This is a genomic window from Acidovorax sp. 100 (assembly GCF_003688355.1).
In the GTDB taxonomy this organism is placed as follows: Bacteria; Pseudomonadota; Gammaproteobacteria; order Burkholderiales; family Burkholderiaceae_C; genus Acidovorax; species Acidovorax delafieldii.
Genome location: NZ_REFD01000001.1, coordinates 122,501 through 177,551, shown reverse-complemented (window position 1 = coordinate 177,551; position 55,051 = coordinate 122,501). Strand labels below are relative to the sequence as shown.

Here is a 55,051-nt window from a genome sequence, read left to right as displayed (position 1 = left end):
GGCTCTGGAAAGTGCTGCCGCCAACTGGAGCACGGCGCACTGGTTTGCGGCGCGTGCCGCCGGCCGCGCGGGCCCAGGGGTGTCGCCCGTCAACGCCACGGCGCTGATCCGGGGCATGTTCCACAAGATCAGCGACAAGCCCCAACCCGGCATGGGGGTCTTTCCGCCCGACTGGCTGGAGTCCACCTTCATGCCCGCCGCCGTGCGCAAGGTCACCAACTCGCGCGCCCTTCAGGAGTTTTCGCTGCAGTATGGCGAGCCGCTGGGCGATGCAGGCCTGCGGCGCGTGCTGGCCAAAAAGCTGTCCACGCTCAACGTGCACACGGTGCCTGAGAACATCATCACCACCGTGGGGGCCACGCATGCGCTGGACATCGTGAGCCGCACCCTGCTGCGCCCGGGCGACCCGGTCATGGTGGAGGAGCCCGGCTGGGCGGTGGAGTTTGCGCGGCTGGCCGCCTTGGGCATGCACATCCTGCCCGTGCCGCGCCGCGCCGATGGCCCGGATCTGGAAGTCATGGCGCGCTACTGCGAGGTGCACAAGCCCAAGCTCTACGTGAGCGTGAGCGTGTTTCACAACCCCACGGGCTACTGCCTTACGCCGGGCAGTGCCCACCGCGTGTTGCAGTTGGCCAACCAGCACAACTTCCATGTGGTGGAAGACGACACCTACAGCCACATAGCGCCGGAGCACGCCACGCGCCTCACGGCGCTGGATGGCCTGCAGCGCACCATCTATGTGAGCGGCTTTGCCAAGATCCTGGCGCCCAACTGGCGCATTGGCTTCATGGCCGCGCCGCCTGCGCTGGTGGAGCAATTGCTGGACACCAAGCTGCTGGCCACGCTGACCACACCGGCGCTGCTGGAGAAGGCCCTGGCACTGTGCATCGAGCAGGGCCAGCTGCGCCGCCACGCCGAACGCATCCGCACCCGGCTGGACGCCGCACGCGCGCGCAGCGTCAAGCTTGCCCTGGGGGCGGGCTGCACCTTTGCGGCCGAGCCGGTGGGCCTGTTTGGCTGGGTGGAGACCGGGGTGGACACCGATGCGCTGTCGCAGCGCATGCTGGACGAGGGCTATCTGCTGGCGCCCGGTGCGTTGTTCCATGCAGAGCGCAAACCCAGCACGCTCATGCGCATCAACTTCGCGACGACGCAGGACGCGGCGTTCTGGCGCATCTTTGAGCGTGTGCGGGCTGAGCAGGGGCGGTGAGCCGCAGACATTGCCCTGGAGTCGCGCAATCGCATGGGGGTGTCGCCCACCGAAACCGGCGCAGGAGCCTACTTTCTTTCCACTTCCAGGTCAGACAACACCCGCAGCAGCGCGCGGTTGACCTCTTCCAGGTCCATCTCGAAGGTCTCGCACAGCTGGCGGATGGCGCTGGCGTCATCTGTCTCCAGTGCGCAGGCCATCTGCAGACCGCCGGTGTAGGGGCCAGTGCGCAACACGGTGGCGTCGTAGATGCGTTCGGACAGGGGCAGGCGCTTGAGGATGGTGCCCAGGGGCTCGCCCAGCAGCTCATCGAGCTGGGAGAGCAGGCCACACAGGTAGATCTCGCGGCGCAAGTCGTTCTCGATGCCTGCGTCCAGCAGCCGCGCAGTGAGCTGGGCGCGGATCACCATGGCTTCGCGCACCGGCTGCATGTTGGCCTCGGTGCTCGCATGGGGCAGCTGGTCGGACAGCCAGCGCTTGATGGAGCTGTAGCCCATCATCACCAGGCCCCGGCGCAGCGAATCAATTCCGGTGCGCAGGCCCAGGGCGGCCGAGTTGGTATAGACCATGAAGCGGTACGCGAGCAGCGGGTCCTCGCCCATGATGTCTTCAAAGGTTTCCAGCGACTGCTCGTCGTCGATGGCCTTCATGAGTTTGAAGATCACCGCGTGCGAGGGCTGCTGCGGGTGGTGGCGCAGGCTGTAGAGCACATCCTCCGTCGGCCACCCGGCCAGCGCCATCGCGTTGCCCTGGTCCAGACAGTGCTCCATCAGTGCCCGGCTGGCGATGTTTTCGTACATCTGGCCAGCCAGCACCGGGCTGGGGGTGCGTTTGGCAACAGGTGCTGCTGCGGCGGCGGCACTGCCTGGGCGTGGGGGCGTGGCCTGCAGCGCAGCCACGGCGTCTTCCGGGCGCAGGGTCAGCAGGCTGTTGTCGAAGCAGCGGGCAATCTCGGGCTCGGGCAGCTTGTCCATGTCGCCCCGCCACACCATGCGCAGCCCGCGCTGGTGCGCGGCCTTCACGCGGTCATAGATGGCAGAGTCCGATAACCACTCGCCGCGCACCTCGATCCATGGTGCAGCACGTGGCGCGTTTTCGAGCAGGTCGCACAGCAGCTGGCGGGTCTGTGCCGAGATCAGCAGCGGCGGCGAGCTGGCCGACCACAGCTCCTGCAGCGTGCGTAACAGGTGCCCGCCGTCGACTGTTGCCGAGGCCTCGTTGTGGGCATACAGCTGGATGCCTGCAAGTTTGCGGGCGCGGTTCCACAAAGGGCGGTAGCCCAGGATCAGGCTACCTAGGACGGATTGGACCATGGGCTCTCAGGCAAAAAAACAGGGCCAGCCAGCGCTCGCGGGATGGGTGTCGCCACGGTGCACCAGCCGGTGCTGAAGCCTGCTGGCACAGGGTGCGATGGGCTCTGCGCCCGAACACCCTCTGCCGCACCGGCTCCTAGCCAATAAAGTTGAACAGCGACAACTTCTGAACCTGCGCATAGGACTTGAGTGCAGCCTCATAACCCACCTGCTGGTTCTGGAAGTCGGAAATGCCCTTGATCATATCGAGATCCTCTGCCCGCGAACGGTCGCCTTCCAGCTGGATGGAGCGCTTGTCCTGGTCGCCGGTGATGCGGTCTGCGCGATTGAGCAGCTCGCCGGCGTAACTGCGCATGTTGTGTACGCGCTCCAGTCCAATATCGATGTTGGCCAGTGCCTGCCCCACGGCCTGGATGGCGCCGTTGTTGTTGGGTGCGTTGCGGATGCCATTGATGGCACTGTCCATGGTGCTGAACATGCTCGCGCTGGGCTGCAGGGTGACGGTATCCCCGTTGGCCGGGTTGCCCTTGATATCGAAGGAAAGCCCCGGAATGCCTGGAACGGAGATGGTGACAGGCTTGTCGGTCGGGTAGTCCGGCACCACTACCGGGGCGGAGACGGCACCCGTGGTGGTATTGGTGATGGTGTACGTGGCTGTGCTGGTGCCCGTGGTGGCGCCTGGACCCACTGCGCTGAAGGTGACGGTGTAGTTGTCACCCGTCACCAAAGCTTTGTTGGTGGGCGTGATGGCCGTGGTGGTGAGCTGTCGGCCTACCGGGATGTTGCTGACCCCGGCGGTGTAGACACTGTCGCGGGTGGGGTCGAACATGAAGGCCGAGTCGCCGTCGAGGGCCCCCGGTACCGTCACGCCGTTGCTCGCCGTCTGACCCGGCAAGCCCTGGAAGCTGTAGTCGGGGGAGCTGCTCAAGGGGCCCAGGAACGGCGCCAGCGCGCTGCCCAATGCACTCAGCAAGGGGATACCGTTGGTGTCTTTCCGGTTGGCGACTTCCAGCAGTTGCTCGCGCAGGCCTTGCAGCTGGTTGGCGACCGTGGCGCGGTCGTTCGGGGTCATGCTGGCATCGCCCGCACTGACCACCAGCTCCCGAAAGTTCTGGATCAGATTCACCGCGTCGCCCAGTGAGGATTCCCCCTGTGCAATCGCATTGCGCTGGGTCTCCAGCGCACGTTGTTCGGTCTGGATGCGCGACAGGCGGTTGAGGGCTCGTTCGGCCTGCGCGGCCGACACCGGGTCGTCACTGGCGCGCACCACGCGTTTGCCAGAGGTCAGGTTTTCCTGCAGCGTGGTCAGGCTGGTCTGGCGCGCGCCCAGGTTGCGCAGCGCGTTGTCATACATGTTGGCCGTGCCGACGCGGTAGATGTTTGTGCTCATGTCGAACTCCTCACGCTAGGGGCGGCATTCATCGGCCCAGGCCCTGGATCAGCGAATCAAAAATGTTCTGCGCAATCTGGATCATCTTGGCGGAGGCCTGGTACGCCTGCTGGTATTGGATCAGCTTGGCGGCCTCTTCGTCCAGGTTCACCCCCGACACTGCCGTGCGGTCGCGCTCCAGGTTGGCTGCGATGGTGGACGACAGCTGCTCCGCAAACTTGGCGCTCTGGGTGCGTGTGCCTACCTGGGCAATGGCGCCAGCGTAGCCGTCGGAGAGGGTGGACTCGTCAAACATTTTCACGTCGCGCAGTCCCATCAGGGCATTCGCGTTGCCTGCGTTGCGGGTGTAGGCGTCTCCGTACTGCGGGTCCAGCGCATTGCCGATCACCACGGTGTCGCCCGTCTTGGGGGTGCCTTGCAGCGTGATCTGCCAGCCGTTGATCGAGATGGGCTGGCCCGAGGTGTAGGGCTGCGCAGTCGCCAGCGAGGTGGGTGGCGCGGTCCCGCGGTCGAACACGTCGTAGGTCGTGGGCGGCCCGGCGGTGAACTGCAACTGGATACCCCCCAGGATGGGCGGAATGGCTGCTGGGTTGGCATTTGCCGGCAGCACCAGCCCCGGCGGGTTGGGCAGGCCCGTGGCCTTGAGGCTGCCCAGCTGCATGGTGCCGCCGTTGGCCGTGCCCATGGCGGCGTTGATGGGGTTGGCGGCTGCCAGGTCGCGCGGCGAATACACCAGCGCCTGGATGTTGTTGGCAGCCGTGCTGAACGGCTTGAACAGCATGCGCTCGCCAGGGTTGCCGGGCGTGGTCAGGTTGAAGTTGAGCCCATCGATCTGCAGTGTGGCCAGGTTGGCAGCGCTGGTGAACGGGGTTGATTGGCCGTCGGACAGGCGCACCACCTGCCCGGCCGTGCCCGTGGTGAAGCGAATCTCATAGTCGGACGCAGCAAACTGTGTGGGGCCGGTGAACGACACCGTGCCCACGCCTGCGCCGTTGGTATAGCCCGGCATGCTGGTGGGCAGGGCGAACAGATCCTTGCCTGGCACGCCATCGAGCGTCAGGCCCAGGTTCTGCTGGTCGTTCATCGTCATGCCGATGGCCAGCGCCATGCGGCCCAGCAGATTGCGCCCTTCGCTCAGGTCCGTGTTCTGAAAGCGCAGCAGGCCCGAGACGCTGCCACCGCCCAGCACGTTCTCGTCCAGCTCCACGGGGGTGGCGCCGGGGCGGTTGAAAAACAGCTTGGACTGTCCGCTGCCCGGGAAAGTCGTTGCATCGTCGATCGACAGGCTGGCGGCTGTGCTGCCCAGCACCAGGGGCTGGCTGCCTGCCACGAACAGGCCCACGGTGCCGTCATCCGCCGGGATCTGGGTGGTCTGCACATACTGGTTGATGTCGCGGATGATCTGGTCGCGCTGGTCCAGCAAGTCGTTGGGGCTCTGGCCGTTGCCGGTGGCACGGGCGATCTGCTCGTTGATGGCCGCCATCTGCGTGGCCAGGCTGTTGATGGCGGTCACGCTGCTCTGCAGCTGTTCCTTGACGGTGTACTCGATCTCGTTGATCCGGTCGCTGGCGGTGCGCATGCGTGCGGCCGTTTCGTCCAGCCGCGTAAGGACCACCGTGCGTGCCGTGATGTCGGTGGGGCTGCTGACCACGTCCGAGAACGCGTTCATCATGTCGTTGATGGCGGCGCCCAGGCCCTGGGTGCCGCCGCTGAACACTTCCTGCAACTGGCTCAGGCGCTGGGCGCGGATGGCGTCGGCCGCCTGGGTCGATCCAGCCGCGGCCGACTGGCGCGTGAGCAGCTCGCTCTGGTTGCGCAAGATGGTCTGCACATCCACGCCTTGGCCGATGTAGCCACCGCCCGTGAACTGGCCCTGCACGGTCTGCAGCACCACCGTCTGGCGCGAATAGCCGGGTGTGTTGACATTGGCAATGTTGTGGCCTGCCGTCTGCAGGGCCACCTGGTTGGCCAGCAGGGCGCGGGCGCCGACGTTGAGCAGACTCATGGCTTACCTCGGTTCTTCTCGTCCATCACGCCTGGGCGCGCTGTACACGCAGCGCGCTGTTGATAGCGCCGCTGAGCTTCTTGGCGTACTCCGGGTCGGTGGCGTAACCGGCCTTTTGCAGCTCGGCCGCGTAGGCCACGGCAGAGCCCGTCTTGGCGGTGGCCTGGGCTTTTTCGTAGCGCGGGTTGTCGGTGATCAGCTTGGCGTAGTCGCGGAAGGAATCCTCGTACGAGTCGTACGCACGGAACTTGGCCACCACCTTGCGCGGTGTGCCGTTGATGTATTCGGTGGTCGTGATCTCGGCCACCTTTCCGGTCCAGCCCTTGCCCGCCTTGATGCCGAACAGGTTGAACGAGTTGCCGCCGTTGGCGGTCTTGATCTCGCTCTTGCCCCAGCCGGTTTCGTGCCCGGCCTGGCCGAGCATGAAGCTGGCGGGAATGCCGCTTTCCTGCGCCACGCGCTCGGCGGTGCCGCTCAGGTGCTGCACAAAGCCTTCGCGGCCTTTGGGGACGGGCAGGGTGGTATCGACGGAAGACGTGGTGGCGGAGGTCGCAGACCGGTTCTGTGCCTGCGGCAGGCTCAGCGTGGACGGCACCGAGAAGTTGGTGTCCGCACCGCCCATCTGGCGCGAAAGCTGGCGGGCGATGGCTTCCGACAGGCCGCCCTGCAGGCCTGACATATTCACGGACAGCTGCTGGTCCAGCATGTCCTGGCCCAGGTTGGCCTGCTCGCCCTCCATCAGGCCGGACTTCATGGTTGCGTCGCGCATGCTCTTGATGAGTTCGCGCATGAACAGTGATTCAAACTGCTTGGCTGCCTCGCGCGTGACCTGTGCGCTGTTGCTCGTGCCCGCGTCGTATTTGAGGGAGTTGAGCGAGCGGATATCGACCGCCAGCGCGTTCGAGGGGCTGGTGGTGCTGGACGAGGGCAGGGTCAGGGCCATGGTCGCTCCCGGTGGATGGTGCGCGCAGCGGCGGCAGCAGGGCGAGCCATGTCAGATCACCTCCAGCTCGGCGTTCAGCGCGCCGGCGGCCTTGATGGCCTGCAGGATGGCCAGCAGGTCGCCGGGTGTGGCGCCCAGCGTGTTGAGGGCCTTGACCACGTCGGCCAGCTGCGGCGACGCGGGCATCTGGATCACGTTGCCCGGTTCCTGGTTGATGGTGATGTCGCTCTTTTGCGTGACCACCGTCTGCCCCTGCGAGAACGCATTGGGCTGGCTGACCACGGGCGTGGAGCTGATGGTGATCGACAGGTTGCCGTGGGCGATGGCACAGGGCCCCAGCGTGACCGACTGGTTGAGCACCACCGAGCCCGTGCGGGCGTTGATGACCACCTTGGCAGAGGGCGTGGAGGATTCGAGCGGCAGCTCTTCCAGGTCGGCAATGAAGCCGACGCGGGCGCCGGGGTCGACGGGAGCGCGCACCTGCACCGTGCGACCGTCCAGCGCAGTGGCCAGGCCGTTGCCCAGCTTGGCGTTGATCACCTGCGCCACGCGGCGGGCGGTCTGGAAGTCGGAGGCGTTCAGGCCCAGGTTGATGGTGTCGCCTTCGTTGAGCGGGGTGGGCACGGCCCGTTCCACCTGCGCACCGAGCGGAATGCGGCCTGCGCTCAGGTGGTTGATCTGCACCTTGCTGCCACCGGCTGACGCGCCAGCGCCGCCCACCACCATGTTGCCCTGGGCCAGTGCATAGATCTCGCCGTCAGCGCCGCGCAGCGGTGTGACGATGAGCGTGCCGCCCTTGAGCGACTTGGCATTGCCCATGGACGAGACGTTCACGTCGATCTGCTGGCCCGGCTGGGCAAAGGCGGGCAGTTGCGCCGTGACGATCACCGCTGCCACGTTCTTGAGCTGCAGCTGCGACGCCGTGCCGGGTGGCAGGCTGATGCCCATCTGCTGCAGGTAGTTGGACATGGCCTGCGTGGTGTAGGGCATCTGCGTCGTCTGGTCGCCCGTGCCGTCCAGCCCTACCACCAGGCCGTAGCCGGTCAACTGGTTGCTGCGCACGCCCTGCACCGCCGCCACTTCCTTGATGCGCAAGGCCTGTGCAGGCGTTGCCAGCCCTGCGGCCACCAGGGCCAGCAGCAGCCACAGCACGCGCGCGGTGCGGGGCAAGAGGGAATGGGACGAGGCTTTCATGGCATCCATTGTGGTAGGCCATGGCCAGAACTAAAACCCAAAAAGAAGCGGGATCACCGGCTTATTGGCTGGGTCTGAAGCCGCGTTGGCAAGGTGCGCGCAGAAACGGCCCGTGGGCGCTCTGGGCGGCGGTTTTTGAGTGAAAACGGCCAGAGGCGCTAGTGCTATATGCGCCAATGGCTATCAAATTTGTAGTGGTGAAAGGACGCACCCAGCCCTCCGTCGGATGCCGGAAGGACTGGGGACATGGGCGCTTTCGGTGCGCCCAGTGCGGTCAGAACGGCGTGACGGTGTTGAAGAACCGGCCCAGCCAGCCCATGGCCTGGGCTTCGTTTTGTGCGCCGCGTCCGCGCGATTCGACGCGCACATTGGCGACCTGGGTCGAGTTCACGATGCTGCCGGGTTGCAGTGCGCGTGGGTCCACCGTGCCCGAAAAGCGCAGTACATCCACGTTCTGGTTCACGCCGATCTGCTTTTCGCCAGTGATGACCAGGTGGCCATTGGGCAGCACATCCACCACCGTGGCGGTGATGGAGCCGGTGAAGGTGTTGGCGCTTTCGGTGCCGCCTTTGCCCGAGAACGCGTTGCCTGACGAAGCGCCCACGCCCAGCTTGTCGGTGAAGCTGGTGCTGGTGAAGGGCAGGGCGGTCACGCCCGCAGAGACCTTGGAGTCACGGTCCACCGTGGACGAAGACTTCTGGCTGGCCGTCACGTTCTCCACGATCTGGATGGTCACGTTGTCGCCCACCAGGCGCGCGCGGCGGTCTTCAAACGCAGGCCGGTAGCTGGCGTTGTGGAACAGTCCGCCCGTCACCGGGGGCGGGGTGCGCGGTGCAGCGGCGAGCGGGGGCGGGGTGGTGGGCAGGATGTCCACCGGCGGCGGTGGCGACAGGGTGGCGCAGCCGGCGCACAGCAGTGCTGCGCCCAGTGCGGGGATGCCCGCGCGCAGCGAGCCAAGTGCCTGCAGCAGGCGAAGAGGGCGTGTGAAAGTGCGCATGGCGAAGGTCCTGGGCAAAAGCGCGGGGGGCGTTCCGGTCACAACTGGGCGAGCTTGGCCAGCATCTGGTCCGAGGTCTGGATGGCCTTGGAATTCATCTCGTAGGCGCGCTGGGTCTGGATCATGGTGACCAGCTCTTCCACCACGTTGACGTTGGAGGCTTCCAGAAACCCCTGCTTGATGATGCCCAGCCCGTTCGTGCCGGGGGTGCCCTGCTGGGGCTGGCCGGAGGCGGCGGATTCCTTGAACAGGTTCTGCCCGATGGGCTCCAGGCCGGCCGGGTTGATGAAGCTGGCCATGGCCAGGTTGCCCACGGTCTGCGGCTGTGTGTTGCCCGGCACGGTGACTGCCACGGCGCCTTCGGCACTGATACTGACGCTGGTGGCGTTGGCCGGAATGGTGATGCCATTGACCACGGGCAGCCCGCTGGACGTGACCATGCGGCCCTGGGCATCGACCTGGAAGGAGCCGTCGCGGGTGTAGCCCACGGTGCCATCGGGCATGGTCACTTCAAAGAAGCCGTTGCCGTTGATGGCGACATCCAGGTTGTTCTTGGACTCCTGCAGGCTGCCCTGCATGAAGTTGCGGCTGGTGGCCACCGTGCGCACGCCCAGGCCCAGGTGCAGGCCGGTGGGCAGCTGGTTTTGTTCGGTGGTGTTGGCACCCACCTGGCGCAGGTTCTGGTAGATCAGGTCTTCGAACACCGCGTTGTTGCGCTTGTAGCCCGTGGTGGAGACGTTGGCCAGGTTGTGCGAGATGACGTCGAGCTGGGTCTGCTGGGCAGACATGCCGGTCTTGGCGATCCAGAGGGAGTTGATCATGGTGCTTCCTTTTGGCGGGGGCGTGCTAGGTGTGGCAGCGGCATCAGCCGTTCATGCTCAGCAGCTGGCTGGCGGTCTTGTCGTTGGTTTCGGCGGTCTGCAGCAGCTTCATCTGCTGCTCGAACTGGCGCGATGCAGCGATCATTCCGACCATGCATTCGACAGGGTTCACGTTCGAGCCTTCCAGCGCACCCGACAGCATGCGCGCGTTGGCGTCGTTGGGCATGGGGTCGCCCGACGTGGTGCGAAACAGCCCGTCGTCGCCGCGCTTGAGCGGGTCTTCCGGCGTGGGTGTGCCCAGCTTGAGGCGGCCAATGGCCTGGGCGGGCTGGCCCGGGATCTTGGAGGTCACGGTACCGTCCGACCCGAGCGACACATCGGCACCGGGCGGCACGTCGATGGGCGCTCCGCCATCGGACAACACGGGCAGCCCGGTGGGGGTGAGCAGCTGGCCCGTGGCCGACACCTCAAAGCTGCCCGCACGGGTGTAGGCCTCGGTGCCATCCAGCCCCTGCACTGCAAACCAGGCATTGCCGGCCGCCATGGCGTCGAGGTTGCGGCCGGTGCGTTGCACAGGGCCGGGGGTGTTGACGTAGCCCGAGGTGGCCTCCAGCGCAAACACGCGCGTCTTGGCGCCGTCGCCTTGCAGCGGCACCGAGCGGAAGGTGGACATCTCGGCGCGGAACCCGCCGGTGGACACGTTGGCGAGGTTGTTGGACAGCACCGCCTGCCGGTGGGCGGCGGCGTTGGCGCCTGTCATCGAGGTGTAGATGATGCGGTCCATGGGGGATCTCCGGTGTCCTGGGCGGGTTCAGTGGGGGTTCAGCCGGTCAGCGCAGGTTCACCAGGGTGGACATCACCTGGTCTTGCGTCTTGATGGTCTGTGCGTTCGCCTGGTAGGCGCGCTGGGCAGTCATCATGTTCACCAGCTCGGCCGTGAGGTCCACGTTGGAGTCTTCCAGGGCGCCCGAGCGCAGCGAGCCAAAGCTGCCATCCGTGGCGGTGCCGACGACGGGCTGGCCCGACTCGAACGTGGCCACCCAGTTGTTGCTGCCCACCGAGGCCAGGCCCTGCGTATTGCGGAAACTCGACAGCGCCAGCTGGCCCTCGGCACGCGTCACGCCGTTGGAATAACGGGTCATGATCATCCCGTTGTTCTCGATGTTGATGCCGGTCAGCTCGCCCGAGGTGTAGCCGTCCTGGCTCAGGTTGGACACCGCAAACTTCTTGCCGAACTGCGTCACCTTGTCCAGGCTCACGTCCACGGTATAGGTGGGCAGGTTATTGGGGTTGGGCGGCGTGGGGTTGATGGTGAGCGGCAGCGAAAAGCCCGTGGCGGGTGGCGTGGCCACCGGGCCGGTGATGGCGCCGTTGTTGTCGAACGTGATCTGGCCGATGGGCGTGGCCACCACGGGCGGCACAGCGGTGGGGTCGTCCAGGGCGTCGTATACGTCCCAGGTGTTGGCGGTGGCGGTTTTCTGAAAGTACAGGCTCACCGGTTTGGCCACGCCCTGGCTGTCGAACACGTTGATCGACGTGCCATAGGTGGCGCGCGGCGTGGCCGGGATGGGGGGAGTGGCTGCGGGGTTGCCCGCCGCATCGGTGGCGCGGGCGTCCAGGTTGAAGGCCGCCGTGATCGTGGTGGTCTGCTTGGCGGGAATCGGCTCGGCGGTCGGGAACACCATGGGGATGGGGTCGGTGCCGGTGCGCAGACCCGTCACCGGGTCCACCGGGTAGCCCATCACCGACGCGTTGTCGTTGGTGATCATGTTGCCTTCCTTGTCCAGCTTGAAGTTGCCGGAGCGGGTGTAGGCGGCGGTGCCATCGGGCAGCGTGAGGGTGAAGAACCCATTGCCATTGATGGCCACGTCCAGGCTGTTGCCGGTGATGGTCAGGTTGCCCTGGGTGAATTGCTGCGCCACGGCGCCCACTTCCACGCCGATGCCTGCATTGGAGCCCCCTGCCGAGCCGATGGCAGAGGCCACCATCTCGGCAAACTCGGCCCGCGAGGCCTTGAACCCGACGGTGTTGGAGTTGGCAATGTTGTGCCCGATGACATCGAGGTTCTTGCTGGCGGCGTTCAAGCCGGACAGGCCTTGCTGAAAACTCATGGTGTTCTCCTGTTGACGCGATACGAAGCAGGCTGGTGTTACACCAAGGCCTTGATCTGGCTGTAGTTGATGGTTTTGCCGTTGGACAGGCTCAGCACCAGCTGTCCGTCCTCGGCGCCTGCGGCCGTCACCTTGGCAAGGTTCAGTGCGGTGGAGTCCAGCTTGGTGGAGCCATTGACGGCCGTCACGCGGAACTGCAGCCCTTCGGTGGAGCCGGTGTACTGGCTGGCGTCCCAGTCGAAGGTGTGGCGGCCCGCCGCCTTGGCACCCAGGTCGATGGTGTCCACCACCTGCCCGCCTGCGGTCGTGACCTCGATCTTCACGTTGGTGGCGGCCGAGCCCAGCTCGAAGCCGCCCTTGCCGGTCTTGTCCGCCACCGCCAGGCTGGAGCCCTCGGTCAGCACATTGCGGCCCACCAGGGCTGTGCCCTGCATGACCTGTAGCGAGTTGAACTGCGAAGCCATGCTCTGCATGGTCTGGTTCAGTTGCTGGATGCCGGTCACCGTGTTGATCTGCGCGATCTGCGAAGTCATCTGGGCGTTGTCCAGGGGGTTCATCGGGTCCTGGTTGTTCAGCTGCGCAACCAGCAGTTTCAAAAAGCGGTCTTGCGCGGCAGCCGGATCGGTGGCCGCGTTGGCCTTGGTGCTGGACGAGTCCGTCACCGTGGGGGCGTTGGTGGCACTGAGAATCATGGTGGTGTCCTTCTTGGAGCAGGCTCTTGCCTTACTGGCCCATCTGCAGGGTTTTGAGGAGCAGCGACTTGGCCGTGTTCATGACCTCGACGTTGTTTTGGTACGAGCGCGAGGCAGAGATCATGTTGACCATCTCCTCAACCGCGTTGACGTTGGAGTGCGTCACATACCCCTGCTCGTCGGCCGACGGGTGGCTGGGGTCGTGCACGCGGCGGCCCGGCACATTGCTTTCGCTGACACCGCTGACCTTAACGCCCGCAGAGCTGTCGGCCCCCATGGGCGCTGTCTGGAACACCACCTGGCGTGCCTTGTAGGCCTGACCATCGGGGCCTGCCACGGCGTCCACATTGGCCAGGTTGCTGGCCACCACGTTGAGCCGCTGCGACTGCGCACTGATCGCGCTGCCCGATACGTTGAAAATCGAAAACATGGACATGGGGTGGCTCGCTTTCTGCGCTGCGGGGCTGGCTGGTTATTGGCCCTGGATGGCGCTGAGCATGGTTTTGGCGTTGCCGTTGATGAACCGCAGCGTGGCTTCATAGCGCACGGCGTTGTCCACGAAGTTGGCGCGCTCGCGGTCCAGGTCCACCGAGTTGTTGTCCAGGCTCGGTTGGGTTTGCACCGCATAGCCCAGGGCGCCTTGCCGGTCGATGCTGGTGCTGGAATTCACGGTGGGCAGCGGAATATGGTGCGGATCGGTCGTGCCTGCGGTTCCGTACGAACCTCCGGTTGCCAGCCGCGTGACCGCTGCGCCGGCAGTGCCTGTGGCGGAAGAAGTCATGCCAGTGGCCTCGCGCAGCGCGTCGCCGAACTTGAAGTCGCGTGCCACATAGCCAGGGGTGTCGGCGTTGGCAATGTTGCTGGCGATGGCGCGCTGACGTTCCCCACGCAGCACCAGGGCGTTGCCGTGAAAATTCAGCTGGTTGGTCATCTTGTCAAGCATGTGTGCCTCACACCGTCGGTTGCAAAGTCGCCATCCCCGGGGGGCTTTTGGCGTGGCTCGATTATGGAAACCGCGCCCTTTTTCTAAAGCGCGAAGAAGTGGCAAATGGATGCGCAGTTCCGGGTTTTGCGTCCGGGTCATCTGCCTATAGTTCCAGGGGTGAAATGGCCCCTGCCTTCCGTAGCACCCCGTGCGCGGGCAGCCTGGCCAGCCGATGCCCAGGAGGCCCCTATGACCGCCCACTTCCTTTTCTCTGACGCCAACACCGACGCCGCGCTGTGCGGCGCCACCCGGCAGTCGCTGGCTGTGCGTGCCGGCGCCTTGGTGCGTACGTTCTGCCTGATGGGTGTATGGGCTGTGGCTGCGCTGGGCCCCCATGGTGTTGCGCACGCCCAGTCGGCGGCAGACCCCGCGGCGGACCTGGGGCCGCTTACCCAGCGCTGGCTGGACGATGCGTTGGCCCGCAACCCGTCCTCCGCGCTGCCACTGCGTATGGAAGTGAGTGTTGGCTCACTGGATTCGCGCCTGCGGCTGGCGCCCTGTGCGCGCGTTGAACCCTATCTGCCCGTAGGTGCCCGCCTGTGGGGCCGGACCCGTCTGGGGCTGCGCTGCGTGGAGGGCGCCACCGCATGGAACGTATTTTTGCCCGTCACCATCAAGGCGTTTGGCCCGGCCTGGGTGTTGACCAACAATGTAGCGCCGGGCGCCGTGTTGACGGCCAATGACGCCACAGAGGCCGAAGTGGACTGGGCGGCCGATTCCTCTCCCGTCATGGCCAATCCCGACCTGTGGGTAGGGCAGACCGCGGCCCGCCAACTGGTGGCGGGGCAGGCGGTGCGCCAGGCCATGGTGCGTGCCCCCCTGCTGTTCAAGGCCGGTGCGCAGGTGAAAGTGGTGGCCCAGGGGCCGGGCTATGCGGTCAGCTCTGCGGGCCAGGCGTTGACCGCAGGCTCTGCCGGGCAGACTGTGCGCGTACGCATGGAGAATGGCCGCATCGTAAGTGGAACTGTGAATGATTCTGGGACAGTGGATGTCACTCTGTGATGACGCCCCGGTAATAAATGGCTAAAGTCCGGGCCAAATGGGTCGAAAACATTGCTACTGATGCCCCACATCCAACGGGGTGGTGGAGAGAGCGATGAAGATAGGTCAAACACCGGAACTGCCGGGCGGGTTGCCGCCGACGGGGCTTGCCAAGCAAGCCAAGGCCCCAGCCAGCGCTGCTGAAGGAGCCACCAAGGACGCACTGATGGCGTCATCCGCCGGTGTGCCTGTCACTGTGTCCACAGCAGCCCGGGCGCTCAGCCCTACCACTCGAAGCACGGCAGATTTTGACGCGGGTAAGGTCAAGGCAGTGCGCGCAGCCATCGAAAAGGGCGAATTCTCGGTCGACGCCGAAGCCATTGCCGACAAGCTGTTGTCCAACGCCCAGGAGATCCTGTCCCGCTCGCGGGGTTGACCGGCGTTTTGCTCCCGGGCGCAATCCATCGCACAATGCGCCATGTCTCTGGAAGAATCTCTCTCGGCTGTTGAGCAGCTGATCGAACAAGTCTCTGCCGCACTTCTCGCGGCCGACCCCACCTCCCTGGAAAAAAACAGCACGGCCTTGCGTGATGCAGCGGCCGATTTCTCGCGTGCGCTGGAGCAGGCGGCCGCGCGGGGGTTGCCCTTGCCAGCGTCGCTGCAAAAGCGCGCGGATGCGATCCGCAGCATGCTGATACTGCACCGTGAAAGCCTGGCCCGGCTTGCTGCCAGCACGGACCGCCAAGCCGCCGGCCTGTTGCCCCCCAATGCGGCGGCTACCTATGGCGATGGCCTGGGGGCGCGCGGAGCCGCGCCGGGTGTGGCGCGCATCTACCGCTCTGCAGGCTGAGCGGCATCCATTGTTCTGAAGGGGTTGTGGGCCCGGTCGCGAAAAGCGGCGGCCCGTCACCCTATGGCCCTGCGCAACGACCTGCGCGGCGCCTGGTGTCCGCCGGTGGGGGCGCTCAGTGCGCGCGCATCTTGGCCCGCAGCCGGGCAATGGACTGGCTGTGCAGCTGGCACACGCGCGACTCGGTAACGCCCAGCACGGCGGCAATTTCCTTGAGGTTCATGTCATGTTCGTAGTACATGCCCATGATGTGCTGCTCGCGCTCCGGCAGGGTCTTGATGGCGTTGACCAGTGACGTCTTGAGCCGTTGATCACGCAGCAGCTCCACCGGGTCAGCCGCACTGTCGGCAACGTGGCGGTCCAGAAACCCATCCTCGTCATCGTTGCCATGCGTCATGTCTTCGAGGTACACCAGCTGGGTGCCCCGGACCTTGCCCAGCAGATTCTGGTAGTCCGCCAGGCTCATGCCCATTTCGCTGGCTATTTCGGACTCCAGCGGGCTGCGTCCCAGCTTTTGCTCCAGCCGGTGCACAGCGTGTTCAATGTCTTTCTGGCTCTTGCGCGAGCTGCGGCTCATCCAGTCGCCCTCGCGCAGCTCGTCGAGCATGGCGCCCCGGATGCGTTGGGTGGCAAAGGTTTCAAACTGCACGCCCTGTGCCACTTCGTAGCGCGACAGGGCTTCGGCCAGCCCCATCATGCCGACCTGGATCAAGTCATCCAGCTCGACGTTGGGAGGCAGCTTGGCGATCATGTGGTGCGCAATCCTCCGGACCAGCGGTACGTGCTGGCGGATCATGGCATCGCGATCAAGCTGGCCTTTGGCGGTGTACATAGAGAGGGTGTTATGCACTGGTAGGGCGGGTATGCGATCTTGTTCTGGAGCCGCTTGGGGGTGCCATCACCCGATCTTTTTCCGCCGCCCGGGGCCAGCAACTTGCCAGACCGTGGGGAGCGTTTCGGGTCAACGTGCGTACGTAGAGGTGCATCACAGGCTCTGGTCAGTGGCTCCGGACAAAATGCGCAGGCATGCCTGTCAAGTTGCTGGGTGTCAGCGCAGCCAGCGCTCCGTTCATAGTGCCCGCATTTTCCAGCAGTTGCAAGGCCAGGCGCTGAAGCTCCTGGGGGTTCTGCGTGGCAATGGTGGTGCTTCGTATCGGGCCGCCCAGATGGCGCTCGGCACATGCCTGCAAGGTCATCAGTTGGGACTGGGCCTTGCGGCGTTCGGCGGCGGTGTTGCCGTGCAGCAAAGCGGCCACCATGCAGGGCAAGCCAGTGTGCAGCGCAATCTGCTTGAGGCTCTTGTAGCTGGTCATCACGCCCGCTGCGCCACTGCCCATGACCACCAGCGGCACCGTAGCCGTGTGGGTGAGCAGGGGCCCCAGGGTGGAGGCTGGTGCGTGAATCACCATGAGGCCGTAAGTCCTGAAGCAGGGCAGCAAGCTTTCCATGGGCGAGCGTGTGCTGTCGCTGGCCTTGCGGCTCAGGTGCTGCAGCCCCTTGGCCGCTGGAATCACGGCGAGGGAGGATGCGGTGGCGCCCAGGTTCAGGCTGGCGCCGTCATTCCACGTGGCATGTTGCAGCAGGTGCAGCAGCCCGGGGCTGTCGTCGGACTCCTGCGCCGTGCCGTCGAGCACCACCACCGGATAGCCCAGCCGCTGCAGGCTGGCGCAGATCTGCCATAGCGTTTCCAGGCCGCTCGCCGTGTTGCCCTGGCTGGCGACTGCCAGCAGCCGCAGCTCTGCCTGCGGGGTGAGGCTGTGCAGGCTGGCCGCCTGGTGAAAACCCAGATCAAGCATCGACCAGCCCCCCCTCCGTCACGGTGTCAGGAGAGTGCGAGAAGAAGAAGTTCAGGTCCGTGGCCTTGGGGTCGAAAGCCGACTTCGCCGGCGACCGCATGGAGGCGCTGATGAGCTGGTGGGCGTTGGCACGCTCCCAGTCCTCGGGCACGCGCTGGCCGTTGGTCACGCCGCGCAGCACCATCTGGTGGCGGATCAGTGCGTCGATGGCGGGGCCCAGCTTCACGGCCTCGTCCACCTTGGACAGGATGGCCTGTTGCGAGCCGTCGGTTTTGAAGGCGGTCAGCACGTCATCCAGCGTGTCGCCATGGCAGCCGGCGTTGAGCACGAGCAGGCGGTTCACATGGGGCAGGTCCAGCACATCCAGCATGTCGCGCTTGCGGGGGTCCCTCGGGGCCACGCCGGTGGTGTCGATCAACACCATTTTCTTGCCGCTGAGCAGGCCCAGCAGGTCTTGCAGCGCGGCACGGTCGTGCGCCAAGTGGGCCACGATGCCCAGCATGCGCCCGTAAGTGCGCAGTTGTTCGTGCGCGCCCACACGGTAGGTGTCCAGTGTGATCAGCCCCACACTGCCGGGGCCGTGGATGCGGGCGCACATGGCAGCCAGCTTGGCGGTGGTGGTGGTCTTGCCCACACCCGTAGAGCCCACCATGGCGAAGATGCCGCCCTGTTCATAAAGGGGGGGGGCGGCCTGGTCGGTCTTGAGGTTGCGTTCCAGCACCTCCATCAGCCAGCGCACCGATTCGCCCGCCGACAGGTCTTCGGGCATGCGTTCGAGCACGGCGCGGGCCAGCGACGGGGAGTATCCGGCACGGATCATCTTCAGCATCAGGTTGGACTGGATCGGGTTCTGGCGCGCCTGCCCCAGCCAGGCCAGCGTGTTGAAGCGGTCTTCGATCAGCTCTTTCATCGCGTGCAGCTCGTTCATCACGCTCTGCTGGTTGTTCGACTGGATCAGGTGGGCGCTGGGAGTTTCCTGTCGGCGGCGCGGTGGCTCGGGCGGGAGGTCCATCGGGATGGTGCGCAGCGGGTTGTGGCGTGCCACGGAGGGCGCTGGCATGCGTTCACGTTCTGGTTCCTGGTCGCGGCTGCGTTCAGACAGTGTCTGGGGTTCCGAGGGGCCATTCAGTGCCTCGTGGCGGCGGCGCAGCATGCGCTCGCGCACATAGTCTTGGAACGACAGCGTGCTCATGGCCAGCTGTTCGGTGTCTTCCTCGACCGGGTTGCGGCCCAGGCCCGACGCTGCTGCCGATTGGCTGGCGCGCTGTGGGGTGCTGCGCGCAGTGCTGGGCGCCAGCAGGGGCGGGTTGGACGAAGCGGTGGGCGCACCACCGTCCAGAGCCGACAGCGTGTCCTCGGCCGTGGCCACCACTTCCACGCCGTTGGCCGTGGGGCGGTTGGACAGAATCAGCGTGCCGTCGCCAAAGGCCATGCGCGCCTTGGCCAGAGCCTCCCGGGAGGTGGGGGCGGTAAAGCGTTTGATGTTCATGCTGATGCACCTTTAAGGATCGGCCCAATACGGATGGTGTGGGTCTCTGGAATTTCACTGTGTGCCAGCACCTGCAGGCGGGGCGCTACGCGGCGCACCAGGCGGGAGATGGCATTGCGGATCTGGTCGGGAACCAGCAGGCAGGCGGGCAGGCCCATCTCTTCCTGCTTGAGGGCCACTTCGGCGGCCTTTTGTGTGAGGATGTCGGCCACGCCGGGGTCGAGTGCGGGGCCTGCCGTGTTGCCCAGGGCTTGCACCAGTAGGCGCTCCAGGCCGGGCTCGATGGCAATGACGTTGAGCTCGCGGGTGGGGCCGTAGATCTGCTGGACGATGGCGGGCGAGAGCGCAATGCGCACGCGGCGGGCCAGTTCGACGGGGTCCGAGACGCCACCAGCATGCTCAGCCAGCGTTTCGATGATGGTGCGGATATCGCGGATGTGCACAGACTCTTCCAGCAGCAGCTGGAGGACTTTCTGGAACGTTGCGATGGAGACCATTTTCGGAACCACTTCTTCGATGAGCTTGGGGGCCAGCTTGGCCACGTGTTCCACCAGTTGCTGCGTTTCCGTGCGACTGAGGAGCTTGGCGGCTTGCACTTGCATCAAGTGTGACAAATGGGTGGCCATCACGGTTTCGGAATCAACGACGGTAAAACCGGCCATTTGTGCGGCTTCCTTTTGCCGATCGTCGATCCAGTGTGCTGGCAGGCCAAAGGCAGGGTCGGTGGTGGCCGTGCCGATCAGCGGCGTGGTGATGCCGCCGGGGTTGATGGCCAGAAACATGCCAGGGAAGGCTTCGCCCTCGCCCACCACCACGCCGCGCAGCGTGATGCGGTAGCCGCTGGGCTTGAGTTCGAGGTTGTCACGTACGTGCACGGCAGGGGGCAGGAAGCCGACTTCCTGTGCAAACTTGCGGCGCACGCCCTTGATGCGGGTGAGCAGGTCGCCCTGGCGGCTCTTGTCCACCAGGCTGATGAGGCGGTAGCCCAGTTCCAGGCCCAGCAGGTCCACGGGCTGCAAGTCGTCCCAGGTGGCTTCGCCATCGGTGGCGGGTGGCGGTGGGGCTTCGACCACCGGGGGAACCTTCTGGCGCTCATACATTACCCAGGCGCCGTAGCCCAGCAGGCTGCCCATGGTCAGGAACACCACATGTGGCATGCCGGGGATCAAACCCAGCAGGATCAGGATGCCTGCCGTCACACCCAGCACGCGGGGCGACATGAACAGCTGCTGAACGATCTGGCGGCCCATGTCGTGGTCCTTGCCCACGCGCGAGATCACCATGGCGGCTGCCACCGAAATCAGCAGGCCGGGAATCTGTGCCACCAGCGCATCGCCAATGGCCAGCAGGATGTAGCTGTCTGCGGCCTGCTTGGCCGACAGGTCGTGTTGCAACACACCAATGGCGAAGCCGCCAATGATGTTGATGAGCAGGATCAGGATGCCCGCCACGGCGTCGCCGCGCACGAACTTGGACGCGCCGTCCATGGAGCCGAAGAAGTTGGCTTCTTCCGCCACTTCGGCGCGGCGGCGCTTGGCTTCCTTCTCATCGATCAGCCCGGCGTTCAGGTCGGCATCCACCGCCATCTGCTTGCCGGGCATGGCGTCCAGGGTGAAGCGCGCCGACACTTCGGCAATGCGCTCGGCGCCCTTGGTGATCACCACGAAGTTGATCACCACGAGGATCGCAAAAACGATCAGGCCGACGGCGAAGTTGCCGCCGATCAGGAAGTGGCCGAAGGCCTCGATCACTGCACCCGCTGCGCCAGGGCCCTGGTGGCCTTCGAGCAGCACCACGCGCGTAGAGGCCACGTTCAGCGACAGGCGCATCAGTGTGGTCAGCAGCAGCACCGAAGGGAATGCCGCGAAGTCCAGCGGACGCAGCATGTACGCCGCCACCATCATCACCATCAGCGCGACGGCGATGTTGAGCGTGAAAAATGCATCCAGCAGCCACGGGGGGATGGGCAGCACCATCAGCGCCAGAATCGCCACCACCAGCAGTGGTGCCGACAGGCCCTGCAGGGCGCTGGCATTGGTGCCCGCCCATTGCTGCAAAGACTTTACGGAGGTGTTCATACGGCAGCACCTTGCACCGTGGTGCGGTTCAGCGGATCGAGTTCAGGCGGCACGAAAGGCTCCACCAGGCTGTCGGGCATGCGGCCTTCGCCACGCAGGGCTGCCTTGAGGCGGTACACATAGGCCAGCACCTGGGCAACGGCGGTGTAGAGCGTCGCGGGGATGGCCTGGTCCAGCTCGGCATGGGCATACAGCGCACGGGCCAGCATGGGCGACTGCAGCACGGGCACGTTGTGCTCCTTGGCCACGTCGCGGATCTTCATGGCGATGAGGTCGGTGCCGCGCGAGATGACCTGGGGCGCACTCATGGTCTTCTCGTCGTATTTGAGGGCCACGGCGTAGTGGGTGGGGTTCATCACCACAAAGTCGGCCTTGGGGACGGCGCCTACGCTGGCCCGGTCGGCGATCTCGCGCTGCTTCTGGCGGATGCGGCCCTTGGTGTGGGGGTTGCCGTCAGACTCCTTGTGCTCCTGCTTGACTTCCTCGTGCGACATCTTCAGTCGTTCCTTGAAGAAGAACGCCTGCAAAGGCACATCCACCAAGGCAGCCAGAAACACGACCAGCAGCAACAGGCTCATGCCCGAGGTCAGCCAGTCTGCAATCTGGCGAATGGCGAGCGGCGAGGGTTGCAGCACCAGCATGGCGACCGTTTCGAGGCTGTTGCCCAGGAACTTCCAGGCCACATAGGTCAGGATGGCCGTCATCAGCACCATCTTGGCCACGTTGGCCATCTGCTGCTTGGAAAACAGGTTGGCCAGTCCGGAGATCGGGTTGAGTCGGTTGAACTGCGGTGTGATGGGCTTGGCACTGAGAATCCAGCCGCCCGCTCCGATGGCGCTGATCAGCCCCGCAGCGCTGGTGAGGGTGGCAAACACCGTGCTGGCCACCAAGCCCACGATGACCATGTCCTGCAGCCGCGAGAGCATGGTGCCTGGCGCCATCACCGTGGCCGAATTGAACGCCAGCTGCTGGCTCATGGCCCACTGCATGCGGTCCATCAGCTGTGGGGCCAGCAGTAGCATGCATGCGGCGCCCGCGCCCAGGATGGCCAGGTGCGACAAGTCGCGCGAGCGTGCCCCTTGGCCGTCTTCGCGCGCTTTTTGCAGCTTGCGTTCTGACGCGGGGAGGCTTTTTTCTTGGCTGGATTCCATGGTGGCATGACGGCTGGTGTCATGCCATTGTCGTGAGCGACCTGGAAATCTAAAGGCTGATAAGGGGGCTGCAGCCCCCTCTTTTCGGTGGTGCCTGGGGTGTGTCTAGTGGCGGTTCTGTGTCTGACCTGCACCGTGGATTGCTGCCATTGTTTTCAAAAATGATAGCAATCAAGGCATATTGCACTAGCGCCCCAGGGCTGCCGGACTGAAAACGGAGCGTCAGAAGCCCAGACTGGCCAGCAGGTCGTCCACCTGGGACTGGTCGGTGACCACGTCGGGGGTGTTCTCCGGGTCCACCACCGGGCCCTGAAGATGCGCTGCGCGGGCGGGCTCGGCGGGCACCTGGGCGCTGGGCGGAGCCGTCTGGATGAGCAGTTGCACCAGCTGCTCTTCAATGGTGGCTGCCAGGTTCACCACGCGCGCAATCACCTGGCCGGTGAGGTCGTGAAAATCCTGCGCCATCATGATTTCGGTGAGGTGCGTGTCGGCTTCCTTGGTCACGCGCTCCACATCGGTCAGAAAGTTGAAGATCTCGCCCTTGGCCACAGCCGCCACCGGGTCGGCCACCAGCGAGTTGACGACCCGGCGCGTTTCCGCCGCAATGTAGTCGTGCTGGGCCTTGGCCTGTTCGACGCGGTTGAGCACCTTCTCGGCCGCTTCTCCCGTCAGGCGGGCGATATAGGAAAGTCGGCTCTGCGCGTCGGGGAGCTCGCCCATGGAGCCGCGCAGCTTGTCGGCATAACCCAGCTCGTTGAGCGAATCGTGAAGCTGACGTGTCAGCAGGCCAATCTTGTGATGAACATCGGCAGGCTGGCTGTTGTCCGGTGTGTCGTCCATGGTGTCATAACCCCATCTTCTTCAGAATCAAGGTCACTTTCTCTTCCAGAGTTGCCTTGGTGAAGGGTTTGACGATGTAACCCGCAGCGCCTCCCTGGGCGGCGGCAACGATGTCTTCCTTGCGGGCTTCGGCGGTCACCATCAGGACGGGCAGGTGTTTGAGCTTGTCGTCCTTCTTGATCTCGGCCAGCAGCTGGAAGCCGTTCATGTTGGGCATGTTGATGTCGGTCACCACAAAGTCAAACTTGCTGTTGCGCAGCTTGTTGAGTGCGGCGACACCATCCTCGGCCTCGTCGGCGTCTGCAAACCCGCTCTCCTTGAGCAGGTTGCGAACGATGCGTCGCATGGTGGAGAAGTCGTCAACGATCAAAAAACGAAGGGCTGTGGTCACTTGGGACCCTTTCAGTCGAGATTTACTGTAAGCATTGTCATGGGTGGCAGGTTTGGTGACAAGTCGTAACTGTTACCTGCTTGGGGGGGGATTTTCCCGCTTTTCCGTCAACAGTTCTGTGGACGTGATTTCAGGAATCCCTTTGCCCATGAGGCGTTCTTCGGCCTCCCGGGTCAACACCGTGATGGTGATGCGCCGGTTGGAGGGGGAGCGTGGGTTCTTGGGGTCCAGCAGATCACTGGCGGCCAAGCCCACCACGCGGCCCAGTTTAGCGTCTGGCATGCCAGCAGAGACCAGTTCCCGCCGCGAGGCGTTGGCGCGATCTGCCGATAGCTCCCAGTTGCTGTAACCCTTTTCGCTGTTGCCATAAGGTACGGCGTCGGTGTGGCCTGCAAGGCTGATGCGGTTTTCGACGCCACCGAGGGCTGCGCCAATTTCGCGCAGGATGTCGCGCATGTAGGGTTTTACCAACGCGCTACCGCTGTCGAACATGGGGCGGTTCTGGTCGTCGATGATCTGGATCTGCAGCCCATCGGGCGTGATGTCGATGCGGATCTGCGACTTGTACTCATTCAGGCGCGGGTTCTCGGTGATCAGCGCATCGATCTTGGCCTCCAGGGCCTTGATGCGTTCCTGGTCCTGCTTGGCCCGTTCTGCCCGTGCGGCATCGATGCTCATGCGGCGCTGCTTGGCTTCTTCCACATCGGAGCGGCGCACTTGACCATGCACCTTGGCCAGATCGTTGCCGCCACCAGGGATGACGCTGGAGCTGTTGCCTGCACCGTCGCCTCCGGTCATCGCCACTTTGAGCGGCGAAGCGAAATACGCCGCAATGCCCTGCAGCTCACCCTTGGCCGTGGAGCCCAAAAGCCACATCAGCAAGAAGAACGCCATCATCGCCGTCACAAAGTCGGCATAAGCGATCTTCCAGGCGCCACCATGCACCGCGTGGCCGCCTTTCTTGACGCGCTTGATGATGATGGGCTGGAGTTTCTTTTCTGCCATGGTGGTGGTGGGGTGTTACGGCGCGGCTACGGCATTCGCGGCAGCTGCTACTTCTTGCCCTTCACGTGTCCTTCCAGCTCCGAGAAGCTGGGGCGTACGTTGGAGAACAGCACCTTGCGGCCAAACTCAATGGCGGTGGCTGGGTTGTAGCCCTGCATGCTGGCCAGCAGGGTGGACTTGATGCACTGCAGTTCCTTGGCAGCGTCCTCGGTCTTTTGCTCGACGAGTCCGCCCAGGGGTTCCACCACGCCGTAGGCCAGCAAGATGCCCAGGAACGTGCCCACCAGCGCCGAACCGATCATGCCGCCCAGCACGGAGGGCGGCTGGCCCACCGAGCCCATGGTGTTCACCACCCCCAGCACGGCGGCCACGATCCCGAAGGCGGGCAGGGCGCCTGCAAGGCGCGCCAAGGCGGCCACCGGGGCGTGTGCTTCCTGGTGGTGGGTGTCGATCTCGCTGTCCATGAGCGCTTCGATCTCATGGGAATTCAGGTTGCCCGACACCATCATGCGCAGATAGTCGGTGGTGAACTCGATCACGTGGTGGTCGCTGCCCACCGTGGGGTATTTCTTGAAGATCTCGGACTCGTGGGGTGTTTCCACATCCTTTTCAATCGCCATCAGACCTTCCTTGCGGGCCTTTTGCAGGATGTCATAGAGCATCGCCATCAGCTCCATGTAGCGCTCTTTCGTGTATTTGGAACCCTTGAGCGCCATCGGCAGTGCGGCCAGGGTGGCCTTGATCACCTTGGGCTGGTTGTTCACCACAAATGCGCCCAGTGCGCCGCCCAAAATGGTGATGATCTCAAACGGCAGTGCCTTGAGAATCACGCTGATATTGCCCCCGTGCACGATGTACACACCGAAGATGCAGCCGAGGCAGACGACGTAACCGATGATGACAAACATGCTTTAGACGTGTAGGGCGCTGCTGAACAATAGAGGTGGCTCTCGCAAGACCACAGACGCTGTTTTACCTAAGGTTACTGCAAATGTATCGGATTGCTGAGTACGAAATGCAGCAATGAGCCGCACGCCGCTGGCGGGTCGACACTGAGGCTAGCTAAGGGCATGGGTAAAAAAAAGAGGCCAAATGGGCCTCTGGTGCTCAAGAGCTGGGCATCGTCTTTCAACCGTTCGATGCAGCTATGGGTCACCTGTTACCCCTTGAGCAGGGCCAACACGCCTTGCGGTATCTGGTTTGCTTGAGCCACCATCGCAGTCCCCGCCTGCTGCAGGATCTGCGCGCGTGACAGGTTGGCGGTTTCTGCCGCAAAGTCGGCATCCTGAATGCGACTGCGCGAGGCAGACATGTTTTCTGAAGAAAGCTGCAAGTTCGAGATGGTGGTCTCGAATCTGGCCTGAAGCGCGCCGAAGCTGGCGCGCTGACCATTGACTGCAGCCAGGGCCGAATCGATGATCTTCAGTGCCTTGGTAGAACCATCGACGGTGGAAACATCAATGACGTTCACGGCGTTCAATGTGGATGCCGTTGCCGTCACCGGAGGTGTGCCAGTCAGGTTGGTGATGGCAAAGCCTTTGTCTGAACTCATCTCCAGGTATCCGGTGGCTGTCGCAAAACCGCCTGCAGGTGCTGCGGCAACACCCGCAACAAAGGTAGGGGTTCCGGTGGTTGCCGAAGTCGCCGCATCGTAGGCGCCCAGGGCGATGGTGTTGCCTGCGAGGGAGTTGTTCTGGATCTGGATGTTTGCGCCCGATTCGTTGATCAGCACAATTCCATTGCCTGCGTCGTTGAGCTTGGCGGTGATGCCGGTTTGCGACGATACATCGTTGAAGCCCTTGATGGCCTCTGCCAAGCCTGCGGCGGTAGCACCGGCGGCAGACACGCTAAACGTGACGTTGGCGGCGGTTGTGTTGTCCCCTTTCACAGCCAACGAATATGAGCCAGAAGCTGCAAATGTGGTCAATTCGACCTGGTTGCGCGCGCTCGCTGTAACGCCTGTCGCTTCGGAGAGTGCATTGATCTTGGCGGCAGCCGTTGCCATGGTGTCGGCCGCCGTGAGCGTCACCGTCTTGGTTTGCAGTCCAGCGACGTCGAAGGTGCCAGTCAACGGAGTGGGGGCGGCAGCTGCTGTTACTACCACGGGCGCCGATTGCTTGAGCTGAGCACCGTAGGTGGTCGTGCGGAAGTTCCCGGTGGTGGCTGTGATGGTCTGGTTTGCGTTCGCGCCCACCTGGAAAGTGGCGGTGCCGAACGATCCATCCAGCAGCTTCTGGCCGTTGAATTCTGTCGAAACGGAAATTCTGTCCAGCTCGGAGAGGAGCTGGCCCACTTCAGCCTGAATGGCTTTGCGGTCGCCTGCTGAATTGGACGCGTTGGCCGATTGCACAGACAATTCACGCACCCGCTGCAAGATGTTGCTGGCTCCGGCAAGGGCGCCTTCCGCGACCTGGGCCAGTGAAATGCCGTCATTGGCATTGCGCACCGCTTGGTTCAAGCCCCGAATCTGGGTGGTGAAGCGCTCGGAAATGGCCAAGCCAGCAGCGTCATCCTTGGCGCTGTTGATGCGCAGACCCGACGACAGGCGCTGGATGGAGGTATTGAGCGAGGACTGGCTCATGCCCAGGTTGCGCTGGGCGGTCAGGGAGCTGACGTTGGTATTGATAGTGGCGGCCATGGATATGCTCCTAAAAGGCTTGAAAAACCAAATCTGCGCCGGTAGAAGCCCCACCGTCCGGCAGACAAGACGGGAACGATGGGTGAATTGTGAAAGTCGAGCGCGGTGCGTGGTGCTGCGATAAAGCGCACAAAAACCCTGCAACTTGTGCGTTTCGCCCTAAAGTTTTCGCCGCAGTGTCCGAAAACATTTGCAACGGGACGTAAATGCCCGCCGTTCATCAGAAGGCCATGTCGGCGCTGTGAACCGTATGGCCGGGTGCCTTGCCTGGCACCAGGTTGGCGGCAACGCCATATTCAGTCAGTTCTTTTCAGGAGATTTGCAAATGGCAGCTACCATCAACACCAACGTCAGTTCCTTGACCGCACAGCGCAATCTGGGCATGAGCCAGGCCTCGCTCAATACCTCCATCCAGCGCCTGTCGTCGGGTCTGCGTATCAACAGCGCCAAGGATGATGCTGCTGGCTTGGCCATTTCCGAGCGCTTTACATCGCAGATCCGTGGCCTGAACCAGGCGGTGCGCAATGCCAATGACGGCATTTCGTTGGCGCAAACGGCTGAGGGCGCACTCAAGGCCTCCGGCGATATCCTGCAGCGTGTGCGTGAACTGTCTGTGCAGTCCGCCAATGCAACCAACTCCGCTGGCGATCGTAAGGCCATTCAGGCTGAAGTGGGCCAGCTGCTGTCTGAGCTGGACCGCATCTCCACTACGACCGAATTCAACGGCCAGAAGCTGCTGGACGGTTCGTTTGGCTCGGCTACTTTCCAGGTTGGCGCCAATGCCAACCAGACCATCACAGCCACCACCGGGAACTTCCGCACGACCACCTACGGTGCTCAGCTGAAGCAGTCGGCACCGGTTGTCGTCGCCGCCGCAGCCGCCGCGACTGCGCTGACGGGTACCTTTGACATCGCCGGTCTGCAGACCAAGACGGTGACCCTCACTGCGACTGACACCATGGCAACGGCTGCAGCAAAAATCAATGCTCAGTCGGAGGCTACGGGTGTTACAGCAAGTGCGCGCAACCAAGTGGAGTTAACCAACTTTGCAGCTTCCGGTTCTTACTCGCTGGCTGTCAAGGGGGACAACACGACCGCTGCCAACGTCACATTCAGCGTGAGTGCAGCGGGTGCTACGGCGGCAGGGCTGGCGGAGACCGTCAAGGCGTTCAACGATGTGTCTTCGCAGACAGGGATTTCTGCAAAACTGAACGCTGGCGGAAACGGCGTGGTCCTTGTGAACGAATCGGGCGCAGATATTCAGGTTCAAAACAATTCGGCTGCTGGCAATACCATCTCGGTGGGTGCTTACGATGCGGTTACATCGGCTACCTCGGGTACTGCCACTTTTGTTGCCGGTGTGGCTGCTGCTCCTGCAGGTGGGTATGCCACCGCACGTGGGTACCTGGAGATGAATTCTGACAAGGGCTTCTCGATCGGGAATCTCACGGGCACTCCTCCTGTCACTGCCTCGGCGTCTACGCTGAACGCGGTGAATACCATCGATGTGTCTACGGTTGATGGTTCCACTAAGGCGCTGAAGATCATTGATTCGGCTTTGTCTGCGGTTAACGGCCAGCGGGCCAGCTTCGGTGCTCTGCAGTCGCGCTTTGAGACCACCGTGAACAACCTGCAAAGCACTTCCGAAAACATCTCTGCCTCGCGTGGCCGCATCCAGGATGCGGACTTCGCGGCAGAAACTGCCAACCTGTCACGAGCACAGATCCTGCAGCAGGCTGGTACGGCAATGGTGGCTCAGGCCAACCAGCTGCCACAGGGTGTTCTGGCCCTCCTGCGCTGATCATCTTTGGTGGGGGTGAAGAGGCGGAGCGGGTTTGTGAAACAAGCTCGCTCCTCACAGGGCGGAGGCGACTTGGTCGTCGCCGCTTTCTGCGTTTTGCCAATCGCGCAGCAACGGGGTAGATTGGCGGCTTTCTGGGGTGCTTTTTGGCTGGCTGCCCGAATCAAAGGCCTTGATAATTTGTGGCGGTTCAACCCGGTATGGATTCAGGAGGTGGAATATGGCTAGCTTTTCATCAATAGGCATCGGTCTGGGCGGAAATGTGGATGTCAATGGGCTGATCAAGGCCTCGGTCGATGCTGTCAAGGTCCCCATCACCAAGACCAACGGCCTGAATCAGCAGGCGGCCATGACGAATGCCAAGGTGTCTGCCTTTGGCCAATTCAAGTCCCTAGTTTCCACGCTTGCTGATGCCGCTAGCAAGCTAACCAGCGTCACAGGCTGGAATGGGGTGAGCGCCACATCGTCCAAATCCGATGCGGTGTCGGTTTCTGCCGTGGGTGGTGCTGCCGCCACATCTTTCAACGTGCAGGTTCAGAACTTGGCCAAGGCGCAATCCACTATTTCGGTGGCGTTGTCGCCCGTCAGTCAGGCCGTCGGGGCGGGCACATTGACCTTTGATATTGGCAAGTGGTCCGGGGAGCCCAAGGTGTTCACTCTGGGCGGCGCGGGAACAGTCAACGTCGAAATCAGCGCGACGGATACGCTGGGGGACGTGGCGAGCAAGATCAACGGATCCAAGGCGGGCGTCACCGCCACGGTGTTGAGCGATGCTTCCGGTGAGCGCCTGATGCTGCGCAGCACCTCGACGGGCGAAGATGCTGGGTATCGGGTGAGTGCGGTGGATGCCGACGGCAATATGTCAGACTCTGCTGGGCTGTCGCGGCTGGTCGTGGGCGGCACGACCGAGTACGCTGCTAACGCAAATGCCACAGTGAATGGCGTTGCCGTCACCTCTGCCACGAATTCCTTTTCCAACACCGTTGCTGGGGTGACCTTTACGGCTTTGCAGGTCACAACAGGAGATGTTGCCATCACCGTGGCCAAGGACAACTCTGCCGTCAAAAAGAATGTAGAGGCCTTCGTGAGCGCGTACAACGCGATCAACCAGGCCCTGAATGAGGTTACGAAGTACGATGCAGGCACCAAGACGGCGGGTTTGCTGCAAGGGGATAGTGCTGCCGTGACCTTGCAGAACACCTTGCGCATGGCGCTGCAGTCCGTCAATAGCTCGGGCGCGTTGCGCAATCTGTCTGCAGTGGGGGTGGTATCGGAGGGCGGGTTGGGTAACGTGTCGCCGACCGGGAATTTGACGCTGGATGCGACCAAATTCAACAAGGCCATGGAAAACCCTGATGATGTCAAAACCTTCTTCCGCGGCCCGGATGGTGGCAGTGTGGAAGACGGCTTTGCGGGGAAGTTCAAGGCCTTCACGAACAAATTGCTGGCAAACGACGGGTTCTTTGCTAGCAAGGCAAAAATCTATGAGCAATCCCTCAAGCTCAATGCCAAGGATGTGGAGACGATCAATGATCGTGCGGATCGCCTGGAAAAGAGCTTGACGGCGCGTTTCAGTGCGCTGGATACAAAGATGTCGAGCTTGAATGCCTTGAACGCGTACATCTCGCAGCAGGTGACTGCCTGGAATAAATCATCGGGTTGAGCGCTTCAGTTTTTTTGGCTGTGGCCGATAACTAAAGTAATACTCGCAAGGACTTTCAGCATGTTCAGCGCCTACAGCCCCCGTACAGCCAACGCCTACCAGCGCATCAACGTAGAAACCAGCATGCACACGATCGACCAGCACCAGTTGGTCAGTCTGTTGTATGAGGGTGTTCTCAATTCCATTGCAACAGCGCGGGGCGCTTTGGCGCGTGGCGATGTGTTGGGCAAGGTAACCAGTATTTCCAAAGCCATCCGTATCCTTGAGGAGGGCTTGAACACAGCGCTTGACAGGGTGGATGGTGGCGCACTGGCGGAGAACCTGGGTGCGCTTTATGACTACTGCATCCATCGCCTTACGCTGGCCAATGCCCGTAACGACGACGCCATGATGCAAGAAGTCATGCGCCTGATCGAGCCCGTGGCAACCGGGTGGAATGAAATCAAGAAATCGGGTGCCGGTGCTTCCGAAACGCCCGCCTCGGGCCAGCCCGTGCTGGTGGAGGCCTGACCATGTCTCACATGCTGATTGACTATTACAAGGCGATTGAAGACAGCAGCGCCAAGATGCTAGAGGCTGCCAAGCTCAAGGATTGGGATGGTGTGGTGCGCTATGAAGGCGCCTGTGCCGTGCTGATCGAGCAACTGCGCTTCAAGTCGCAAGAGCACGAATTGCTGCCTGAGCACCGCCGTGAGAAGACCCGCATCATGCAGCGCATCTTGCGCAACGATGCGCAGATCCGCTGCCTGGCAGAGCCTTGGCTCGCGCAGTTCGAGCATCTGTTCGAGGGGCAGCCCCAGATGATGCACTGAGTGTGGGCAGCGCAACACGCCCGGGCTGCTGTGTGCGGCAGCGGCCTAGCGGTCAAAGGTGGTTGCTTGTTAGGGCTGGGATGGCCGGATTAGCGGAGCACCCGGGTGAGGGGGGGCGTCCAGTGGGTGCCAAAGTGCGCGGTGCTGAACCTGTCGCTACTTCGACCGCCAAGCGCCTCTGGGTCAAAAAATGCACTAAATGTGCCTGAGGCGCTAGTGCAGCATTTCTTTGCTGCTATCAAAAATATAGTTTCTTGTGTTGGCGCAGCGCAGTGCCACACGGCTGCCCCGTTGAGAACGGGGCCTTCATGCTTCGCCAGCAGCTCACACCTGCATGTTCATGATGTCGGTGTACGCCTGCACCATGCGATTGCGCACGTGCAGTGTGGCTTGAAAGCCGATTTGCGCCTTCTGGATAGCCACCATGGTCTCTTCCAGACTCACGGAGGGGTTTTCCATTTGCACCTCCTTTTGCATCTCGGAAGATTTGTTCTGCGCGGCACTCACTGACTGCAATGCGCCCTTGAGCGCGCCGGAGAAGCCGACTTCATTGCCCGTGGTTTGCGGCGCTGCAGCACGGCGCGCGACGCCAGCGCCCGTCAGCGGGGCGGTTGAGCTGGAGATGCGAAGGTCCATGGCGGTATCCGTAGGGGAATGGCGGTATGCTGCGTATCCTAGCTACCGGCCCAGGATGCATCGCTCTGAATAGATGGCCAAACGGACGGCTTATCCAGCGAACATTTTGGGGGCGTGACCGAATAATGGACCCCACGCTAGGTCTGTTGCAGGGCCTGCTTTAATGGAAAGCAAGATGTCTGCTGTTGCTGAAGTCCCTCTCAATCCGCTCCCGACGCCGGCCAGTCCCAACTGGCTGCAGCGGCTGTCCGCCCTCGACCGGGCGCAGCGCATGCGGCTGGGTGCGGGCGTGGCGCTGCTGGTGGCTGCTGCCGTTGCGGCCGTCGTGATGGGGCGCCAACCCGACTACCGGGTACTGTTTTCCAATCTGGGCGACAAGGATGGCGGAGCCGTGGTGGCACAGCTCTCCCAAATGAATGTGCCCTACAAGTATTCCGAGGGTGGCGGCGCCATCCTGATTCCAGCGGAGCGCGTGCATGACGTGCGTCTGCGACTGGCCACTCAGGGCCTGCCCAAGGGCTCCGTCGCAGGTTTTGAGCTGATGGAGTCCAACAAATTCGGGATGACGCAGTTTCAGGAGCGTCTGAACTTCCAGCGGGGGCTGGAGGGGGAGCTCACCCGGTCCATTCAAGCCTTGTCGTCCGTGCAAAGTGCCCGTGTGCACCTGGCCTTGCCCAACCAGAACGGATTTTTCCGTGAGCAGCAAAAGCCTTCGGCCTCGGTACTGGTGAGCCTGCACCCCGGCCGTATTCTGGACCGTGCCCAACTCGCGGGCATCGTGCATCTGGTGGCTTCCAGCGTGCCGGAACTGGCGCCGTCGGCCGTGAGTGTGCTGGATGACACGGGCAAGCTGCTGTCCCAATCTCCCGACAGCACGGCCGGTGCTGAAATCAATGCCCAGCAGCTCTTGTATGTGCAGCAGCTGGAGCAGCAGTATTCGCGCCGCATCATGGACATTCTGGAGCCCGTGGTCGGCCGTGACAACGTCAAGGCACAGGTGACGGCTGAGGTGGACTTCTCCCAGACCGAGTCCACGTCCGAGCAATTCCGCCCCAACCAGACGCCAGACTCCAGCGCCGTACGCAGCCAGCAGGTGCTGGAAAGCCGGGGCAGCGCGACGAAGACCGCCACGGGTGTGCCCGGTGCGGTTGCCAACCAGCCTCCCGCTCCGTCTGCAGCGCCCATCAATGGCGCCAACCCTGCACCCAACGCGGGCGGCCAACAGGGGACTGAGGAACAGTCCAACAAGCGCGAGTCCACCACCAACTATGAAGTGGACAAGACGGTGAAAGTGGTCCGTGGCAGTACGGGCGCAGTCAAGCGGCTGAGTGCTGCGGTCGTGGTCAACTACCAGTCGGCCGAGGACAAGGGCAAGACCGTGACCAAGGCGCTGACGCCCGAGCAGATCGAGCAGATGACGGCGCTGGTGCGTGAAACCATTGGCTTCAACCGCGAACGCGGTGATTCGGTGAATCTGATGAATACGCCGTTCCAGGTGACTGCAGTGCCCACCACAGACACCCCGCTGTGGAAGCAGCCTGAGGTGGTTGATCTGGCCAAGACCTTTGCCTGGCCGGTAGGTGCGGTTCTGTTTGCTGCCCTGGTGCTGATGGGGCTGGTGCGTCCTGCGCTCAGGGGCACAGCGCCGGCCAAGGCCAGTGCCGTCAAGCCGGTGGCAGGTGGGCAACTGGACGCGCTGGAGGCGGAGACACCCGAGCGCCCGGCATTGGCAGCGCCCGCCCGCAAGGACGAAGTGTTGCCCGCGACCCCCGAGCAGCTGCGCCTGGAAGATGCGCGCACGCTGGCCAAGGAGAATCCGGTCGCGGTCGCCAATATTCTCAAGACCTGGCTGAACGGCGAGCCCGTTTAGTCGCCGCTACCGCTACCGCTACCGATTGCACGGACCACGACCATGGACGACCAAGGACTCCACGATGCCGCCATCATGCTGATGTCCCTCGGCGAGGAAGAGGCGGCTGAGGTGTTCAAGCATTTCTCGCCCAAAGAGGTGCAGAAGCTGGGCGAGACCATCGCGCGCATGCGCTCGGTGTCGCGCGAAAAGGTGGACGAGGTCATCAACAAATTCTCCAACGCGGCCGCAGCGCAAAGCCTGTTGGTATCCGACACCGGCAATTACGTGCGCGCTGTGCTCAAGCGCGCGCTCGGCGATGACAAGGCGGGACTGCTGATCGACCGTATCTTGCAGGGCGGAGATGTCTCGGGCATTGAGAGTCTCAAGTGGATGGATCCGTTGTCAGTGGCTGAACTGCTGCGTAACGAGCACCCGCAGATCGTTGCTGCCATCCTGGTACATCTGGACAGCGACCAGGCCTCGGGCATCCTGATGCACCTGACGGATCGCCAGCGTAGCGAAATTCTGTTGCGTGTGGCTACGCTCGAAGGTATCCAGCCGACGGCCCTCAAGGACCTGAACGAAGTGCTTTTCAAGGTGCTGGCGGGCGGGGACAAGATCCGCAAGAGTTCGCTGGGCGGTGTCAAGGCTGCCGCAGAGATCATCAACTTGCTGGGCGGCAACATGGACGCCGTGGTGCTTGAATCCATCCGGGGCTACGACCCTGACCTGGCGCAGAAGATCATGGACAAGATGTTCGTGTTCGAGGATGTTCTCAAGCTGGACGACAAGGCCATTCAAACGGTACTCAAGGAAGTGGCATCCGAAACCCTCATCGTGGCTCTCAAGGGCGCAGTGCCCGAACTGCGCGAAAAATTCCTCTCCAACATGTCTTCTCGTGCGGCCGACGCGCTGCGCGAAGACCTCGAATCGCGCGGCCCGATGCGGCTGTCCGAGGTCGAGGCGCAGCAGAAGGAAATCCTCAAGACGGTGCGTCGCCTGTCTGACGAAGGCCAGATCGTGATCGGAGGCGGTGGTGATGATGCCTTCGTCTAACCAGCGGTCCTATTCGCGGTTCATTCCCAGCGAGGAAGTCGGTGACTTCAAGCAGTGGAAGTTTGCCGCGGTCGACGGCTCCGATCTGGTCGAGCCAGAGCCTGAGCCGGAACCTGTGGCGGAGCTGCCCGCCGAGCTGGATGAAGCGGCACAGCAGGCGCTTGTCCAGCAGGCTTGCGACGATGCGTATGCAGAGGGCTTTGCCCAAGGGCAGGCGCAGACGGCGCTCGAGTGGCAGCGCCGCATGGATGAATACATTGCCCAGCAGGGACAAGAGGCGGCACAGCGCATGCAAAGCGTGCTGCAGACACTGGAAGCCAGCCTGATCGACATGCAGCAGCACATGGCGCAGCAGGTGCTGGAGCTGGCGTGTGACATCGCGCGCCAGGTGGTGCGCCAGGAACTGTCGGTCAATCCCAATGCCTTGTTGCCGGTGGTGCGGGAGGCCGTGGGCATGCTGGTCACTGAGGGGCGGCCCGCCACCGTCCGGCTGAATCAGGAGGATATGGAGGCCATGGCCCAGCCTCTGCGCGAAGAGATCAACGCGCCTGGCGTGCAGTGGATGGCGGATGCCGCTGTGCCTGCTGGCGGCTGCATGGTGGAGTCGGCGGGCACGGTCGTTGATGGCAGCATCGACAAACGGTGGCAGCGTGCCATTGCGTCGCTGGGGCTGCAGTCACCCTGGGACGACGAGACGCTTGGGGATGGCGATGACCGTCGACCTTGACTCTGCCTGGACCCGCTTCATGGACGACGCGCGCGAGCGCGTGGCCGAAGGCGCGCCGTTGGAGACGCGGGGTACGCTGACCCGACTGACGGGACTGGTGCTGGAGGCGGTGGGGATCCGCGTGCCTGTGGGGTCGCAGTGCATGGTGCAAATGCCAGGGCACGCGCCGGTGTTGGCTGAGGTCGTCGGGTTTTCTGCCGACCGTGCGTTTTTGATGCCGGCGGGCGATATCCATGGGCTGTCCAGTGGCGCGAGTGTGGTGCCGGCTGCGCCATATATCCCCATGCCTCGCTTGGGCGAGCCTCCACGGCCCGTACAACGCGCCGGGGTGCTTCGTTTGCCCATGGGCGACGGCTTGTTGGGTCGCGTGGTGGATGCGCAAGGCCTGCCCCTCGACCATGGTGGACCGGTGCAGGATGTCGTGTCGGAGCCCATGGGGCGGCGGCAGATCAATGCCATGGATCGGGATCCGGTGCGTGAGCCCTTGGATACTGGCGTGCGCGCCATCAATGCCTTGCTGACCGTGGGGCGGGGTCAGCGTCTGGGGCTGTTTGCAGGCTCCGGGGTGGGTAAGAGTGTGCTGCTGGGCATGATGGCACGCTACACCCAGGCCGATGTGATTGTGGTGGGGCTCATTGGGGAGCGGGGGCGCGAAGTCAAGGAGTTTGTGGAAGACATCTTGGGCGAGGAAGGCCGCGCACGGTCCGTGGTGGTGGCTGCACCTGCCGACGCGCCGCCGTTGTTGCGCATGCAGGGGGCGGCCTACGCGACTGCGGTGGCGGAGCATTTTCGCGACAAAGGGCAGCATGTGCTGCTGCTCATGGATTCACTGACCCGCTATGCAATGGCGCAGCGGGAAATTGCCCTGGCCATCGGCGAACCGCCAGCAACCAAAGGGTATCCGCCGTCCTGTTTTGCAAAGCTGCCGCAGCTGGTCGAGCGCAGCGGCAACGGCCTGCATGGCGTCGGCTCGATCACGGCGTTTTATACGGTGCTATCGGAAGGTGATGACCAGCAGGACCCGATCGCGGATGCTGCCCGTGCCATTCTGGATGGGCACATTGTGTTGTCACGTGCCCTGGCTGAGACCGGGCATTTCCCGGCCATCGACATTGAGCAATCGGCATCGCGGGTGATGCACAACGTGGTGTCTCGCGGGCATTTTGACCTGGCGCGGCGGTTTCGTGCGGTGTATTCGCGCTACCAGAAGAGCCGGGACCTGGTGCAGGTGGGGGCCTATATGAGCGGCTCCGACCCAGCATTGGACGAGGCTATCCGCCTGCAGCCACAGATGGCGGGTTTTCTGCAGCAGGACATGTACGAGGCGGCCTCCATGGACCACAGCGTAGCCGCCATGGCGGCGGTGCTGGACCATTGACGGCGGACAAGGGAAGCCATCATGTCCAACCTTAGCGCCCTCTCTGTCGCCGTCGAAGTGGCCTCTCGCAAGCGGGACGATGCCCGCAAGGTGCTGCAGGACACGCTGGCTGCCGAGCAGGCAGCGCGTGCCCAGCTCGATCAGCTGGAAGACTACGCCCGTGAAACCGAGTCGCGCTGGGGCATGAAGGCAGATACGGCCATGCAGCCCGAAGTGATGTACCACCACTACCACTTCATGGACAGGCTGGGTCATGCGGCCAGCATCCAGACCAGTGTGGTGGGTGACCAGTCTGCGCGGGTGCAAGCTGCCCAGCGTGCTCTGTTAGATGCGGAGCTGCGTTTGGCCAGTCTGCGCAAGGTGGTAGACAAGCGACGCAACGACCTCGCCCTGCAGCAACAGCGCAGGGACCAAAAACAGACCGATGAACGCGCCGCGCTGCAGTATCGCAACGCGGGCCAGGAGAATTGAACATGGAACCGACCAAAGTAGCCTCCTCGCAGGGTACCCAGCCCGCCCACACGACTCGTGCCAAGTCATCGGCCCAGCCTGCTGCCACAGACGCTAGCGATCCTGCGGCTGGGGGTGGTTTTTTGGCTTTGCTGGCGGCGTTGGGGGGGGGGGCAGAGGAGAGTACGCTGAGCGATACTTCGGGTGATACTCTTTTATCGTCAGTGGACAACGGCACTGATGCAGCGTCATTGTCTGCGGCAGACACTTCTGCCGTGGCCGCATGGCAAGGCCTGTTTGCTCCAACACAAAGCCGGAATGAGCTTGGAACGTTCAACGGACAGACTGCCTTGGGAGCCTCCCAGCCCTCCAACCCGGGTTTCGGGGGCATCGCAGCAGTGGGACAGTCAGGTGCGCAAGGGTCTATGGTTTCCCTGGGAACTGCGCTCAACGACATGTTGCTGGGAGGCATCCCTCAAGGTTTGGTTGCCGAGACGGCGAAGCTGGATGCGTCCGCCGATCTCAAAGAGGGGTCTTCGCAAGGGGCCTTGACCGGCTTCGGACGTAACTTTTCGCGTATGCAGAGCGCTAGCGCTCAACGAGGCAGTGGCATGGGTGCGGTCGATGCACCCATGGGCTCACCCACGCTGGGGGACTCTGCTGCGCGTTCCAACGCCGTGCATGGTTTCTCCGCCACACTGGTCGCCTCCGCCGGAGCGCGGGCTTCCGCAGGCGTGAGTGCTGACGTTACCTTCGATCGGTCAAGGCTTGCACAGTCAAATCCTGCCGCGGGTACGGAGGCGGCAGTGCCTCTCGCCGACGGTCTGCTGGCTTCTGCTGGGGCGTTACATGCTTCAGAGTCATCGGCTGGCGGGCGTTCCAATGGCGATGGCGATGGCGATGGCGATGGCGCTGGGGCTGGCGGCGCCTGGTCTGAAGGTGCGTCAGGGGGAGGGGCTGTTGAGTCTGGCAACTTCACCGATGCAACGGTCTTTGCAGACCCCAACGCTTTGGGTGCAGAAGAGCAGGTGGCCGAGCAGGTGGCCTACTGGGTGAACCAGAAGACCCAGAACGCGGAGTTGACGCTGCAGCGTGATGGTCAGCCGGTGGAGGTGTCTGTGTCTTTGTCGGGCAACGAAGCGCACGTGTCATTCCGCAGCGACCAGCAGCAGACGCGGGAGCTGCTGGACCAGAGCATGGCGCAGTTGAGTGATCTGTTGCGCAGTGAGGGTTTGGTGTTGTCAGGCATGTCGGTGGGCACATCGGCACGCGACAGTGCCGGTGGTGGCGAGGCGGGGCAGCAGCGGCCCCGCGACGGAGCACGCCAGGCGCAGGTGATATCTGCCGCGCCTGCGGGCACGGCCTCACTGGCGCGCGGTGGTGGGGCCACAGACCGGGCCGTGGATGTCTTCGTCTGATTCTGCGGGGTGATGTGGGCGGTCGGTAGTTCTGCTTCCGTCTCCGCAGCCCAGGCGAGCGCGGTGAATGCCATGGTTTTGGGCTTTTATTCTGGCTATTATTGGTTACACCTCCGACCCATAATGGGCTAACAGGTTGTGCTTTCACTTTGATAGCGTCTGTTCTGCCTGTTCCCTACCGCAAGGAATTCCATTGTGTCAGCCAATACTCCCGCAGCAGCCGCACCCGCTAAAAGCAAGAAGATGCTGTTGATCATCATCGGCGTGGTGGTGGCTGTGCTGGTGATCGGAGGGGGCGCAGCAGCATGGTTCATCTCCAGTCGGTCGCATGCCGCTGAGGACGAAGAGGGCGGCGGTGCACCTGCGGCTCACAAGGAGGCGCCTAAGGTAGCCCCCACCTTCCTGCCCCTGGAAAACATGGTGGTCAATCTGGCTGATCCTGGCGGTGATCGCTTTGCCCAGATCGGCATTACGTTGGAGCTGGAGGATGCAAAGACTGCAGAACAGGTCAAGCAGTACCTGCCGTCGATCCGCAGTGGAATCCTGATGCTGGTGTCGCAACGCACGTCCACGGAGCTGCTGCAGCGCGAGGGCAAGGAAAAGCTCGCTACCGACGTCTTGCGCGAGGTCTCGCGCCCTCTGGGCTACTCGGTGCCGTCAGAGCGTGAGCGTGCAAAGGCAGCCGCTGCCGCTGAGCAGGACGGAGATGCAGAGGAACGCCCCGCCGCGCGCAAGCGCACAGAGCGCAATCCTGTGCGCAAGGTGCTCTTTTCGAGCTTCATCATCCAATGAGCCAGCCGGGTAAGGACCAGCCATGAGTGATTCATTTCTTTCGCAGGAAGAGGTTGATGCCCTTCTGGAAGGGGTCACTGGCGAGAGCCAGAAGTCCGTTGAGGAAGTGGCTGAGGCGGGGTCGGTACGCAATTACGACATCTCCAGCCAGGAGCGCATCGTCCGTGGCCGCATGCCGACGATGGAAATCGTCAACGAGCGGTTTGCACGCAACTTCCGCATTGGGCTCTTCAATTTTATCCGCCGCAGTCCTGAAATTTCGGTGGGGACGGTGTCGGTGCAACGCTACAGTGCTTTCCTGCGAGAGCTGGCGGTGCCGACGAACTTCAACATCGTGGCGATCCGCCCCCTGCGAGGCAGCGGACTCATCGTCTGTGAGCCTTCGCTGGTCTTCGGCATCATTGACACCCTCTATGGCGGGGTCGGTAAGTTCCAGACCCGCATTGAGGGGCGTGATTTTTCGCCTACCGAGCAGCGTGTCATCAACCGGCTCGTAGATGTGATCTGCGCGGAGTACAAGAAGGCGTGGCAGGGGATCTATCCGCTGGAGCTGGAATACCAGCGCTCGGAAATGCAACCCCAGTTCGCCAACATTGCTACGCCCAGCGAGATCGTGGTTTCCACGGCCTTTCAGCTGGAAATTGGCGACCTGTCGGGCGCCATCCATATATGCATGCCTTATGCAACGCTGGAGCCGATCCGCGATGTACTGTATTCGTCCACGCAGGGCGATTCCATTGAGGTGGACCGCCGCTGGGTGAATGTGCTCAAGCGTGAAATCCAATCCGCGGAGGTTACGCTGGTGGCGGAGCTGGCGAAGGCCGATGCCACTGTGGAGCAACTGCTGGCCATGAAGCCGGGTGACTTCATCGAACTGGACCGCGAGCCCCGTATCCGTGCATCGATCGGAGGGGTTCCCATTTTTGAATGCCAGTATGGAACCCACAATTCCAAGTACGCCATCCGCATTGAAGAGTGCCTGCGCACTTCGGACATGAGTTGGCTGGGAGAGAAGAATGGCAACTGAAGAAGACAACAAGGACGCAGGCGCGGATGACCCGTTTGCGGGTTGGGCCGAGGCGCTTGAAGAGCAGAAGCGGACGGACGAAAAACCGGCGGACGCAGAGCAGGGAGGGCCACTTTCCGGCGAGCCCGTGCGACCATTTTCCGGTGCTGCGGGCGGTGATACCGTCAACGACATCAACATGGTGCTGGACATTCCGGTGCAGCTGTCGGTGGAGTTGGGGCGCACCAAAGTGCCCATCAAGTACATCCTTCAACTGGCACAAGGTTCGGTGGTGGAGCTGGATGCACTGGCAGGCGAGCCCATGGATGTGCTGGTTAATGGCTACCTTATCGCCCAAGGCGAAGTGGTGGTGGTCAATGACAAGTTTGGTATCCGCCTGACCGATGTAGTCACGCCGTCGGAACGTTTGCGGCGGGTGAGCCGTGGATAGTGGGAGCATGACCCAGACGCTGCTGGTCGTGGTGCTTTTTGTGGGCGCCATGGCTTTGCTTCCCTGGGCTGTGCGCCGGCTGCAGCAGCGCCAGTCCTCCGGGACGCTGGCTGCCGGGGTGGCGTCACGCGTGGTGTCTGCAGTGGCCGTCGGCCCACAACAGAAGGTAGTGACGGTGGAAGTCGGCCCTGAACATGCGCGTACTTGGCTGGTGCTGGGCGTCACCGCTCAACAGGTCAGTTGCCTCCACGTGCTACCAGTGGCGGCCAAGGGGGCTGGGGACGCCGTGAACGTTTCACTCCCGACAGAACCATCGTTTGCTCACGAGATGCGAGCTGCGTCCGCTGATTCTGGAAAGCCCGCGCATGTCTGAGCACGCATCCTTGCTTCCAGGGCGCGTAGCGCGGACAGCTGGGCGTGCTTTGCCTTGGGCCGTCGCTGTTGCCACCGTGGTGGCGCATGGCTCCGCTTGGGCTCAAAGTCCGGGCGCATTGCCACTGGTGGTGGGCAGTGGACCATCTGGCGCCAGCTACTCGGTACCCATTCAGACACTGCTGTTTTTCACGGCGTTGTCTTTTTTGCCCGCTGTGCTACTGATGATGACGGGCTTTACACGGATTGTGATTGTGCTGTCCTTGCTGCGTCAGGCCTTGGGGACGCAGTCGGCTCCTCCCAACCAGGTCATCATCGGTCTGTCACTGTTCCTGACCTTTTTTGTCATGGGCCCGACGCTGGACCGTGTGTACCAGGACGCTTACGTTCCCTATACCAACAACACCATCAGCTTCGAACAGGCGCTGGACAGGGCAGAGGCGCCGATGCGCAGCTTCATGCTCAAGCAGACGCGGCAATCTGACTTTGCGCTGTTTTCCAGGCTGGCACGTCTTGATCCCAAAGTGACGGCTGAGACGGCGCCCATCCGTGTGCTGGTGCCGGCCTTTGTGACCAGCGAGCTCAAATCGGCGTTTCAGATCGGGTTCATGATTTTCATCCCGTTTCTTGTCATCGACATGGTGGTGTCCAGCATCCTCATGTCCCTGGGCATGATGATGTTGTCCCCGGTGTTGGTGGCATTGCCGTTCAAGCTGATGCTGTTTGTGCTGGCAGACGGCTGGAACCTGCTGATCGGCTCATTGGCCGCCAGCTTCGTCACCTAGAGGATTCCGCCATGACTTCACAAATGGTGCTGACCATTGGGCGTGACGCCCTCACTCTGCTGCTGATGATTTCCATGCCAGTGCTGGGGGTGGTCATGGCGGTGGGCTTGTTGGTCAGTATTTTTCAGGCTGTCACGCAGATACATGAAGCAACGCTGGCGTTTGTGCCCAAGCTGATTGCGGCCATGGTCGTTTTTGCGATTGCTGGGCCCTGGATGCTCAGTACCCTGGTGGACTTCATCCGCCGGACAATCGAATCGATCCCGTCGATGATTGGATAGCACATGCCAATCTGGGCACTTGGCGGCCTCAGGACAATGCTGGGCTGCTGGAGTCAGCGACGAGTACTGGGGGCGGCCGTGCCTTGGCCGTCAATGCACCCAGGCCTCGTCGGTGGAGGAGGGGCGTGATCACCTTCTCCGACGCTCAGATCATGGCGTGGCTGTCTCCCATTCTGTGGCCCTTTTTGCGCGTGCTGGCATTGTTTTCCGTGGCCCCAGTGTTCTCCATGCGGGTCGTGCCCATGCGCGTAAAAATCGGTCTCGCTTTCCTTGTGGCTTTGTGTGCGCAAGGTGTTCTGGGTGAGCAGCCTGTCATCAGCGTGAACGGCCGTGAGGCGCTGGGCACGGTGGCGCAGCAGGTGGCAGTGGGGCTGGCGATCGGGTTTTCGGTTCGCCTGGTGTTCACAGCCGTTGAGCTGGCTGGTGAAATCATTGGCCTGCAGATGGGGCTCAACTTTGCATCGTTCTTTGACCCCACCTCCAACGGTCAGATCAGCGCTGTGGCCCGGTTTTTTGGCCACATGTCCATGCTGCTCTTCATTGTCATCAATGGCCATTTGTTGATATTGATGGCCGTGGTCAAAAGTTTTGACCGCTTTCCAGTCGATGGAAATTTTCTGCAGGCGTTGGGACAGATGCGGTTGTATGAGTTGGGTGCTTCGCTCTTTTCCAGTGCGCTCTGGATTGCCATGCCCATGATTGCGCTGCTGCTCTTCGTCAACCTGACCATGGGCATCATCTCGCGTGTGGCGCCGCAAATGAATATCTATGCGGTGGGTTTCCCGGTCACGCTCACGGTGGGGATGCTGGGCATAGCAGCAACGTTGCCGATGCTGGAGCAACCGGTGTTGGCGTTGATGCAACAAGCCGTGGATCTGTTCTCTGTTGGCAGGTAGGGCCGTTACTTACACCAGTTGGTTGCGGATGGCGTAAACGGTGAGTTCAGCATTGTTCGAAAGCTTCAATTTTTCGAGAACCCGTGAGCGGTACACACTCACGGTTTTGGGACTCAGCATCAATTCGTCGGCAATGTCAGACAGGCGCCGGCCCGATGCAATCTTGACCAGGGTTTGCAGCTCTCGTTCGGAGAGCGCCGCATGGGGCACCTCCGGCGTGGGTTGAGCCAGGCTGTCCGCAAGCATCTGGGCCACTTCGGCAGTGAGGTACTTGCGCCCCTGCATCACCGTGCGCACTGCCGCAATCAGCTCCACCGGATCGCCGGCCTTGTTGGCGTAGCCTTGGGCTCCCGCCTTGAGGCAGCGCAGCGCGTATTGATCCTCGGGGTACATCGAAACCACCAGCACCCGGATGGTCGAGTGGGTCTCGCGCAGGCTGGCCAGTACTTCCAGGCCGCTGCGTCCGGGCATGTTCAGGTCCAGCAGCAGCACATCACAGGCAGCCGTGCGCAGAACTTCACGCAGCTCAGAATACCCGCCCGCTTCGCCGGTCACCTGAATGTCCGGTGCTTCGGCGAGTGTGTCGCGAATGCCGCGCCGCAATACGGCATGGTCGTCGCACAAGACGACATGGATCACTGGGCATCTCCTGGAGCGGATGTGGAAGGAGATGGTAACGGGACGGACAGAATGACCGACGTGCCCTTGCCCGGCCGACTGCTGATGTCCAGCCATCCCCCTACGGTGCGTGCACGCTCTTGAAGGCCCTTGAGGCCGAAGGCTTTTGGTTTGTCGCGAACTGTGGAATCCATGCCACGGCCATTGTCCGCGACCTCCAGGGTCAGTACCCCTTCCTTGTCAGACAGTTCAATGTCCACCTTGCTGGGCTGCGCGTGCTTGGAGATATTGGTCAATGCTTCTTGAGCAGTACGGTATGCCACCAATTGAATGTCGGTGGGTATATCGATGGTTTCGCTGCTGCTCTGCATCCTTGTGGTGATGCCCGTCCTGCGCTCAAAGCCCGTGGCCAGCCACTGGACAGCCGCCACCAGCCCTTGTTCCAGGATGGGTGGGCGCAGGTTCATCATGATGCGCTGGCTGGCGCCAATCGCGTGTTGCAGCATGTCCACCGCAGAGGTGGCATGCTCTTGCATGGCAGGATCGGTACTGTGGCGCCCTATCCAGGCTACGTCAAAGCGTACTGCGGTCAGTGCGCCACCAATGTCGTCGTGGATCTCGCGAGCGATGGCGGCCCGCTCATGCTCGATGGAGGTCTGCAGATGCTCTGCCAACTCGGCCAAGCGGCGTTGCGACGTGGCCAGCTCGGCAATAGCCTGCTCGCGCGCGTTGCGTGCTTCGTGCACTTCCAGGGTGCGGGCAATTACATGCGGGAGGCGCTGGATATCGTCCTTGAGCAGATAGTCCGCTACCCCGAGCCGCATCGCGTCAACCGCTGCGGGCTCGCCAATGGCACCTGAAAGCAGCACAAAAGGTGGGTGATGCGGTTTTTGCGCCACATGGGCCCAGGCATCCAATGCGGTGAAGCCTGGCAGGCGGTAATCTGCCAGGATGATGTCAAAGCGGCCGGTGTCCGTCAGTCTTTGGAATTCAGAAAGGGTGTCAACCCGCTGGAGGTGGCAACGGAGCCCTGATCGACGCAACGCACGCGCTGCCAATTCGTGATCGGCCGGTGAATCTTCAAGATGGAGGATTTCAAGGGTCTGGTCTGGTGTTGCAGGGCCCATAGGAGCGCTATCATAGGATACAAATTGGAACAAACAAGGGTGTTTGTCCGGTTGGGATGGTTTGTGCGTCAGCGTCCAATGGGCGCGGATGCTCCGGTTTGCTCGGGGGCCTTGGCTGGTTACTGATGCAAGTATCGTAGTCCTGTGTATTTGCGTGTTTTGCTGCTACGTGCTGCGATGGAGAAACGATGCAATCTACGCTAACAACGCCTGGAGGACCTGCTGTCCAGGTTCCCGTCATGGTGGCGGCAGAGCTGCAGGACTCTTTGTTGGTCGTGATGCACGACTTGCACCGCCTGGAAGGCTTGCTGAACCACGCCACCGACAACCTGCTGGAACGGTTTGGAGAGGCAAACGCCATGTTGACAGATGCTGTAGTGGCGGACTCCCCGGAGTTGGTGGCCGCGCGTACGGCGTTGCGCAGCGCAGTGACTGAGTTGCAGTTCCAGGACATGGCCTCCCAACTGATATGGCACACCACCAAGGTGCTGCAGGGCTGTGCCTTCCGGCTGGCCTCGGAAGCCATGGGGCATGAAGAAGGTGAAGATGCCGCGCCCTTTGCGGAGATGGCGCCCGACAGGCCGAACCCTGTCACCCAAAGCGAGATGGATGCAGGTTCTGTGGACCTGTTTTGACGTTCACATCACTGGTTACCTTATATATTCAAGTCAGTTGGAGCCATACATGCAATCGATCCTTGCCGTTGATGATTCACCTTCCATGCGCAAAATGGTGTCGTTCACCCTTACTGGTGCCGGCTATCACGTCGTGGAGGCAGTGGATGGGCAAGATGCCCTCGAAAAGGCTGAGACGCACAACATTGACCTGGTGCTGGCAGACCAGAACATGCCACGTCTTGATGGCATTGGCCTGACCCGCAAACTGCGCGAGCATCCCAAATTCAAGACCATTCCCATCCTGATCCTGACGACAGAGTCGAGCGATCAAATGAAGCAGGCGGGCCGCACAGCGGGTGCCACGGGATGGCTGGTAAAACCTTTTGATCCGAATCGCCTGATCGAAGTCATCCAGAAAGTGATCCGCTGAGCCGGGTTGACTGAGATCATTTAGTACACAGGAGCCCACCATGGCGGAAACCTACCAAGAAGGATCAGGTGCAGGCGCTGACTTCGACCTCAGCCAGTTCTATCAGATCTTTTTCGAGGAAGCGGGTGAGAACCTCGACCAGATGGAGCAGATGCTCCTGAATCTGGACCTGAGCAGTGCCAACGACGAAGAGCTCAACGGCATCTTCCGCTGCGCTCACTCGATCAAGGGAGGTTCTGCCACCTTCGGGTTTTCTGACGTGGCCGAGCTGACCCATCAGATGGAGTCCCTGCTTGATCGTCTGCGCCGCCATGAGCTGCAGCCCATCCCTCAGATGGTGGACGTTCTCCTGGAGTCTGCGGATGCTTCGCGCAGCCTGCTGGCACGGCATCAGGCGGGTGGACAAGGTGAGGCGGTTTCCACCACCTCCCTGGTTCGCCGAATCAGCGACCTGGCGGCAGGCTTGGTGCCCGGCGATGCTTCACCTGTGGTCGCAGCGCCGCCTCCTCCTGCACCCGCGCCGGTGGCAGCAGCCCCGGCTCCTGCGCCCAAGGTTTCCGCGCCTGTTGTGCCAGGGCAGGCGCGGCAGCTGGAAATCCAGATCGGGCCACTGGACCGCCCCGAGCAGGCCGACGCGATCAAAGAATTGTTCCGAGACATTCCCGGTTTGGGGGCGATCCGCGATGTCCCGGGCAGCCAGGCCAATACGCGGGTCTTTGCGGTGGAAACGACGTCCACCAACGATGATCTGCTGGACCTGTTTGCGTTCCATGTTTCCAAGGACCAGGTGCTGATTCGTGATGCTGCCGCTTCTGGTGACGCTGCCGCCGCAGATGCGGACGACGAGCCCGTGGTTGCCGTGGATACCTCCGGGGGCGAAGCGCCTTATGGATTCTTCAACGGCGCACCCGGAGCGCCCCATGGTGAAGCTGCGGCGGCTGCCCATGCGCCTGTCGCGCAAGCTCCCAAAGCTGCGCCCAAGGCGAGCGCCGAGCCCAAGGTGGCGATGCAGGCGCAGATGGAGTCCACCACCATCCGCGTGGATGTGAAGAAGGTCGATCAACTGATCAACCTGGTGGGTGAGTTGGTGATTACGCAGGCCATGTTGGCGCAGAACAGCCGGGGCCTTGATGCTGGGGCCTACCAGCAATTGCTGGCTGGGTTGGCAGATCTGGATCGCAACACGCGCGACCTCCAAGAGTCGGTGATGTCGATCCGCATGATTCCAATGTCCATCGTTTTCAGCCGCTTCCCGCGCATGCTGCGCGATCTGGCGAACAAGCTGGGCAAGAAGGTGGAGCTGGTGACCCTGGGTGAAGCCACCGAACTGGACAAGGGCTTGGTCGAAAAGATCACCGACCCGTTGACCCACTTGGTGCGTAACAGCTGCGACCACGGTATCGAAATGCCTGCCGATCGTCTTGCCAAGGGCAAATCCGAGCACGGCACCATCACCTTGTCGGCGTCGCACCAAGGTGGGTCGATCGTGATCGAGGTGCGTGATGATGGTCGTGGCCTGTCGCGCGAGAAGATCCTCAGCAAGGCCCAGGAGCGCGGCATCGAGGTGTCCGATCAGATGAGCGATGCCGATGTCTGGCAGCTGATTTTTGCTCCAGGCTTTTCCACGGCCGATGAGGTGACCGATGTGTCAGGCCGTGGGGTCGGCATGGACGTGGTCAAACGCAATATCGCAGCGCTCAATGGCTCGGTAGAGATCGATTCTGCAGAGGGCTACGGCATGAAGGTGTCCGTTCGCCTACCGCTGACGCTCGCCATCATGGATGGTATGTCGGTGGGGGTGGGCGAAGAGGTTTACATCCTTCCCCTGTCGTCGGTGGTGGAATCGTTCCAGGTCAATGCGGACGATGTCAGCACCGTGGCGCAAGGCTCGCAGCTGGTCAAGGTGCGCGACGAATACATGCCTGTCATCGCGCTGGAGAAGATCTTCCAGGTTCCGCGCTTTGACCTCAACAAATCCAGCAACATCATGGTGGTGGTCGAGGCTGACGGAAGCCGTGTGGCCTTGCTGGTGGATGAGTTGCTCGGTCAGCACCAGGTGGTCGTCAAGAATCTGGAATCGAACTATCGCAAGGTGCCCAATGTGTCGGGCGCCACCATTTTGGGTGACGGCACCGTGGCCTTGATTTTGGACACGGGTGGCTTGGTGCGTCGGGCGCGCCACTAGATACAGGTGCGGGCGCCCCTGGGGGCGCTGCGCCGCCATGAAAGGAGAATGCACCATGAGTGTGATCGGTAAAACTGCAGACGCTGCACCAACGGGTGCTCGTGAATATCTGACGTTCCGCCTCGACCAGGAAGAGTACGGCATCGACATCCTGAAGGTGCAGGAAATCCGGGGCTACGAACCTCCCACCCGCATTGCGAACGCGCCAGACTTCATCAAGGGCGTGGTCAATTTGCGCGGCACGATTGTTCCCATCGTGGACATGCGCATCAAGTTCAACTGTGCGCAAGCAGATTACAACAGTTTCACTGTGGTCATCATCCTCAACCTGCGCAACCGTGTGGTGGGCATTGTGGTGGATTCGGTGAGCGATGTGATGGAGTTGACACCAGAGAGCATCCGTTCGGCCCCTGATATCGAGAGTGCGATCGACAACAGCTGCATCTTGGGCTTGGGGTCCGTGGGCGAGCGCATGCTGATCCTGCTGGATATTGAAAAGCTCATGTCCAGCGTGGACATGGGCCTGGTGACCGCCAACGAATAAGGCGTAGCAGTCAGCAGCCAGTGGTGGCGCAGGCGCATGTCAGGCTGTGAGCTGTGCTCGCAGACCTTTTGGAGCGAACAGGACTTCCCCTCGGACGATCAATATGGCCCAAACCACCAGTGCTTCGGCGTCAGTCCGGTCAGGCCCAGCCAGGGTAGATCCTGCGTATGCCGCAGCCGCAGCGCCCTCTGGCCCTCTGGCCCAGGGGCGAGAATTTGTCTGGACCAATGCAGACTTTGCCCGTGTGCAGGCGCTGATCTATCAGCGCGCTGGCATCAGCTTGCATGATGGCAAACACGCCATGGTCTACAGCCGCCTGTCGCGGCGGCTGCGCGACACGGGGCACACCAGCTTTCACGACTACCTGAGCTGGCTGGAGAACCATGACGGGCCGGAGTGGCAGGAGTTCGTGAATGCGCTGACCACCAACCTCACGGCATTCTTTCGCGAGCAGCATCATTTCGAGATTTTCGCGTCGCACCTGCGCTCCAAGCCATCCGCCAACTGGCGGGTCTGGTGCAACGCGGCCTCCACGGGTGAAGAGCCTTACTCCATCGTGATCACCGCGTTGGAGGCGCTCGGCGCCAACGTCTCTTTCAAGTTGACAGCCAGCGACATTGATTCGCGCGTGCTGGCCACCGCGGCGCAGGGCGTGTACCGGCTCGACAGCGTCAAGGGCTTGAGCCCCGAGCGCTTGCAGAAATTTTTTCTCAAAGGCAAAGGCGGGAACGCGGGCATGGTCCGTGCCAAGCCGGAGTTGCGGCGCGCCATCGACTTCATGAGTGTGAATCTCATCCGCGACGATTGGCCATTCAAGGAGCCCTTTGACGTGGTTTTCTGCCGTAATGTGATGATTTACTTTGATGCCCCTACACAGCGGCGCGTGCTGGAAAGAATCCACCGCGTGCTCAAGCCGGGTGGCATGTTGTTTGTGGGGCACGCCGAGAACTTCAGCGAGTCCAAAGACCTGTTCACCCTGCGTGGCAAGACGGTGTACGAGCGCCGCTGACCTGTCCATGTTGTCCTGCACATTGCAATCATGACCAACATTCAAACAGGTTCATCCCCTTCCAATGCTGCTGCTGTGCCCGGCAGTTCCGAAAGGCGCCGCGCTCCGCGTATTGCGCCGCTGAGCGCCGATATCTACAGCTCTGGCAACGGGCCCGCGCGCGAGTCGTCGCTGCAGGAGCTCAAGGCCCGCAGCCGCAAGCCAGGAGAGGCCTCGTTTTTTTACCTTGATCACCACTTCCAGCACAACGCGGTGAAGGTGCTGCCTGGTGAGTATTTCGTGTCGGATGAGAACATGGTCATCATGACCGTGCTCGGCTCGTGCATCGCTGCCTGCCTGTGGGACAGCCGCGCACGTGTGGGAGGAATGAACCATTTCATGCTGCCGGACGGCGATCTGGCGGACGCATCCGGGCGTTATGGTTCCTACGCGATGGAGCTGTTGATCAATGAAATGCTCAAGCTCGGTGCACGCCGTGAAACCATGCAGGCCAAGATTTTTGGTGGGGCCCAGGTGATGCACAACTTCACCACCATGAATGTGGGTGAGCGCAACACGAATTTTGTGTTGAACTATTTGCACACTGAGCGCATTCCTATCGTCTCCGAGGACGTGCTGGACATCTATCCGCGCAAAGTGGTTTTCTTTCCAGTGACCGGCAAAGCGATGGTGAAACGGTTGGCGCATGCCCATCCCGAAGCCCTCGTGGCCCAGGAGGTTCGTGGCAACGCGGCCACTGTTGCCAAGACCACGTCGGGTGGTTCTGTGGATCTGTTTTGATAAAGGTTTGAGTTAATGAGCAGGAAAATCCGGGTGATCGTGGTGGACGATTCGGCGCTGGTCCGTAGTCTGCTGTCAGAGATCATCAACCGCCAGCGGGACATGGAGTGCATTGGCACGGCCAACGACCCTCTGGTGGCGCGCGAGATGATTCGCGAATTGGATCCGGATGTCATCACCCTGGACGTTGAAATGCCACGCATGGACGGCATTGATTTTCTGGGGCGCTTGATGCGTCTGCGGCCCACTCCGGTAGTGATGATCTCCACGCTGACCGAGCGTGGTGCGGAGGTCACCATGAAGGCCTTGGAGTTGGGCGCCGTCGACTTTGTGGCGAAACCGCGTGTGGGGCTGGCCAGTGGGCTCAACGATTTGGCGGCGCAGATTGTGGACAAGATCCGCGTTGCTGCCGTGGCGCAAGTGCGCCGCGCCCCTGTGCGTGATGCAGGCCCAGCCGCCAGCGTTGTGGGGGGTACTCCTGTGCACCACGCCGTACCCGCAGCGGGCCTGCTGGGGCGCCTTTCCACCGAAAAGCTCATCTGCATTGGGGCGTCCACCGGTGGTACCGAAGCCATCAAGGAGGTGCTGGTCCAGATGCCTGCGGATTCGCCCGCGATCGTTATCACCCAGCACATGCCTCCCGGGTTCACTACCAGTTTTGCGGCCCGTTTGAACGGGTTGTGCCAGATCACCGTCAAGGAGGCGGTGAATGGCGAGCGCATTCTGCCCGGCCATGCCTACATCGCACCGGGCGGCACACAGTTCCATGTGGCGCGCAGTGGCGCCAACTATGTGGCGGTGGTGGACGATGGCCCTCCGGTCAATCGCCACAAGCCCTCGGTCGAGGTACTCTTCAAGTCCGCGGCGGCAGTGGTGGGGCGCAACGCGTTTGGCATCATGCTCACGGGCATGGGCAACGATGGCGCTGTTGCCATGCGGGAGATGAAAGACGCCGGCAGCTACAACTATGTGCAGGATGAGGCGACCTGCATCGTGTTTGGCATGCCGCGGGAAGCCATTGCCCACGGTGCCGCCGACGAGGTGCTGCCGCTGGGGCAGATTGCCCCTGCCTTGATTGCCCGGTTGCGCGGAACAACGGACCGCCTGCACCACCGGATTTAAGGGCGATTACCGAGCCCTGGCGGCGGGCCTTCACCATGTGTGCCCCCGCCAGAGCATCGCGCCATGAACCGGTTTGGCGCCTATTCAGAGAGTGCTGTCCAGCGCTCCAACGCGGTCATCAGCTCCTCGTCGATGGCGGCTGCTCGGCTTGTCATGGCCGCCGCGCGGGTGGGGTCAGTCCCAAAGAGTGAGCCGTCGGCCAGTGCGTCTTGAAGGGATTTCTGTTCCGTCTCTAGCGCACTGATCAGGCCAGGCAGTTGATCCAGTTCGCGCTGCTCTTTGTAACTAAGCTTCTTTTTTGATAGCTGTGCAGGCTTATTTAATGTGCGCTCCGGCGTGCTTTGGTTGGAAACTTCCGGTGTGGGTGGTTTGGAGGACGTTGCAGCAGCAGCTTGCAGTGACCGACTGCGCTTGGATTGGAGCAACCAGTCTTGGACGCCGCCTTCGTACTCGCGCCACAGGCCGTTGCCTTCAAAAGCGAGTGTGCTGGTCACCACGTTGTCGAGAAAGGTGCGGTCATGGCTGACCAGGAACACCGTGCCTTCGTAGTTTTCGAGCAATTCCTCCAGCAGGTCTAAGGTGTCAATGTCCAGGTCGTTCGTGGGCTCATCCAGCACCAGGACATTGGCCGGTCGAGCGAACAGCCGGGCAAGCAGCAGGCGGTTGCGTTCCCCGCCGGACAGCGACCGCACTGGGGAGTGCGCGCGCGCGGGGGAGAACAGAAAATCGCTCAGATAGCTCTTGACGTGTTTGCGCTGATTGCCGATCTCGATCCATTCGCTGCCAGGGCTGATGAAGTCTTCCAATGTGGCGTCGAGGTTGACGGCGTGGCGCATCTGGTCAAAGTAGGCTACTTGCAGGTTCGCTCCCTGCCGGATGGTGCCCTTGTCGGCCTGCAGTTCGCCCAAGATCATCTTCAGCAGCGTGGTTTTACCGGCGCCGTTCGGGCCGATCAGGCCCACTTTGTCCCCGCGCAGTATCGTCCCGGAAAAATTGTGAACGATGGTTTTGTCGCCGAAGGCTTTGCTCACTCCTTGCAGTTCCGCCACGATCTTGCCTTGGTAGCCGTTGGAGCTTCCGGTGGCGACATCCATGCGCACACTGCCAACGACCTCACGGCGAGCCTCCCGCCGGGCGCGTAGCTGCTCCAAGCGGCTGATACGGCTCTGGCTGCGGGTGCGGCGCGCTTCCACACCACGCCGAATCCAGATTTCTTCTTGTGCCAGGAGCTTGTCGGCCTTGGCGGCGATCACTGCCTCCTGCGCCAACTGCTCTTCTTTCTGAATCTGGTATTGAGCAAAGTTGCCGGGGTACGAGCGCAATTGACCGCGGTCCAGCTCCACGATGCGGGTGGCCACACGGTCAAGGAACGACCGATCGTGGGTGATGGTCACGACGCTGCCCGGAAAGTCCAGCAGCAGGTCTTCCAGCCACTCGATGGAGTCCAGATCCAGGTGGTTGGTGGGTTCGTCCAGCAGCAACACGTCAGGGCGTGCTACCAGCGCCTGCGCCAGCGCCACGCGTTTTTTGGTGCCGCCAGAGAGTGCTCCGACCACGGCTTCCGGGTCGAGATGCAACCTCTGCAGGGTTTCTTCGACACGCTGCTCCCAGTTCCAGGCGTCGTAGGCCTCGATCTCCGATTGCAATGCATCCAGATCCAGTCCGTCCGCTCCCGAGAGGTATTGATCGCGGATAGCGATCACGCGTTGCAGGCCTTCGGAGGCTGCCTTGAAAATGGTGGCATCGGGGTCTAACGTCGGCTCCTGTGCGACGAAGGCAATGCGTACCCCCTGCTGAACTTGCAAAGAGCCATCATCCGGCTTGGCAAGTCCTCCCAGGATTTTGAGTAGGGAAGACTTTCCCGCGCCATTGCGGCCAATCAGGCCCACCCGCTCAGCGGTCTCCAGGGAAAAGCCGGCGTGATCCAGCAGTGCAACATGCCCAAATGCGAGTTGGGCGTCCAGTAAGGTGATAAGTGCCATAGAGCGGGATTATCCGTGTCGCGCTCTGGCGGGATTTTTTGCGCCAGTCACATGATGGAGTGACAGCCGGTCGGGCGTAACTTTGATTGGCGGAAAATTCCGCGATCAGTTACGCAGCGATTTCTTCAGAACCTGTCGCGCCCCTGCAAGCGTGCAAGGACGCGCAGGTCTTCCCCGATCCTGTCTACCGTATGGAAGCTGAGGGCATGTGCCTCGGCAAGTGTCGCCAAGGGAGCTATCTGGGCCAATCCCATGCCCTCGCCCATCAGCTTGGGCGCGAGATAGACCAGTAGTTCATCGACCAGTCCTTCGCGCAGCAGCGAACCATTGAGCTTGTAACCTGCTTCCACGTGCAGTTCATTGATCTCCCTGCGCCCGAGGTCTTGCACCATCGCGGGTAAGTCCACCTTGCCGGCACTATTCGGCATTGTGATCACGGTGGCGCCAAGGGCTTCGAGCGCGCTGCGTTTTTTCTCGTGTGCAAAGGCTGTATAGATATAGACCGACCGGTTCGCTGCGAAAAGCAAGGCATCCAGAGGAACAGCTAGCTCACTATCCACCAAAACGAGTGAGGGTTGCCGATCGGTGGGTACATCCCGCACATCCAGTCGTGGGTTATCTGCGAGTACGGTCCCAATGCCGGTCAACACCGCGCAAGCCCTTGCGCGCCATGCATGTCCGTCGGTACGAGCGGCGGGACCGGTGATCCATTGGCTTGCTCCATTGGGCAAGGCGGTCACACCGTCGAGCGAGGCAGCTGCTTTCATGCGGACCCAGGGCGTTTTTCGAATCATCCGACTGAAAAATCCCAGGTTCAGCTCCCTGGATGCTTCCGCCCGTTGCCCTACCTCTACAGCTACCCCCGCCGCACGCAGGCGCGCAAACCCATTGCCCGCCACTGCGGGGTTGGGGTCGGCAATCGATGCGACGACCTTGGCGATACCTGCCTTAATGAGTGCATCGCAGCAAGGACCCGTACGTCCGTGGTGTGAGCAAGGTTCTAGCGTGACGTAGGCGGTAGCACCTTGAGGGGAATAGCCCCTCTGCTCTGTGTCGCGTAGAGCCATCACCTCCGCATGTGGCCCCCCCGCGCGCTGGGTGGACCCCTGGCCAATGATGGTGCCGTCGTGGTCGACGAGCACGCAGCCCACGCGGGGGTTGGGCGATGTCCTGTAGAGAGCCTCATGGGCAAGATCCAATGCCGCCTTGGTGTAATCCGTCATGGTTGGTGTCGATGAAAAAGCGACTGGTACGGGTTGTAGTCACAGCAGCTTACGCGACGTTCGCGAGATGGCTGTTGACGCAACGCGTATGGAGACCGCCAGAAAGAGCGTGGCTTTCCTGTTCCTGGATGCCCTGGAGGCAGCGGTGGCGGGCGTGC

The 55,051-nt window shown here is 62.3% G+C and carries 56 protein-coding genes (1 of these 56 only partly in view); 28 read left to right on the top strand and 28 right to left on the bottom strand.

What is annotated here, in order from left to right; genetic code table 11:
• A protein-coding gene (locus C8C96_RS00825) for a PLP-dependent aminotransferase family protein (protein ID WP_121941117.1) crosses the window boundary here: on the top strand, positions 1 to 1,210 show its 3' portion. It extends 287 nt beyond the left edge of the window; the window shows 1,210 of its 1,497 coding nt (coding positions 288-1,497); its start codon lies off the left edge, out of view; its stop codon occupies positions 1,208 to 1,210.
• Positions 1,211 to 1,278: 68 nt separating this feature from the next.
• Here the strand turns inward: C8C96_RS00825 and C8C96_RS00820 are convergent, their stop codons facing one another.
• From C8C96_RS00820 to C8C96_RS00765, 12 genes are all read right to left on the bottom strand, one after another.
• Positions 1,279 to 2,523 (bottom strand): HDOD domain-containing protein, encoded by a 1,245-nt coding sequence (locus C8C96_RS00820; protein WP_056747999.1) that lies wholly within the window; start codon positions 2,521 to 2,523, stop codon positions 1,279 to 1,281.
• A gap of 136 nt (positions 2,524 to 2,659) precedes the next feature.
• A complete protein-coding gene (gene flgL, locus C8C96_RS00815) occupies positions 2,660 to 3,913 on the bottom strand; it encodes a flagellar hook-associated protein FlgL (protein ID WP_056748001.1) in 1,254 nt (417 codons plus the stop codon).
• 28 nt (positions 3,914 to 3,941) lie between these two features.
• Complete coding sequence (gene flgK / locus C8C96_RS00810) at positions 3,942 to 5,918, bottom strand: flagellar hook-associated protein FlgK (RefSeq protein ID WP_121941116.1); 1,977 nt, start codon at positions 5,916 to 5,918, stop codon at positions 3,942 to 3,944.
• 25 nt (positions 5,919 to 5,943) lie between these two features.
• Positions 5,944 to 6,861: a flagellar assembly peptidoglycan hydrolase FlgJ gene (gene flgJ, locus C8C96_RS00805; protein ID WP_099729168.1), complete on the bottom strand. Its 918-nt coding sequence runs from the start codon at positions 6,859 to 6,861 to the stop codon at positions 5,944 to 5,946.
• A gap of 51 nt (positions 6,862 to 6,912) precedes the next feature.
• Entirely contained in the window at positions 6,913 to 8,064 is a 1,152-nt protein-coding gene (locus C8C96_RS00800; protein ID WP_370107345.1) for a flagellar basal body P-ring protein FlgI, read from the bottom strand.
• Positions 8,065 to 8,329: 265 nt separating this feature from the next.
• Positions 8,330 to 9,052, bottom strand: coding sequence for a flagellar basal body L-ring protein FlgH (locus C8C96_RS00795; RefSeq protein ID WP_056065648.1), 723 nt, complete (start codon positions 9,050 to 9,052; stop codon positions 8,330 to 8,332).
• A gap of 38 nt (positions 9,053 to 9,090) precedes the next feature.
• A complete protein-coding gene (flgG, locus tag C8C96_RS00790; protein ID WP_056648212.1) occupies positions 9,091 to 9,873 on the bottom strand; it encodes a flagellar basal-body rod protein FlgG in 783 nt (260 codons plus the stop codon).
• 43 nt (positions 9,874 to 9,916) lie between these two features.
• Positions 9,917 to 10,657, bottom strand: a complete 741-nt coding sequence (flgF, locus tag C8C96_RS00785) for a flagellar basal-body rod protein FlgF (RefSeq protein ID WP_056065654.1) — start codon at positions 10,655 to 10,657, stop codon at positions 9,917 to 9,919.
• Between the two features lie 46 nt (positions 10,658 to 10,703).
• Positions 10,704 to 11,984: a flagellar hook protein FlgE gene (gene flgE / locus C8C96_RS00780; protein ID WP_056748009.1), complete on the bottom strand. Its 1,281-nt coding sequence runs from the start codon at positions 11,982 to 11,984 to the stop codon at positions 10,704 to 10,706.
• A gap of 38 nt (positions 11,985 to 12,022) precedes the next feature.
• Positions 12,023 to 12,676 (bottom strand): flagellar hook assembly protein FlgD, encoded by a 654-nt coding sequence (locus C8C96_RS00775; protein ID WP_121941115.1) that lies wholly within the window; start codon positions 12,674 to 12,676, stop codon positions 12,023 to 12,025.
• Between the two features lie 31 nt (positions 12,677 to 12,707).
• Positions 12,708 to 13,112, bottom strand: coding sequence for a flagellar basal body rod protein FlgC (gene flgC / locus C8C96_RS00770; RefSeq protein WP_056065662.1), 405 nt, complete (start codon positions 13,110 to 13,112; stop codon positions 12,708 to 12,710).
• Between the two features lie 36 nt (positions 13,113 to 13,148).
• Positions 13,149 to 13,619 carry a flagellar basal body protein gene (locus C8C96_RS00765; protein WP_056065666.1) on the bottom strand — a complete coding sequence of 157 codons (471 nt, stop codon included), beginning with the start codon at positions 13,617 to 13,619 and terminating at the stop codon, positions 13,149 to 13,151.
• Positions 13,620 to 13,961: 342 nt separating this feature from the next.
• On the opposite strand from C8C96_RS00765, the gene flgA reads away from it, so the two are divergent.
• The 3 genes from flgA to C8C96_RS00750 all read left to right on the top strand — a co-directional run bounded on the left by flgA (position 13,962) and on the right by C8C96_RS00750 (position 15,492).
• Positions 13,962 to 14,663, top strand: coding sequence for a flagellar basal body P-ring formation chaperone FlgA (flgA, locus tag C8C96_RS00760; RefSeq protein ID WP_233584302.1), 702 nt, complete (start codon positions 13,962 to 13,964; stop codon positions 14,661 to 14,663).
• Between the two features lie 94 nt (positions 14,664 to 14,757).
• Entirely contained in the window at positions 14,758 to 15,078 is a 321-nt protein-coding gene (gene flgM, locus C8C96_RS00755) for a flagellar biosynthesis anti-sigma factor FlgM (RefSeq protein WP_116748069.1), read from the top strand.
• A gap of 42 nt (positions 15,079 to 15,120) precedes the next feature.
• Entirely contained in the window at positions 15,121 to 15,492 is a 372-nt protein-coding gene (locus C8C96_RS00750) for a hypothetical protein (protein WP_108498214.1), read from the top strand.
• Between the two features lie 115 nt (positions 15,493 to 15,607).
• Here the strand turns inward: C8C96_RS00750 and C8C96_RS00745 are convergent, their stop codons facing one another.
• The 10 genes from C8C96_RS00745 to C8C96_RS00700 form a co-directional block, all read right to left on the bottom strand.
• On the bottom strand, positions 15,608 to 16,324 hold the full coding sequence (locus C8C96_RS00745; RefSeq protein WP_056065675.1) for an RNA polymerase sigma factor FliA: 717 nt from the start codon (positions 16,322 to 16,324) through the stop codon (positions 15,608 to 15,610).
• Between the two features lie 166 nt (positions 16,325 to 16,490).
• A complete protein-coding gene (locus tag C8C96_RS00740) occupies positions 16,491 to 17,288 on the bottom strand; it encodes a hypothetical protein (RefSeq protein WP_121941113.1) in 798 nt (265 codons plus the stop codon).
• The gene (gene flhF, locus C8C96_RS00735; RefSeq protein WP_121941112.1) at positions 17,281 to 18,777 is read right to left on the bottom strand and encodes a flagellar biosynthesis protein FlhF; all 1,497 of its coding nucleotides are present in this window, start codon (positions 18,775 to 18,777) and stop codon (positions 17,281 to 17,283) included. Before flhF ends, C8C96_RS00740 begins: the two co-directional genes overlap by 8 nt.
• Entirely contained in the window at positions 18,774 to 20,855 is a 2,082-nt protein-coding gene (gene flhA / locus C8C96_RS00730; protein WP_056065684.1) for a flagellar biosynthesis protein FlhA, read from the bottom strand. The genes flhF and flhA overlap by 4 nt, the downstream gene beginning before the upstream one ends.
• Positions 20,852 to 22,006: a flagellar biosynthesis protein FlhB gene (locus tag C8C96_RS00725; protein WP_121941111.1), complete on the bottom strand. Its 1,155-nt coding sequence runs from the start codon at positions 22,004 to 22,006 to the stop codon at positions 20,852 to 20,854. The genes flhA and C8C96_RS00725 overlap by 4 nt, the downstream gene beginning before the upstream one ends.
• A 222-nt stretch (positions 22,007 to 22,228) precedes the next feature.
• On the bottom strand, positions 22,229 to 22,846 hold the full coding sequence (locus tag C8C96_RS00720) for a protein phosphatase CheZ (RefSeq protein WP_056065691.1): 618 nt from the start codon (positions 22,844 to 22,846) through the stop codon (positions 22,229 to 22,231).
• A 4-nt stretch (positions 22,847 to 22,850) separates the two neighbouring features.
• Positions 22,851 to 23,237 (bottom strand): chemotaxis response regulator CheY, encoded by a 387-nt coding sequence (gene cheY, locus C8C96_RS00715; RefSeq protein ID WP_010466076.1) that lies wholly within the window; start codon positions 23,235 to 23,237, stop codon positions 22,851 to 22,853.
• A 72-nt stretch (positions 23,238 to 23,309) separates the two neighbouring features.
• Positions 23,310 to 24,242, bottom strand: a complete 933-nt coding sequence (gene motB, locus C8C96_RS00710) for a flagellar motor protein MotB (RefSeq protein WP_056065694.1) — start codon at positions 24,240 to 24,242, stop codon at positions 23,310 to 23,312.
• A gap of 47 nt (positions 24,243 to 24,289) precedes the next feature.
• Positions 24,290 to 25,150 carry a flagellar motor stator protein MotA gene (gene motA / locus C8C96_RS00705; protein ID WP_056748020.1) on the bottom strand — a complete coding sequence of 287 codons (861 nt, stop codon included), beginning with the start codon at positions 25,148 to 25,150 and terminating at the stop codon, positions 24,290 to 24,292.
• A gap of 251 nt (positions 25,151 to 25,401) precedes the next feature.
• Positions 25,402 to 26,880 (bottom strand): flagellin, encoded by a 1,479-nt coding sequence (locus C8C96_RS00700; protein WP_121941110.1) that lies wholly within the window; start codon positions 26,878 to 26,880, stop codon positions 25,402 to 25,404.
• A 325-nt stretch (positions 26,881 to 27,205) separates the two neighbouring features.
• On the opposite strand from C8C96_RS00700, the gene C8C96_RS00695 reads away from it, so the two are divergent.
• Entirely contained in the window at positions 27,206 to 28,681 is a 1,476-nt protein-coding gene (locus C8C96_RS00695; protein WP_121941109.1) for a flagellin, read from the top strand.
• Between the two features lie 54 nt (positions 28,682 to 28,735).
• On the opposite strand, the gene C8C96_RS24585 is transcribed toward C8C96_RS00695, so the two are convergent.
• Complete coding sequence (locus C8C96_RS24585; protein WP_147455638.1) at positions 28,736 to 28,927, bottom strand: hypothetical protein; 192 nt, start codon at positions 28,925 to 28,927, stop codon at positions 28,736 to 28,738.
• On the opposite strand from C8C96_RS24585, the gene fliD reads away from it, so the two are divergent.
• The 3 genes from fliD to C8C96_RS00680 are packed head-to-tail and all read left to right on the top strand — an operon-like array spanning position 28,902 to position 31,156.
• Entirely contained in the window at positions 28,902 to 30,344 is a 1,443-nt protein-coding gene (gene fliD, locus C8C96_RS00690) for a flagellar filament capping protein FliD (protein ID WP_121941108.1), read from the top strand. The two genes, C8C96_RS24585 and fliD, sit on opposite strands and share 26 nt — an antisense overlap.
• A 60-nt stretch (positions 30,345 to 30,404) precedes the next feature.
• Positions 30,405 to 30,854: a flagellar export chaperone FliS gene (gene fliS, locus C8C96_RS00685; protein ID WP_121941107.1), complete on the top strand. Its 450-nt coding sequence runs from the start codon at positions 30,405 to 30,407 to the stop codon at positions 30,852 to 30,854.
• 2 nt (positions 30,855 to 30,856) lie between these two features.
• Positions 30,857 to 31,156, top strand: a complete 300-nt coding sequence (locus tag C8C96_RS00680) for a flagellar protein FliT (RefSeq protein ID WP_007860919.1) — start codon at positions 30,857 to 30,859, stop codon at positions 31,154 to 31,156.
• A 324-nt stretch (positions 31,157 to 31,480) separates the two neighbouring features.
• Here the strand turns inward: C8C96_RS00680 and fliE are convergent, their stop codons facing one another.
• The gene (fliE, locus tag C8C96_RS00675) at positions 31,481 to 31,792 is read right to left on the bottom strand and encodes a flagellar hook-basal body complex protein FliE (RefSeq protein ID WP_056065729.1); all 312 of its coding nucleotides are present in this window, start codon (positions 31,790 to 31,792) and stop codon (positions 31,481 to 31,483) included.
• A 175-nt stretch (positions 31,793 to 31,967) separates the two neighbouring features.
• Between fliE and fliF the strand changes: the two genes are divergently transcribed.
• The 13 genes from fliF to fliR all read left to right on the top strand — a co-directional run bounded on the left by fliF (position 31,968) and on the right by fliR (position 43,256).
• Positions 31,968 to 33,662: a flagellar basal-body MS-ring/collar protein FliF gene (fliF, locus tag C8C96_RS00670; protein WP_121943808.1), complete on the top strand. Its 1,695-nt coding sequence runs from the start codon at positions 31,968 to 31,970 to the stop codon at positions 33,660 to 33,662.
• A 42-nt stretch (positions 33,663 to 33,704) separates the two neighbouring features.
• The gene (gene fliG, locus C8C96_RS00665) at positions 33,705 to 34,700 is read left to right on the top strand and encodes a flagellar motor switch protein FliG (protein WP_056065732.1); all 996 of its coding nucleotides are present in this window, start codon (positions 33,705 to 33,707) and stop codon (positions 34,698 to 34,700) included.
• Positions 34,687 to 35,427, top strand: a complete 741-nt coding sequence (locus tag C8C96_RS00660; protein ID WP_121943807.1) for a flagellar assembly protein FliH — start codon at positions 34,687 to 34,689, stop codon at positions 35,425 to 35,427. The genes fliG and C8C96_RS00660 overlap by 14 nt, the downstream gene beginning before the upstream one ends.
• Positions 35,411 to 36,805, top strand: a complete 1,395-nt coding sequence (gene fliI / locus C8C96_RS00655) for a flagellar protein export ATPase FliI (protein WP_099729183.1) — start codon at positions 35,411 to 35,413, stop codon at positions 36,803 to 36,805. The genes C8C96_RS00660 and fliI overlap by 17 nt, the downstream gene beginning before the upstream one ends.
• A gap of 21 nt (positions 36,806 to 36,826) precedes the next feature.
• Positions 36,827 to 37,276 carry a flagellar export protein FliJ gene (locus C8C96_RS00650; protein WP_121941106.1) on the top strand — a complete coding sequence of 150 codons (450 nt, stop codon included), beginning with the start codon at positions 36,827 to 36,829 and terminating at the stop codon, positions 37,274 to 37,276.
• A 785-nt stretch (positions 37,277 to 38,061) separates the two neighbouring features.
• Positions 38,062 to 38,673, top strand: coding sequence for a flagellar hook-length control protein FliK (locus tag C8C96_RS00645; protein WP_233584125.1), 612 nt, complete (start codon positions 38,062 to 38,064; stop codon positions 38,671 to 38,673).
• 195 nt (positions 38,674 to 38,868) lie between these two features.
• Positions 38,869 to 39,465, top strand: a complete 597-nt coding sequence (fliL, locus tag C8C96_RS00640; RefSeq protein WP_056748047.1) for a flagellar basal body-associated protein FliL — start codon at positions 38,869 to 38,871, stop codon at positions 39,463 to 39,465.
• 22 nt (positions 39,466 to 39,487) lie between these two features.
• A complete protein-coding gene (gene fliM / locus C8C96_RS00635; protein WP_056065744.1) occupies positions 39,488 to 40,492 on the top strand; it encodes a flagellar motor switch protein FliM in 1,005 nt (334 codons plus the stop codon).
• The gene (gene fliN, locus C8C96_RS00630; RefSeq protein ID WP_015015804.1) at positions 40,482 to 40,922 is read left to right on the top strand and encodes a flagellar motor switch protein FliN; all 441 of its coding nucleotides are present in this window, start codon (positions 40,482 to 40,484) and stop codon (positions 40,920 to 40,922) included. The genes fliM and fliN overlap by 11 nt, the downstream gene beginning before the upstream one ends.
• A gap of 7 nt (positions 40,923 to 40,929) precedes the next feature.
• Entirely contained in the window at positions 40,930 to 41,295 is a 366-nt protein-coding gene (locus C8C96_RS00625) for a flagellar biosynthetic protein FliO (protein ID WP_116748056.1), read from the top strand.
• The gene (gene fliP / locus C8C96_RS00620) at positions 41,288 to 42,079 is read left to right on the top strand and encodes a flagellar type III secretion system pore protein FliP (protein ID WP_233584124.1); all 792 of its coding nucleotides are present in this window, start codon (positions 41,288 to 41,290) and stop codon (positions 42,077 to 42,079) included. The genes C8C96_RS00625 and fliP overlap by 8 nt, the downstream gene beginning before the upstream one ends.
• Before the next feature lie 11 nt (positions 42,080 to 42,090).
• Positions 42,091 to 42,360, top strand: coding sequence for a flagellar biosynthesis protein FliQ (gene fliQ, locus C8C96_RS00615; protein ID WP_015015801.1), 270 nt, complete (start codon positions 42,091 to 42,093; stop codon positions 42,358 to 42,360).
• A gap of 125 nt (positions 42,361 to 42,485) precedes the next feature.
• On the top strand, positions 42,486 to 43,256 hold the full coding sequence (fliR, locus tag C8C96_RS00610) for a flagellar biosynthetic protein FliR (RefSeq protein ID WP_121941104.1): 771 nt from the start codon (positions 42,486 to 42,488) through the stop codon (positions 43,254 to 43,256).
• Between the two features lie 9 nt (positions 43,257 to 43,265).
• Here the strand turns inward: fliR and C8C96_RS00605 are convergent, their stop codons facing one another.
• Positions 43,266 to 43,895, bottom strand: a complete 630-nt coding sequence (locus C8C96_RS00605) for a response regulator transcription factor (RefSeq protein ID WP_056065755.1) — start codon at positions 43,893 to 43,895, stop codon at positions 43,266 to 43,268.
• On the bottom strand, positions 43,892 to 45,001 hold the full coding sequence (locus tag C8C96_RS00600) for an ATP-binding protein (RefSeq protein WP_121941103.1): 1,110 nt from the start codon (positions 44,999 to 45,001) through the stop codon (positions 43,892 to 43,894). Before C8C96_RS00600 ends, C8C96_RS00605 begins: the two co-directional genes overlap by 4 nt.
• Positions 45,002 to 45,189: 188 nt before the next feature.
• Here C8C96_RS00600 and C8C96_RS00595 point away from each other — a divergent pair, with 188 nt between their 5' ends.
• The 7 genes from C8C96_RS00595 (at position 45,190) to C8C96_RS00565 (ending at position 51,688) form a co-directional block, all read left to right on the top strand.
• Positions 45,190 to 45,636 (top strand): hypothetical protein, encoded by a 447-nt coding sequence (locus C8C96_RS00595; protein ID WP_056065760.1) that lies wholly within the window; start codon positions 45,190 to 45,192, stop codon positions 45,634 to 45,636.
• Between the two features lie 49 nt (positions 45,637 to 45,685).
• Positions 45,686 to 46,048 (top strand): response regulator, encoded by a 363-nt coding sequence (locus C8C96_RS00590; RefSeq protein WP_015015796.1) that lies wholly within the window; start codon positions 45,686 to 45,688, stop codon positions 46,046 to 46,048.
• Positions 46,049 to 46,088: 40 nt separating this feature from the next.
• Positions 46,089 to 48,233 (top strand): chemotaxis protein CheA, encoded by a 2,145-nt coding sequence (locus tag C8C96_RS00585; protein WP_121941102.1) that lies wholly within the window; start codon positions 46,089 to 46,091, stop codon positions 48,231 to 48,233.
• Positions 48,234 to 48,288: 55 nt separating this feature from the next.
• Complete coding sequence (locus C8C96_RS00580; protein ID WP_015015794.1) at positions 48,289 to 48,777, top strand: chemotaxis protein CheW; 489 nt, start codon at positions 48,289 to 48,291, stop codon at positions 48,775 to 48,777.
• Positions 48,778 to 48,880: 103 nt separating this feature from the next.
• Entirely contained in the window at positions 48,881 to 49,786 is a 906-nt protein-coding gene (locus C8C96_RS00575) for a CheR family methyltransferase (protein WP_121941101.1), read from the top strand.
• Between the two features lie 30 nt (positions 49,787 to 49,816).
• The gene (gene cheD, locus C8C96_RS00570; RefSeq protein ID WP_056748055.1) at positions 49,817 to 50,566 is read left to right on the top strand and encodes a chemoreceptor glutamine deamidase CheD; all 750 of its coding nucleotides are present in this window, start codon (positions 49,817 to 49,819) and stop codon (positions 50,564 to 50,566) included.
• A 15-nt stretch (positions 50,567 to 50,581) separates the two neighbouring features.
• Positions 50,582 to 51,688, top strand: coding sequence for a chemotaxis response regulator protein-glutamate methylesterase (locus tag C8C96_RS00565; protein ID WP_121941100.1), 1,107 nt, complete (start codon positions 50,582 to 50,584; stop codon positions 51,686 to 51,688).
• Between the two features lie 80 nt (positions 51,689 to 51,768).
• On the opposite strand, the gene C8C96_RS00560 is transcribed toward C8C96_RS00565, so the two are convergent.
• Together C8C96_RS00560 and ribD are read right to left on the bottom strand one after the other, a co-directional pair.
• Positions 51,769 to 53,670 (bottom strand): ATP-binding cassette domain-containing protein, encoded by a 1,902-nt coding sequence (locus C8C96_RS00560; RefSeq protein WP_121941099.1) that lies wholly within the window; start codon positions 53,668 to 53,670, stop codon positions 51,769 to 51,771.
• Between the two features lie 125 nt (positions 53,671 to 53,795).
• On the bottom strand, positions 53,796 to 54,893 hold the full coding sequence (gene ribD, locus C8C96_RS00555; protein ID WP_121941098.1) for a bifunctional diaminohydroxyphosphoribosylaminopyrimidine deaminase/5-amino-6-(5-phosphoribosylamino)uracil reductase RibD: 1,098 nt from the start codon (positions 54,891 to 54,893) through the stop codon (positions 53,796 to 53,798).
• Positions 54,894 to 55,051 lie beyond the last annotated feature (158 nt).

Bases quoted from the DNA above. Each gene is read 5' to 3' on its own strand.
- C8C96_RS00820 (WP_056747999.1), bottom strand. From the start codon at position 2,523: ATGGTCCAATCCGTCCTAGGTAGCCTGATCCTGGGCTACCGCCCTTTG.
- flgL (WP_056748001.1), bottom strand. From the start codon at position 3,913: ATGAGCACAAACATCTACCGCGTCGGCACGGCCAACATGTATGACAAC.
- flgK (WP_121941116.1), bottom strand. From the start codon at position 5,918: ATGAGTCTGCTCAACGTCGGCGCCCGCGCCCTGCTGGCCAACCAGGTG.
- flgJ (WP_099729168.1), bottom strand. From the start codon at position 6,861: ATGGCCCTGACCCTGCCCTCGTCCAGCACCACCAGCCCCTCGAACGCG.
- C8C96_RS00800 (WP_370107345.1), bottom strand. From the start codon at position 8,064: ATGGATGCCATGAAAGCCTCGTCCCATTCCCTCTTGCCCCGCACCGCG.
- C8C96_RS00795 (WP_056065648.1), bottom strand. From the start codon at position 9,052: ATGCGCACTTTCACACGCCCTCTTCGCCTGCTGCAGGCACTTGGCTCG.
- flgG (WP_056648212.1), bottom strand. From the start codon at position 9,873: ATGATCAACTCCCTCTGGATCGCCAAGACCGGCATGTCTGCCCAGCAG.
- flgF (WP_056065654.1), bottom strand. From the start codon at position 10,657: ATGGACCGCATCATCTACACCTCGATGACAGGCGCCAACGCCGCCGCC.
- flgE (WP_056748009.1), bottom strand. From the start codon at position 11,984: ATGAGTTTTCAGCAAGGCCTGTCCGGCTTGAACGCCGCCAGCAAGAAC.
- C8C96_RS00775 (WP_121941115.1), bottom strand. From the start codon at position 12,676: ATGATTCTCAGTGCCACCAACGCCCCCACGGTGACGGACTCGTCCAGC.
- flgC (WP_056065662.1), bottom strand. From the start codon at position 13,112: ATGTCCATGTTTTCGATTTTCAACGTATCGGGCAGCGCGATCAGTGCG.
- C8C96_RS00765 (WP_056065666.1), bottom strand. From the start codon at position 13,619: ATGCTTGACAAGATGACCAACCAGCTGAATTTTCACGGCAACGCCCTG.
- flgA (WP_233584302.1), top strand. From the start codon at position 13,962: ATGGGTGTATGGGCTGTGGCTGCGCTGGGCCCCCATGGTGTTGCGCAC.
- flgM (WP_116748069.1), top strand. From the start codon at position 14,758: ATGAAGATAGGTCAAACACCGGAACTGCCGGGCGGGTTGCCGCCGACG.
- C8C96_RS00750 (WP_108498214.1), top strand. From the start codon at position 15,121: ATGTCTCTGGAAGAATCTCTCTCGGCTGTTGAGCAGCTGATCGAACAA.
- C8C96_RS00745 (WP_056065675.1), bottom strand. From the start codon at position 16,324: ATGTACACCGCCAAAGGCCAGCTTGATCGCGATGCCATGATCCGCCAG.
- C8C96_RS00740 (WP_121941113.1), bottom strand. From the start codon at position 17,288: ATGCTTGATCTGGGTTTTCACCAGGCGGCCAGCCTGCACAGCCTCACC.
- flhF (WP_121941112.1), bottom strand. From the start codon at position 18,777: ATGAACATCAAACGCTTTACCGCCCCCACCTCCCGGGAGGCTCTGGCC.
- flhA (WP_056065684.1), bottom strand. From the start codon at position 20,855: ATGAACACCTCCGTAAAGTCTTTGCAGCAATGGGCGGGCACCAATGCC.
- C8C96_RS00725 (WP_121941111.1), bottom strand. From the start codon at position 22,006: ATGGAATCCAGCCAAGAAAAAAGCCTCCCCGCGTCAGAACGCAAGCTG.
- C8C96_RS00720 (WP_056065691.1), bottom strand. From the start codon at position 22,846: ATGGACGACACACCGGACAACAGCCAGCCTGCCGATGTTCATCACAAG.
- motB (WP_056065694.1), bottom strand. From the start codon at position 24,242: ATGGCAGAAAAGAAACTCCAGCCCATCATCATCAAGCGCGTCAAGAAA.
- motA (WP_056748020.1), bottom strand. From the start codon at position 25,150: ATGTTTGTCATCATCGGTTACGTCGTCTGCCTCGGCTGCATCTTCGGT.
- C8C96_RS00700 (WP_121941110.1), bottom strand. From the start codon at position 26,880: ATGGCCGCCACTATCAATACCAACGTCAGCTCCCTGACCGCCCAGCGC.
- C8C96_RS00695 (WP_121941109.1), top strand. From the start codon at position 27,206: ATGGCAGCTACCATCAACACCAACGTCAGTTCCTTGACCGCACAGCGC.
- fliD (WP_121941108.1), top strand. From the start codon at position 28,902: ATGGCTAGCTTTTCATCAATAGGCATCGGTCTGGGCGGAAATGTGGAT.
- C8C96_RS24585 (WP_147455638.1), bottom strand. From the start codon at position 28,927: ATGCCTATTGATGAAAAGCTAGCCATATTCCACCTCCTGAATCCATAC.
- fliS (WP_121941107.1), top strand. From the start codon at position 30,405: ATGTTCAGCGCCTACAGCCCCCGTACAGCCAACGCCTACCAGCGCATC.
- C8C96_RS00680 (WP_007860919.1), top strand. From the start codon at position 30,857: ATGTCTCACATGCTGATTGACTATTACAAGGCGATTGAAGACAGCAGC.
- fliE (WP_056065729.1), bottom strand. From the start codon at position 31,792: ATGGACCTTCGCATCTCCAGCTCAACCGCCCCGCTGACGGGCGCTGGC.
- fliF (WP_121943808.1), top strand. From the start codon at position 31,968: ATGTCTGCTGTTGCTGAAGTCCCTCTCAATCCGCTCCCGACGCCGGCC.
- fliG (WP_056065732.1), top strand. From the start codon at position 33,705: ATGGACGACCAAGGACTCCACGATGCCGCCATCATGCTGATGTCCCTC.
- C8C96_RS00660 (WP_121943807.1), top strand. From the start codon at position 34,687: ATGCCTTCGTCTAACCAGCGGTCCTATTCGCGGTTCATTCCCAGCGAG.
- fliI (WP_099729183.1), top strand. From the start codon at position 35,411: ATGACCGTCGACCTTGACTCTGCCTGGACCCGCTTCATGGACGACGCG.
- C8C96_RS00650 (WP_121941106.1), top strand. From the start codon at position 36,827: ATGTCCAACCTTAGCGCCCTCTCTGTCGCCGTCGAAGTGGCCTCTCGC.
- fliM (WP_056065744.1), top strand. From the start codon at position 39,488: ATGAGTGATTCATTTCTTTCGCAGGAAGAGGTTGATGCCCTTCTGGAA.
- fliN (WP_015015804.1), top strand. From the start codon at position 40,482: ATGGCAACTGAAGAAGACAACAAGGACGCAGGCGCGGATGACCCGTTT.
- C8C96_RS00625 (WP_116748056.1), top strand. From the start codon at position 40,930: ATGACCCAGACGCTGCTGGTCGTGGTGCTTTTTGTGGGCGCCATGGCT.
- fliP (WP_233584124.1), top strand. From the start codon at position 41,288: ATGTCTGAGCACGCATCCTTGCTTCCAGGGCGCGTAGCGCGGACAGCT.
- fliQ (WP_015015801.1), top strand. From the start codon at position 42,091: ATGACTTCACAAATGGTGCTGACCATTGGGCGTGACGCCCTCACTCTG.
- C8C96_RS00600 (WP_121941103.1), bottom strand. From the start codon at position 45,001: ATGGGCCCTGCAACACCAGACCAGACCCTTGAAATCCTCCATCTTGAA.
- C8C96_RS00595 (WP_056065760.1), top strand. From the start codon at position 45,190: ATGCAATCTACGCTAACAACGCCTGGAGGACCTGCTGTCCAGGTTCCC.
- C8C96_RS00590 (WP_015015796.1), top strand. From the start codon at position 45,686: ATGCAATCGATCCTTGCCGTTGATGATTCACCTTCCATGCGCAAAATG.
- C8C96_RS00585 (WP_121941102.1), top strand. From the start codon at position 46,089: ATGGCGGAAACCTACCAAGAAGGATCAGGTGCAGGCGCTGACTTCGAC.
- C8C96_RS00580 (WP_015015794.1), top strand. From the start codon at position 48,289: ATGAGTGTGATCGGTAAAACTGCAGACGCTGCACCAACGGGTGCTCGT.
- C8C96_RS00575 (WP_121941101.1), top strand. From the start codon at position 48,881: ATGGCCCAAACCACCAGTGCTTCGGCGTCAGTCCGGTCAGGCCCAGCC.
- cheD (WP_056748055.1), top strand. From the start codon at position 49,817: ATGACCAACATTCAAACAGGTTCATCCCCTTCCAATGCTGCTGCTGTG.
- C8C96_RS00565 (WP_121941100.1), top strand. From the start codon at position 50,582: ATGAGCAGGAAAATCCGGGTGATCGTGGTGGACGATTCGGCGCTGGTC.
- C8C96_RS00560 (WP_121941099.1), bottom strand. From the start codon at position 53,670: ATGGCACTTATCACCTTACTGGACGCCCAACTCGCATTTGGGCATGTT.
- ribD (WP_121941098.1), bottom strand. From the start codon at position 54,893: ATGACGGATTACACCAAGGCGGCATTGGATCTTGCCCATGAGGCTCTC.